The sequence below is a fragment of the Sanguibacter sp. 25GB23B1 genome, assembly GCF_040012415.1.
Lineage (GTDB): Bacteria > Actinomycetota > Actinomycetes > Actinomycetales > Cellulomonadaceae > Sanguibacter.
The window spans coordinates 1-57,026 of the sequence record NZ_JBDYKL010000017.1; the positions used below are offsets into that span (position 1 = coordinate 1).

Below are 57,026 nucleotides of genomic sequence, written 5' to 3' on the forward strand. Positions count from 1 at the left end.
CCCCCCCCCCCCCCCCCCCCCCCCCCCCCCCCCCCCCCCCCCCCTTCTGTGCTGGTGACGGTCGCTCACGTGGTGGGCGCCGGCGCAATCCTCGACGGGACGGTCAGGCGCGGGTCTCCGACAGGACGCGGAGCTTGATCGTCTGGTCCATCGAGCGCAGGGCGTCGATGACCGCGGCCTCGAGGACCGAGCCCGCGTCAGTGACGACGTAGCCGATCTCGCCGCGCGTCGCGAGGAGCTGCCCCTCGATGTTCGTGCCGTGCTCGGCGAGCGTCCGGTTGACCGCTGCGAGAACTCCAGGGGTGTTGCGGTGCAGGTGCGCCACGCGAGCGACACCGGTCGAGTTCTCGAGCGCCAGGTTCGGGAGGTTGACGCTCAGCGTCGTGGTCCCGGTCCGCACGTAGTCCTTGATCTTGTTGGCGACGAAGACGCCGATCGCCTCCTGCGCCTCGAGCGTCGAGCCGCCGATGTGCGGGGTGAGGATGACGTTCGGCAGGCCCCGGAGCTCGGACTCGAACTGGTCGCCGCGCTTCTTCGGCTCGTGCGGGAAGACGTCGATGGCTGCACCGGCGAGGTGCTTCGAGAGGATCGCCTCACGGAGGGCACCGGTGTCTACGACGAAGCCGCGCGAGAGGTTGAGGAAGATCGCTCCAGGCTTCATCTGAGCGAACTGCTTCTCGCCGAACAATCCGGCGTTGCCGCCGCGACCGTCGACATGGAGCGTGACGATGTCCGAGACCGCGAGGAGCTCCTCGAGCGAGTCCATCCGGCGGGCGTTGCCGAGGGAGAGCTTCTCCGCGGTGTCGTAGAAGACGACCGACATCCCGAGGTTCTCACCGAGGACGGAGAGCTGGGTGCCGATGTTCCCGTACCCGATGATCCCGAGCGTGCGTCCACGCACCTCGTGCGAGCCTTCGGCCGACTTGTCCCAGACTCCGGCGTGCAGGGCCTTGTCACGCTCGGTGAGTCGTCGGGTCAGGGAGATGATCTCGGCGAGGGCGATCTCCACGACCGAGCGCGTGTTCGAGAACGGTGCGTTGAACGCAGCCACTCCGTGCGCCGCCGCGGACTTGAGGTCGATCTGGTTGGTCCCGATGCAGAACGCGCCGATGGTCAGCAGCTCGCTGGACGCCTCGATGACGCGGTCGGTCACCTGGGTCTTGGACCGGATCCCGAGGATCTGGACGCCGTCGAGGGCGTCGATGAGCTCGTTCTCGTCCAGCGCGCCAGCGCGGGTCTCGACCTCGATCCCTTGGGCGGCGAGGATATCGACGGTGAGTGGGTGGACATTTTCGAGGAGGAGGGCCTTGAGCACATCGTCATGGTCCTCCTCGGCGGGGGTTTGGCCAAACGGGTCTTGTCACTCGGACGGCGTCGGAGGTCCGTCCGAGGCCTCGCGCAGACCCAGCGGGAGCGGGAGCGCATGCGTGATGTGCAGGAACTTCGTCGGACGGGTCATGGCGACGTAGAGGTCGGAGGCACCGCCCGGGCCCGTGAGGATCTCGTGCGGCTCGACGAGGACGACCGCGTCGAACTCGAGTCCCTTCGCCTGGGATGCCGTGAGCACGGACAGTGCGTCGAGGGGAGCCGACGCGTCGACGGTACCCGCGGAGCGTGCCACCTCAGCGAGCTCGCGGAGCAGTGCGGCGTGCTGCTCGGTGCTCGCGATGACGGCGACCTGGCCAGCACCGTCCTGGACGACCTCCGCGAGGGTGCGCAGGGCCAGTGCGACGCTGTCGTGGACGATCCGGCTCGCGGCAGACGCGTGGATGTTCAGTGCGCCCGGGTACTCACGCGCCGACGTGAGCGGGGAGACCGGCAGGCCTGCTGCGAGCGCGAGCTCGCGGGCTGCGGTCGCGACGGCCTCGGGTGTCCGGTAGTTCACGGTGAGCTCCTCCTGGCGCCACGCGTCGCGAAGGAGGGGGGTCAGCATGGCGGACCACGATCGGGCGCCTGCGGGTGAGGACGTCTGTGCGACGTCGCCGACGATGGTCATGGACCGGGTGGGGCACCGGCGCAGCAGTGCCCGCCAGGCCATCGCGGACAGCTCCTGCGCCTCGTCGACGACGAGGTGCGCATACGTCCAGCTCCGGTCCTGCACGGCCCTCTCTGCCGTCGTGAGGTACGACCCGCCGGTCGAGAAGCGCTCGGCGAGCGTCTGGGCGTCGACCAGGCCGTTGCCGGCCCCCGAGCCCTCGAGGACCTGGCGTGCGTAGTCCAGCGTCTGGGCCCGTTCCTCGGAGTCGAGCCGGGCCTGGGCCTTGGCTGCCTGGTCGTCCTCACCGAGGAACTCGGCGGCCTCGTCGAGCAGCGGGACGTCCGACTCGGTCCACGGTGCGCCTAGCGGCCGCTGGAGAGCGCTGCGCTCGGAAGGGGTGAGCTCGGGCGCTGCCTCGGCGAGCCGGTGCGGCTTGACGTAGAGGTCCTCGACGAGGCGCTGGGGGGTGAGCGGCATCCATGCGAGGTTGAGGGCGATGCGGATCTCGCGGGTGGTGCGCAGCTCTTCGATGACCTCGCCGCGCTCGTCGTCAGCGAGCGGGAAGCGCATCTGCTCGATGTACTGGTCGGCCAGCCGGGAGAGCATCTCGCGGACGAACGTCACGCGTGCGAGGTTGTGCGGCTTGTGGTGGCGGCGAGCCTTCGCGATCGCGTCGCGCACGTCGGATCGACGGATGACGATGTCGTGCCCGTCGACCCGGACGTGCGCGTCCTGGGCGGGGACCCGCTCGCGGGCGCGCACCGCTCGTCGGACGATCGCGCCGAAGACGGAGCGGCCCTTGAGCTCGGCGACGTCGGGCAGCTCGGTGGCGCGTGCGGAGACACCGGGCAGGAGATCGGCGATCGTCGTGCTCACCACGCCGGTCTCGCCGAGCGAGGGAAGGACCTGGTCGATGTATCGCAGGAAGGACTGGCTGGGCCCGATGAGCAGGACGCCCGAACGCTCCAGCAGCCGACGGTGGGCGTAGAGCAGGTAGGCGGCGCGGTGGAGGGCGACCGCGGTCTTGCCGGTGCCGGGCCCGCCCTGGACGACGAGGGCCCCCTGGAGGTCCGAGCGGATGATCGTGTCCTGCTCGGACTGGATCGTGGCGACGATGTCGCCCATGTGGCCGGTGCGTCCGCTCGCGAGGGCCGCGAGCAGGGCGCCCTCGCCGGAGAGGTTGAGCGTGCTCCCGTGCCGGCCAGGCATCGACAGGTCGAGGATCTCGTCCTCCAGCCCGGTGACCGTGCGCCCCTTCGTCACGAGGTGCCGCCGCCGGGACACGGAGTCGCGGTGCGCTGCCGTCGCGCGGTAGAACGACTGTGCTGCCGGCGCACGCCAGTCCGTGAGGATGGAGGTGTGCTCGGCGTCCGTGAGGCCGATCCGCCCGATGTACCGTGCGGTCTCGTCGTCGAAGTCCAGCCTGCCGAAGCAGAGCCTGTCCTCGACGGCCTCGAGCAGCGCTGCCCGGTCTTCGTACAGGGTGGCGAAGGCGTCGCGCTCGCTCCGGTTCTGCGGCGAGCCGCTCGGGCCCACGCGGCGCACCTCGGTGAGGCGCTCGCGAGTGATCCGGCGCAGCTCGTCCAGCCGGGTGTACAACACGTCGAGGTTCTGTTGTTCCAGCTGGATCTCGTCGGACTGATCGGTCACGCTTGTCCCTCCAGGAGCGGGCGGATCGCGTCGGACGACGGTGTGGACGCCCCGGGCTCGCGACCGTCCATTATGGCGGACGTGGAGGCGGTCCGAGGAACCGTCCCGTGATCGGCGCCGTACCGGCCCGTCGCGCGTCTCGGTCTACCATCGGGTGACCTTCCAGGGACTGCGACAGAGAACGGGGGCAGGGCGAGGATGACGGACATCGGTCTGACGGTGCCTGTGCGCGTGCTCCTCGTCGAGGACGACGACGGCGACGCGCTGCTCGTCGAAGAGCTCTTCGCCGATGCCGACCTCGCGGTCACGCTGAGCAGGGCCCGAACGGTCGCCGAGGCGCTCCTGCGGCTCGACGTCGACTGCGTCCTCCTCGACCTCGGGCTCCCTGACGCCGCAGGGCTCACGGCGGTCGAACGCGTCCGTGCCTCGCCGGAGGCTCCGGCGCTCGTCGTCCTCACCGGGCTGACCGGGAGCGACGTCGGGGTCGCTGCGCTCGCGGCAGGCGCGCAGGACTTCCTCGTCAAGCACGACGTCGACGCCGACATGCTCGCGCGCTCCGTTCGGTACGCGGTGCAGCGGCGGCTCCTCGACCTGCAGTCGCGGACGATCTACCGCAGCGAGATCCGGGCGGAGGAGACCGCTCGGCTCGAGCGGGCGCTGCTGCCCACCCCGTCGATCGTCGACGCGCGGCTCGCTGTGCACGTCGGCTACCTCCCCGGGGGCAACGGACTGCTCGGCGGGGACTTCTATGACGTCGTGGAGCGGCCGGACGGGTCCGTTCTGTGCATCGTCGGGGACGTCGCAGGTCACGGGCCTGACGAGGCGGCGCTCGGCGCGACGCTGCGGACCGCCTGGCGCACCCTCGTGCTCGCCGAGATCGACGATGCCCGGATCCTGCCGCTCGTGGAGCGCGTGCTGGTCAACGAGAGGTCTCGGCCGGAGACATTCACCACGCTGTGCCAGGTCGTGGTGTCTGCTGACAGGTCGAGCGCCAGCCTCTACCTCGCCGGGCACCACGCGCCGATCGTGCTGGGGGAGCCGAGCCGGGGTATCGACGCGGTGTGCCGGGGGCCCGCACTCGGGATCCCGGTCGACCTGGCGTGGCCGGCGCAGCACGTCGAGCTCGGCGAGGCGTGGTGGCTCATGCTCTACACCGACGGTCTTCTCGAGGCGACGATCCTCGATCAGGCCGACGTCGAGGGAATCGACGGAGAGGATCGGTCGCGGGATCGGAGTGCGGCTGGACGGGGCGCACCGCGACTCGGGCTCGAGGGTCTGCTCGAGGCGGTCGACGCGGAGTTCCGGCTCGGTACCGAGGACTTCGTCGGTCGCCTCTTGCACACCGTGCGGGACGCGCACGGGGGACGCCTCGCCGACGATGCCGCAGTGCTCCTCGTGGGCTGGGCCGGACCGTCCGGTCACGGCGGCGGGCAGCGGTCGGCGACCCTCGCCGACTCCGAGGAGTGGAGTTGAGAGGACTGCGAGGTCGAGGCGTGACGAATCACGACGAGGGCGCCGCACCTTCCACCCTGCGTCGCCAGCTGAGCATCACGCTCACGGCCGCCGGTGCGGCACTCCTGCTCGTCCTCACGGCGGCGGTGTACTCCCTCACCCAGGTGATCGCGCTGCAAGGGCGTGTCACGGGCTTCTCCTACGAGGTCATCGCGTCCGGGGACGAGCTCTACGGATGGCTCGAGGACGCGAGTACCGCGCTCGACTCGTTCGTCACGGTCGGCTACGAACCGACGCTCGCCCCGTTGGACGCCTCTCCCGAGTCAGCGACGCGGTCGGTTCGTACGGCGCTCGTCGACGAGCTGGGTACCGGGTCGCCGAGGGTCGCGGAGCTCGACTCCGCGGTCGCTGCTGCCCGCGCCTGGCACCAGGAGTACGCCGAGCCTGTGCTGGCGATCGCGCGGGCAGGCGGGAGCGATGCCGTCCCGGCGGACCTGGACCGGCTCGGGGCGTCGCTCCACTCCGCGGCACGCGCCGAGGCGCAGACGTTCACACAGGCGCTGCGCGCGGACCGTGATCTCGCGGCGCACGAGCTCTCCTCGTGGACGCAGGCGCTCTTCTTCGCTGTCGTGCTGCTGTCGCTCGCCGCGCTCGGCGCGGGGCTCGGGGTCTGGTTCACGCTCCGGCGTCGGATCCTCGAGCCGCTGGCAGACCTCGCAGCCAAGGCCGAGACCGTCAGCGCGGGATCTCTCGACCAGGCGGTGCGCACCCGTGCGCCCGGAGAGATCGCGTCCCTCGCGAACGCGGTGGACTCCATGCGGGTCGCGCTCGTGGACCAGATGGCAGCCGCCAGCGCGTCCCGTGCCGAGATCGCCGAGGCGCACCGGCAGGTCACGGAGCAGGCCGAAGAGCTGCGCCGCTCCAACCGCGACCTCGAGCAGTTCGCGTACGTCGCGTCCCACGACCTCCAGGAGCCGCTGCGCAAGGTGGCCAGCTTCACCCAGCTCCTCCAGAAGCGCTACGGAGGTCAGCTCGACGAGCGTGCCGACCAGTACATCGAGTTCGCCGTGGACGGCGCCAAGCGCATGCAACGCCTCATCCAGGACCTCCTGGGTTTCTCCCGGGTCGGGCGCTCTCTCGACGAGCCCCGGCCGGTCGAGCTGGCGGGCGCTCTGCAGGCCGCGCTCGTCAACCTTGAGCCGATGCTCGAGGGGAGGGGCGCGCGTGTCGAGGTCTCCGACCTCCCGACCGTCCTCGGCCAGCCGACGCTGCTCGTCCAGCTCTTCCAGAACCTCGTCGGGAACGCCGTGAAGTTCAGCGCACCCGACCGGTCACCTGTGGTCCAGGTCGGCGCGGTGCGTCGCGGCTCCGGCTGGGAGCTCTGGTGCACGGACAACGGGATCGGGGTCGACGCGCAGTACGCCGACCGCATCTTCGTCATCTTCCAGCGTCTGCACCCGAAGGACGTCTACGCCGGGACCGGTATCGGGCTCGCGCTGTGCAAGAAGATCGTGGAGTACCACGGTGGAGACATCTGGGTGGACACCACACCACACGACCCAGACGGCGGCACGCGCGGCACGACGATCCGCTGGACCCACCCCGATCCGGTCGAGGCGCCCACCGGCGAGGTGGGTGTCAACGACGCCGTCGTGGTGGAGCTATCCTCATCGACTGACGCATCGACGTCGACAGACGACGCGGCCGAGCCCACAGGGCGTGCCGTGGAGAATCCCGAGGAGAGACAGTGATCGGACCGATCGACGTCGTGGAGGTCCTGCTGGTCGAGGACGACCCGGGCGACGTGCTCATGACCCGCGAGGCCTTCGAGCACAACAAGGTCGCGAACCACCTCACCGTCGTCAACGACGGCGTGAGCGCGATCGAGTACCTGCGCAAGCAGGGTCCGTACGTCGACGCCGTCACGCCGGACCTCATCCTCCTCGACCTCAACCTCCCTCGGATGGACGGCCGCGAGGTGCTTGCAGAGCTCAAGGCCGACGACGAGCTCCGCAAGATCCCCGTCGTGGTCCTCACGACGTCCGAGGCCGAGGAAGACGTCGTGCGCGCGTACTCGCTCTACGCCAACGCGTTCGTGACGAAGCCGGTCGACTTCGACCGGTTCATCGAGGTCGTGCAGAAGATCGACGACTTCTTCGTCTCGGTCGTCCGGCTCCCGTCTCGCTGACCGAGGATCGTCCGGGTCGGCGCGGCCGGGAAGAAATGCGCGCTCGGACGTGTTTGACCTGTCGATCGTCTGAACACGGCTCGGTGGACCTGTCCACGGGCCACACCGACAGGAGGACCCAGGTGCTTGACCCTCGCGGGCTCTACGAGATCGACACCGAGGTGGAAGGTGCGAGCGGCCTCGACGCTGCCGTCGGCGGCACGGGTCCGGTACTCGTCAACGCGCTCCGCGGGCTGGTCGACGCGGGAAGCACCGGCGCTCTCGCCGTCGAGCACCTGCTGTCTGCGTCGGAGACGTCGCGACTCGTCACCTTCGACATCGACCAGCTGCTCGACTACCGCTCCAAGCGTCCGACCATGGTCTTCGACTCGAACGCGTTCTCGAGCTACGACGCGCCCGTCCTCGCGATCGACGTCGCCCACGACACCGAGGGGACGCCGTTCCTCGTGCTCCACGGGAGCGAGCCGGACGTGCAGTGGGAGAGGTTCGTCGCCGCTGTGTGCTCGCTCGTCGAGCGCTTCGGCGTCTCCCTGACGGTCGGCATGTACGGCATCCCGATGGGCATCCCGCACACGCGTGCGATGTCGGCGACCGCGCACGCGACCGACAGCACGCTGATCGGCCACGCCACGTCCTGGTTCGGGAAGGTCAAGGTACCGGCGAGCGTCGCCAACCTCCTCGAGCTGCGGCTGGGTGAGGTCGGCCGCGACGCGATCGGGTACGCGGTGCACGTCCCGCACTACCTCGCACAGTCGGCGTACCCGCCGGCCGCGATCGTCGCGCTCAACCACGTCGAGGCGGCGACCGGGCTCTCCCTGGGGACGGACGCGCTCGTCACCGCGGCTGGAGAGGCACGAGAGTCGATCGAGCGTCAGGTCGCGGAGTCCGAGGAGGTCGCCGAGGTCGTGCGTGGACTCGAGGAGCAGTACGACGCCTTCGCGCGCTCGGCCGAGCGAGGCAGTCTGCTCGCCGATGCTGCTCCGATCCCGACGGCCGACGAGCTCGGTGCTGAGTTCGAGCGCTTCCTCGCGCAGCAAGGGCCCGACGCGCCGTAGCGGCCCGCGGCCGGTGCGGTGGTCCCGGGCGGTCGCGAGAACGCCCCGGCGCGGTCCTCAGCGCTCCGGGGGCGCCGGGTGCGGCTCGCCGTCCCGCTGGACAGGGGCGTGGCCGGCGAACTGTTCCGTCTCGGCGCCGGTCGAGAGGATGTGTGCGGGGACCGCGAGGGAGCGCAACGACCGGGCGAGGCCCGCGGAGCTGAGGGTGTCGGACCGCTGACCGCTGACCGGCGTCCGCAGGGCGAGGACGAGGTTTCCGTACCTGCGGCCCTTGAGAAGACCTGGCTCGGAGACGACAGCCACCTCACCGTGCCACGGGTCGGCCGACGTGGCACTGGAGGGCTCGCTCCGTGCCCGCGAGGCTGCGGCGGCCTCGGCGCGAGCGAGTGCGGCGCGCAAGGTCGCCACCTCCGCACGCGCGGCGCTCAGCGGTGGTCTGTCGGCGCAGTTGACGAGGTAGAGCCCTCCGGGGCGCAGGACACGCAGGACGTCGTCGACGAACTCGCCCGTGACGAGGTGGTGCGGAGTGCGGTCCCCGGCGAACACGTCACGGATGACGACGTCGGCGCTCGCACTCCCGAGCGTCGCGAGCTCAGCACGGGCGTCGCCTGCGCGCAGGCGCAGGCGAGGGGAGCGAGGGAGCTCGAACCAGGTCCGGACGAGCTCGAGGAGGCGGGCGTCGATGTCGATGCCGATCTGGCGCGAGCCCGGTCGGGCGGCGTCGAGGTACCGCGCCATCGCGCACCCGGCTGCACCCAGGTGGACCGCGTCGAGCGGACCGGGCGGGACGCGCTCGAGGACCGCGCACATGATCTCCATGTACTCGAAGCCGACGTTCGTCGGGTCGTCGAGATCGACGTACGAGCTCGGGACGCCGTTGACGTGGACGGTCAGGGCCCGTGGGCTGTCCCGGTCGGCGACGAGCTCCACGGTGCCCGACGACGTCTCGACGGAACCCTCCGGGAGCAGCGTCTGGGTCGAGCCCTTGCGTGTCAGTGGTCCGGAGGAGGATGTGTTGCGAGAGGAGCGGCGAGCCATCGCCCCAGACTAGGCGTCCCAGGTCCCCGCCCGGCACGGTGGACGTCGATCCGCGACGAACGTCTTGACAGCATTCGAACAGATGTTCGACACTTGGAGTGGGAGGACCGACATGACAACCGCACCAGCACCTCTGCACCCCGGGAGCACGGCACCGCTCTCTCGCAGCGTCCTCGAGCTCGTCCGTCGGTGCGACGGTGAGCTGTTGGCTGCGCAGCTCGCCTCGGACCCCGCTGAGCGCTTCACCCACGGACACCTCGCCGCGCTCCGGCTGGCGGGCGCTGTCCTCTCGGCGGAGCCCCAGCGACCCGCTCGACGCGGAGCGAGCAGCGCATGGCGGAGACTCGCCACGCAGGAGCCGGCGCTCGCTCCGTGGGCGACCTTCTTCGAGTCGGGTGCGAGCGTACGGTCGGCGATCGATGCCGGGCGGACGTCCGTCGTCGACGACGCGCTCGCCTCCAGGTGGGTCGCCGCCGCTGAGGACTTCCGCGACGCCGTCTGCGTCCACCTGGGGATCGATCCGTTCAGCGATCTCGGTCCGAGCGTGCGGCGGGCGTCGTGAGCCGTGGTCCGCGGTCGACCGCACCGCGCCGGTCCTGGGGGGAGGACGACTCCACCGCGTCGATCCTCCACGTGGACATGGATGCGTTCTTCGCCTCGGTCGAGGTTGCTCGGCGACCGCACCTGCGAGGCCGTCCGGTGATCGTCGGGGGTGCGGAGCGGGGTGTGGTGCTCGCCGCCACCTACGAGGCGCGCGCCTTCGGAGTGAGGTCCGCCATGCCGGTCGGCATGGCGAAGAGGCTCTGCCCGCAGGCGACCTACATCACGCCTGACCTGCCCGCATACCGCGAGGTGTCGCGAGGGGTGATGGAGCTCTTGGGCGAGGTGACGACCCTCGTCGAGGCGATCAGCGTCGACGAGGCGTTCCTCGACGTGAGCGGTGCGCGTCGGCGGCTGGGCTCGTCCACGGCGATCGGCGCATCGATCCGTGAGAGCGTCCGTGCGCGGTTCGGCATCACCTGCTCGGTCGGTGTCGCGTCCTCCAAGTTCGTCGCAAAGCTCGCGTCCACGCACGCGAAGCCGGACGGCCTCATGCTCGTCCCACGCGAGGCGACGGTGCCGTTCCTCCACACCTTGCCGGTCGGGGCCCTCTGGGGGGTGGGAGAGAAGACGGAGCAGAACCTCGCGCGCTGGGGCATCCTCACCGTCGAGCAGCTCGCGACGACCGACCCGACCGTGCTCCGGCACATCCTCGGTACTGCTGCCGGTGACCATCTCCTCGACCTGTCCTGGGGCCGTGACGCTCGCCCGGTCGAACCGGTCCGGAGGGAGCAGAGCATCGGCGCGGAGAGCACGTTCGGGCGGGACGAGTACACGACCTCGGTCGTCGAGTCGAAGATGCTGGCGCTGGCCGACCGGTGTGCTGCGCGGCTCCGACAGCGCGAGCTGCTGACCCGAACAGTGAGCGTCAAGGTCCGCACGAGCGACTTCCGCACGCTCACCCGGTCGCGAGCGCTCCCGTCGCCCACGGACAGCGGGCAGGAGATCTACCTCGCCGCGCGCCAGCTGTACTCTGCCGTCGACCTGCGCGGTCTTCCTGTCCGGCTCGTCGGGGTCCGTGCAGAGACGCTCGAGGCCCGGGGGCAGGCGGCGATCCAGCTGACCCTCGACGACGCGGTCGGGGACGTCTCGGAGCAGCAGCGTCAGGTGGAGTCCGCGATGGACGACGTCCGGCGGCGTTTCGGGGATCACGCGATCGGCCCGGGAGCGGCGAAAGACCGTTGGACTACCATCATGCGAGATGTCGAACTATCCTGATGGATACCAAGGCCCAACGAACAAGAGTGCGGGGGTAGAGATGCCTCTGTCCGAATACGAACAGCGTGTTCTGGAACAGATGGAGCGAGAGCTCACGTCTGACGACCCGCGGCTTGCGACGACGATGAAGTCGACGACGCCGCGATCGAGTGTGCGATACGTGATTGCCGGGATCGGCCTCGTGGTCGGTCTCCTCGCACTGGTGCTCGGGGCGGCCCAGTCCGTGCCGTGGGTGGGTGTCATCGGCTTCATCGTCATGTTCGCAGCGGTCGCCTACGCCTTCGCGCAGCCGAAGAAGGCAGCCTCAGGGCCACAGGGGATCGTGTCCGACAGCGGAGAGGTCCGCAAGCCCGGGGCGAGCGGATCGAGCAAGCGGTCCACCGGTCGACCGACGAAGCCCTCGAAGGGCAGCGGGTCGTTCATGCAGCGGCTCGAGGAGCGATGGGAACGCCGCAGTCGAGGAGACGGCACCGACTGATCAGGTCGGACGAGGCCTCACCACCTCGCCGACCCGTTCCGCGACGCGGATCACCAACGACAGCAGGAGCCGGGCGCGAGCCCGGCTCCTGCTGTCGTTGCGCGGGTAGCTCGGTCGACCCGGCGGCCGGCTGATCTCCCGGGCACCTGTCCCCGCTGCGAGCGGTCCGTGCCGGCGGCCGCACCGCGCACTCCCGGTTCCTCGCTCCTGCCGTCCCGCCGACGTGCCGGTCGGCATGCGGACCGGTGTCGAGCCCGCAACCCTCCACATCCCTCCCCGGACGTCGCCATCTCCATGCCGAGGGCGCTCTCCCGCCGGTTCTGGCCCGCAGAGTTCGGTGCTTTTCTCTGCTGACGCCATTTCCGCGTTCCGCCCCGAGAAATCCCTCCACCACCCACCACCCACCTCACCTGCAGGTTTATGGCGCGGTGGGTGAAGTTTGTGTGTTTCCCCGGGAAGGGTGGAGGGAAGTGGAGTACCGTGGAGCCACCTGGAGCAAGAAGGAGAGGTGCCGGCAGTGAGTGAGCTGTTCGGTGGTTCCCCAAGCCTTCTCCTGGGTACGTACACGCCCCGGCTCGACGAGAAAGGACGCCTCATACTTCCTGCGAAGTTCCGGACCCAGCTCGCCCAAGGTCTGGTGATGACGCGGGGCCAGGAGCGGTGCCTGTTCTTGCTCCCGATGGACGAGTTCCGTCGGATGTACGAGCAGATCCGCCAGGCACCGGTAACGAGCAAGCAAGCCCGCGACTACCTGCGTGTCTTTCTCTCGGGAGCGTCTGACGAGACCCCTGACAAGCAAGGTCGAATCTCGATACCGGCCAACCTTCGTCAGTACGCAGGTCTTGATCGTGACGTCGCAGTGATCGGCGCAGGAACCCGGGTGGAGATCTGGGACGCACCGACCTGGGAGACCTACCTGGCCGAGCAAGAAGCCTCGTACTCGGACACCGCGGAGGAGATCCTCCCCGGGCTGCACCTCTGACACGTACGCACGAGCACGACCCCGGCAGGCCGCACGATGAGGCCTCCTCCCGCCACTCTGACGCACTTCCCCGGCGTCAGACGGTCGCGGAGGGAGACCTGATCGGGTGGCCTCCACCCACCAGCACCCACGAGCACTGGGCACAGACCACGGAGAGGCAGGAGGCTCGATGACGCAGGATTCTCAGTCGCAGCCGGGTGCCGGTGACGCGGCCGGCCGGCACGTCCCGGTCCTGCTCGACCGGTGCGTCGAGCTCCTTGCCCCCGCGCTCGAGGCGCCGGGCGCCGTCTATCTCGACTGCACCCTCGGCATGGGCGGGCACACCGAAGCCGTGCTGGAGCGCTTCCCGGAGGTACGTGCGATCGGCATCGATCGCGACCCACAGGCTCTTCGGCTCGCGGGGGAGCGGCTCGCCGGTTTCGGTGACCGGTTCGTCGGGGTGCACGCGGTGTACGACGAGATCGCCGATGTCCTCGCGTCGCTGCAGATCACGAGCGTCCAGGGAGTCCTCATGGACCTCGGGGTCTCCTCCCTGCAGATCGACGAGACGGAGCGGGGGTTCTCCTACGCCCACGACGCGCCTCTCGACATGCGCATGGACTCGACCGCGAGCCTCACGGCCGCTGACATCCTCAACACCTACGACGAGCGCGACCTCGCCCGGATCCTGCGCGACTACGGCGAGGAGCGCTTCGCTGGGAAGATCGCGCGATCGATCGTCGCGAAGCGTGCCGTGCGCCCGTGGTCGCGGTCCGCAGAGCTGGTCGACCTCGTCCGGGCGTGCATCCCTGCGGCGACCCGCAAGACCGGAGGTAACCCGGCCAAGCGCACCTTCCAGGCACTGCGGATCGAGGTGAACGGTGAGCTCGAGGTCCTTGCCCGGGCGCTGCCCGCTGCCGTCGAGGCGCTGGACGTCGGCGGACGGATCGTCATCGAGTCCTATCACTCGCTCGAGGACAGGCTCGCCAAGCGCGAGCTAGCCCGAGGTGCCGTCTCCAGCGCTCCTCCGGATCTCCCGGTCGAGCCCGAGACGCACCGTCCGTACCTCAGGCTCCTCACCCGAGGCGCTGAGGACGCCGACGAGCGTGAGCTCGAGCTCAACCCACGTTCCGCGTCGGTCCGTCTCCGAGCGGCCGAACGCACACGACCCACACCTGACCACCTGAAGAACCGGACGGAGCGCTGACCATGAGCACAGCACACGCCAGCGCAGCGCGGACCCTGCCCGAGCAGCGTCCCACGCCACTGTCGCGACCGTCTGCGGCGCCGCCGAGGCTCCGGCTCGTCCAGTCGCCGACACAGGCTCGGAGTCGAGCGCCGTTCGTCCTCACGTGCATCGGTCTCCTGGCCGGGGCGCTGCTGGGGACGCTCGTCCTCAACACGGCGATGGCCGACGGGTCCTACGAGGCCCAGTCGTTGCAGCGAGAGCTCGCGGCCCAGGCAGAGGTGACGGACACGTTGCACGCACGCCTCGATGCACTGCAGTCACCGCAGGCCCTGGCGATGCGTGCGACCGAGCTCGGGATGGTGCGTGTCTCCGAGCCCCCCGTGCTGCGGCTCTCGGACCGGACGATCATCGGCGGTGCGGTCAGCCCTGCGGCGGGGCAATGACTCCATCGGGTCCAACCCCTCGGACGCCGCGGTCGAGCGCGGGCACACCTGGCGACGCCGGCGGTCGCCGACCTCGTACGCCGCGCCCGGGTGACTCGGCGCGGGTCGGCTCTGACCGCACGGTCGACCGGAAGGCTTCCCCCCGCACGACGGAGTCTGGGCGCAAGACCGCGCCTGCACGCAAGACAGACGCCGGACGCACAACAGACTCTCCACGCACGGCCGGCTCGCGGAGCACGACCGAGCGACCGCGTTCGTCCACGACGCGCGGCGGCGCGAGCTCGGCGGGCACGACGGGTGCGCGACAGTCGCAGACGGGTCGATCGAGAGCGAGCACGGGCACGAGCGCTCGCGGCGCTGCACCAGCGCGTTCGCCGCGAGCGCCGGCGGGTGCACCGCGAACGGCAGCATCGAAGCCTGTCGCACCGCGATCGAACTCCGCGCGCACGACGTCATCGCCGCGGAGCGCGACACGTTCGGTCGCGTCGCCCAGAGCGGTCGTGGGAGCACGCTCCGGGTCGGCGGCGCGGTCGACCTCCTCGAGCACGGTTCCTCGGTCCTCGTCCTCCTCGGCGTCGAGCCCACGGATCGTCTTGCGCGACACGGCGTCGACCGCGCGGGCACGCAGTGTCGTGCGCCGAAGCGGCGAGCCCCGGAAGCCGAAGCCCGCGAAGGAGGCTTCCGACCCGGGACGCCGGATCCGGTTCCTCAGTGTCGTCGTCATGCTCGTCCTCGTGCTCTTCTCGGGACGGCTCGTCTACGTCCAGCTGTACGCCGGCGAAGCTCTCGCGGCCGTCGCGCAGGACATGCGGACGAAGGTGACCGCGATCCCGGCGGTCCGCGGTGAGATCACCGACGCCGACGGAGTGGTGCTCGCGACGTCCGTCACGCGGTACGACATCTTCGTGGACCAGGAGCTCATCGCCAACTGGAAGCACTACGAGGACCGCACCCTCCTCGGCGGCCCCACCGAGGCGGCACGGCTGCTCTCGCCGATCCTCGACATCCCCGCCCCCGAGCTCGCCGCCCTGCTCAACGGGGAGCGGAAGTACAAGGTCATCAAGAAGGACGTCGCGCCGGAGACGTGGGACGCCATCCGCGCGCTGGAGATCTCCGGCGTGTTCGCGACGCCGTTCTCCAAGCGGTCCTACCCGGCCGGCACGACCGGTGGAAACCTCATCGGCTTCATCGGCAGCGACACCGTCGGCAAGGCGGGCCTCGAGCACTCCCTCAACGACACCCTCGCCGGCACCGAGGGCAGCATGACGTACGAGCGCGGGTCGAAGGGGCACGTCATCCCCACGGGGGTGCAGTCGACCGTCCCCGCCGTCCCGGGGGACGACGTCCAGCTGACGATCCTCACGGATCTCCAGTGGCTGGCGGGGGCTTCGCTGGACGCGCAGATCGCCAAGATGGGCGGCACGGGCGGTTTCGTCGTCGTCATGGACATCAAGACAGGGGCGATCCTCGCTCTCGCGGACTCCGGCACGTTCGACCCGAACAGCCCGGACGGCTTCGGCGGGAGCAAGGCCATCTCGACCATCTTCGACCCGGGGTCCACCGCGAAGGTCATCACGATGGCTGCCGCGATCGAGACCGGCGTGGCGACACCGACGAGCCAGTACCAGGTGGAGGACAAGTACACGACGGCGAACAACCAGACCTTCGAAGACTCCCACGAGCACGAGATGGAGAACTGGACGCTCACCGGGATCTTCGCCGACTCGTCCAACACCGGCACCGTCATGGTCGGCCAGAACATCCCTAAGCAGGTCCGCCACGACTACCTCAAGAAGTTCGGGTTCGGCGAGACCACGGGCATCGAGCTCGCGGGGGAGGAGAAGGGCCTGCTCGCGCCCGCGGACAGCTGGGACGGGCGTACGGAGTATGCGGTGCTCTTCGGGCAGAGCGTCTCGGTCACGGCTCTTCAGGCGACCAACGTCTTCGCGACGATCGCGAACGACGGGGTGCGGGTCACCCCGCACCTCGTGGCCGGGACGACACCGGCGGGCGGAACCTTCAGCCCGTCCGTGCAGCCGGCCGGTGTCCAGGCGATCTCGCCCGGGACCGCGGAGCAGGTTCTCTCGATGATGGAGTCGGCCGTCGTCGAGGGCACGGGATCGAACGCAGCCATCGACGGGTACCGTGTCGCAGGCAAGACCGGGACGGCGCAGACCCCGGACGCCAGCGGAGCGCTCAACAACATCCTCGCGTCGTTCATCGGCGTGGCACCCGTCGACGACCCGCGTCTGGCCGTGGGCGTCTTCATCGAGAACCCGAAGGTGTCGATCTTCGGCGGCGACGCCGCCGCACCCGTCTTCGCCGAGGTGACGTCGGCCGGGCTCCAGCAGCTCGGTGTCGAGCCGTCGGGAACCGTCGCGAACCTGTACCCGACCACCTGGTGACCGTGGGCCGAGACCGGCCCACGGCAGCCGCAGCAGCCGCCGGACCGTCTCGACCGTGCGCGGGGCGCTGGCCCTCGCAGGATAGGTTTGTCCCATGACTTCCGTGCACGACCAGATGCGCCCCGCCAGCTCGAGCGCTCGGTCCGTCGGCGCGATCTCCGCACGGTTCGACCTCGTTGCGCCGGACTCGTCGGCGCAGGTGAGCGTCACCGGCCTGACCTCGAGCAGCGGCGACGTCGTCCCCGGAGACCTGTTCGTCGCGACCCAGGGATTCACCTCTCACGGCGCCCGCTACGCGGCCGACGCAGTCCGTCGCGGTGCGGTCGCGATCCTCACGGATGCGCACGGCCGCAAGCTCGTCGCCGAGAGCGTGCGCTCGCTCAGCGCCACCAGCGCCACCAGCGCCACCAGCAGCGCCTCCGGGGCTACGGGGGCGGTGCCCGTGCTGCTCGTCCCCGACGGCGCCGACGTGCGGGCCCTGCTCAGCGGTCTCGCCGCATGGTTCTACGGGGACCCGGCGGACTCGCTCCTGACGTTCGGCGTCACGGGGACCAACGGCAAGACCACCACCACATACCTGCTCGACCAGCTGTCCCGGGCGCAGGGACGCACGGTCGGGCTCATCGGCACGGTCGAGACACGGTCGGGCGACCGCGTGCTGCCGAGCCGACTGACCACGCCCGACGCAGCGACGCTGCAGGCCGTCCTGGCGACCATGCGGGAGGACGGTGTCCAGACGCTCGCGATGGAGGTGTCCTCGCACGCGCTCGCGCTGAACCGGGTCGACGGCATCGTGTTCGACATGGTCGGCTTCACGAACCTCAGCCAGGACCACCTCGACTTCCACGAGACGCTCGACGAGTACTTCGCAGCGAAGGTGACATTGTTCACCCCGGAGCGAGCGCGGCGCGGTGTCGTCGTCGTCGACGGTCGCTGGGGCCGCCGCTTCGCCGAGGCGGCGCGCATCCCCGTCGCGACGCTGAGCGTCGAGAGCGCCGGAGCCACCGACTGGTGGGTCACCGACGTCGTCCCAGAGAGCGACGGCTCGGCGTTCACGCTGCGTCATCGCGACGGGCGCAGCATCCGGACACGCACGGCTCTCCCGGGCGCGTTCAACGTGGCCAACGCGGCGCTCGCGCTGACGATGGTGGTCGAGGCAGGGGCGGACACCGAGGCGCTGTCTGCGGCGCTCGACCTGTCGGGCGGCCTCGACGCGGCGGTCCCGGGCCGGATGGAGCTCGTCGGTGCGTCGCCGCGCGTCGTCGTCGACTTCGCGCACAACGCCGACGCCCTCGAGCTGGCGATCTCTGCCCTGCGCCCGACGACCCGCGGACGGCTGACGGTCGTCTTCGGCGCGACGGGGGACCGGGACAAGGGCAAACGGCCTACGATGGGCGCTGTCGCAGCGCGTGCTGCCGACGTCGTGGTGATCACCGACGACGACCCGCACGGAGAGCCCGCCGAAGGGATCCGGGCCGACGTCCTCGTCGGTGCCCGTGAGGTCGCGGCCGGTGCTCCTGGTGAGACCCGGGCGCACGTCGTGGAGGTCCTCGAGATCGCTCCACGTGCGCGGGCCATCCGTGAGGTCGTCCTCGCCGCGCAGGAGGACGATACAGTCCTCGTTGCCGGTCGGGGCCACGAGGTGTGGCAGGAGATCGACGGCGTGAACCACCCGCTCGACGACAGGGTCGAGGTGCGGGCTGCACTGGCGGCCCGCGTGAACAACACGAAGGAGCACGACGAGTGATCGATCTGACCGCAGCAGAGATCGCGCAGGTCACCGGGGGCGAGCTGACCGCTTCCCCCGAGCTCGTCGTCCGCGGCACGGTCGAGACGGACTCGCGGAAGGTGGGCCCGGACGGACTCTTCGTCGCGATCGTCGGCGAACGGACCGACGGGCACGACCACGCGCAAACGGCCGTCGACGCGGGAGCCGCGCTCGTGCTGGCGTCGCGTGCGATCGAGGGGACGCCGTGCGTCGTCGTCCGCGATGTCCAGCTGGCACTCGGCCTGCTCGCTGCCGAGCACCTGCGCCGACTGCGCGGCGTGGGGCCGGTCGAGGTTGTCGCTGTGACGGGATCCGTCGGCAAGACCACGACGAAGGACCTGCTCGGCGAGGTGCTCGCCTCTGCAGGGGAGACGGTGCTGCCCGCGGGCTCGCTCAACAACGAGATCGGGCTGCCGCTCACGGTGCTGCGCGCGACACGCAGCACGCGCTTCCTCGTCCTGGAGATGGGCGCCTCCGCAGCCGGCGACCTCACGTACCTCACGGGCATCGCCCCTCCTGACGTCGCCGTCGTCCTGGCTGTCGGTAGTGCCCACCTCGGCGGCTTCGGCGGCCTCGACGCCGTCGCTCGGGCGAAGTCCGAGCTCGTGACGGGTCTGGCACCCGGCGGGGTCGCGGTGCTCAACGCCGACGACCACCGTGTCGTCGCGATGCGGGACGTCGCGCCGGGTCGTGTGGTGACCTTCGGCACCGTCCGCGACTGCACGGTGCGTGCTGTCGACGTCCGCATCGACCGCGGCGGCCGGGTGTCCTTCGAGCTCCAGCACGCTGGTGCTACCGCGCCGGTCGCTCTCCGTCTCGTCGGGGAGCACCACCTCACCAACGCGCTCGCTGCCGCCGCGGCCTCTCTCGAGCTCGGGCTGCCGCTCGCCGACGTCGCGGCGATCCTCAGCACGGCGGCCGCCTCCAGCCCGCACCGGATGGCCGTCACCGACCGTCCCGACGGTGTGACCGTCATCGACGACTCCTACAACGCGAACCCGGACTCGATGCGCGCGGCGCTCAAGGCCCTCGCTGTCATGGCGGGCCGCGACCGACGATCCATCGCGGTCCTCGGCGAGATGCTCGAGCTCGGACCGGACTCGCGCGCGGTGCACGACGAGGTCGGCCGCCTGGTCGTACGTCTGAACATCAAGCTGCTCGTGGTCGTCGGAGCCGGCGCGTCCGGCATCGGTGACGGTGCGACCCAGGAAGGGTCCTGGGGCGACGAGGTGCTCGAGGTCCCGGACGTCGACAGCGCCTCGCGGTTCCTCGCGGGGGAGCTCCGCGACGGGGACGTCGTGCTCGTCAAGGCGTCCAACGGCGCGGGTCTGTGGCGCCTCGGCGACGAGCTCGCCGGCGCGGTCGCCTCGTGATCGGGGTACTCGTCTCGGCGGGAACGGCGCTGCTCGTCGCGCTCTTCGGCACACCGCTGTTCATCCGGCTGCTCGTCAGGCGCAACTACGGCCAGTTCATCCGGCAGGACGGACCGACCGCGCACTTCACCAAGCGCGGCACACCGACCATGGGTGGCGTCGTCATCATCGGGGCCACGATCGCAGGATGGGCGATGGCGTGCATCGTCAGCGGACGCCTTCCGTCGACGTCCGCCGTCCTCGTCATCTTCCTCATGGCGGGCCTCGGCCTCATCGGTCTGCTCGACGACTACATCAAGATCTCGCGTCAACGCAGCCTCGGGCTCTCGGCCCGGTGGAAGATCGTCGGCCAGGGAGTCGTGGGGATCACCTTCGCCGTGCTGGCGGTGCGCTTCCCGAACGAGAACTTCCGGACGCCTGCGTCGATGAAGATCTCGTTCATCCGTGACACGAACATCGACCTGGCGTTCGCCGGCGTCACGCTCGGCCTCATCCTCTTCGTCCTCTGGGCGAACCTCATCATCACCGCCTGGTCGAACGCGGTGAACCTCACCGACGGCCTGGACGGGCTCGCCACCGGTGTCTCGCTCATCGTCTTCGGCGCGTACGTCATCGTCGGGATCTGGCAGTTCAACCAGAACTGCCAGCTCGCGGGCTCGGTCGGACCACGTTGCTACGAGGTGCGGGACCCGCTCGACCTGGCGATCGTCGCCGCGGCCATCATGGGCGCCTGCTTCGGCTTCCTCTGGTGGAACGCCTCGCCGGCGAAGATCTTCATGGGCGACACGGGCTCGCTCGCCCTCGGCGGCGCGCTCGCAGGTCTCTCGATCCTCTCCCGGACCGAGATCCTCGCGATCATCATCGGTGGGATGTTCGTGCTCGTGGTCCTCTCGGACATCATCCAGATCGGCTTCTTCAAGATGACCGGCAAGCGCGTGTTCAAGATGGCACCGCTGCACCACCACTTCGAGCTCTCGGGCTGGGGCGAGGTGACGATCGTCATCCGCTTCTGGATCATCGCCGGTCTCTTCGTGGCCCTCGGTATGGGCATCTTCTACGGTGAGTGGGTCGTGGGCTAGTGGTCGACCTCGCTTCGGCTCGTGTGCTCGTCGTCGGCCTGGGCGTGACCGGTCGCGCCGTCGTCCGGGCGTTGGCCTCACGTGCCGGGTCGGTCGTGTCGCTCGACGCGCGCGCTGCGGACGCCGACGTCGCCGACGCGGGTGAGGTCGACCTCGGTGCGGTCGACCTCGTCGTCGCGTCCCCGGGCTGGCCACCGACCACACCCGTCCTCGTCGAGGCGCTCGCACGCAGCATCCCCGTGTGGAGCGAGGTCGAGCTCGCCTGGCACCTGCGCGTGGCCTGCCCCTCCACTGGCGAACCCGCGCCCTGGCTCGCGGTCACGGGGACGAACGGCAAGACGACCACGGTGGAGATGCTGCAGTCGATCCTCGAGGCGGACGGGCACCGCACGGTGGCCGTCGGGAACGTCGGACGACCGCTCGTCGACGCCGTGCTCGACGAGACCCTCGACGTGCTCGCCATCGAGCTCTCGAGCTTCCAGCTGCACTTCACGCACTCGATGTCCGTCCTGGCCGGTGCTGTCCTCAACGTCGCGCAGGACCACCTCGACTGGCACGGATCGCTCGAGGACTACGCGCGCGCCAAGGGCAGGATCTACGAGCGGGCGCAGCGTGCGTGCATCTACAACACTGCCGACGCCCGGACGGAGCAGCTCGTGCGCGACGCAGACGTCCGGGAGGGCGCGCGCGCGGTCGGTCTCACTCTCGGGGCTCCCGGACGCTCGGAGCTCGGGGTGGTCGACGGAGTCTTGTGCGACCGAGCGTTCCATGCTGCGGACGACGACCCGACGCGCCACGAGCGTGCCGCGGAGCTGGGCACGCTGGACGACCTGGCCCATCTCGCGGGACCGGACGGCAGCGTGCCGTCGCACGTCGTGTCGAACGCGCTCGCCGCCGCGGCTCTTGCGCGCGCGTACGGTGTCGGTGCCTCGGCGGTGCGGGACGGGCTCCGGGCCTTCCAGCCCGGGGGCCACAGGATCGAGACGGTCGCCACCGCGCCGGCACGTCACCGGACCACGGACGACGGCATCGCAGCCCCCGGCGCCGATGAGCCGCCCGCGGTCGCGTTCGTCGACGACTCGAAGGCGACGAACGCCCACGCAGCCGCAGCGTCGCTCGGGTCTTTTGCGCCGGGCACGGTCGTGTGGATCGCCGGGGGCCTCGCCAAGGGAGCCACGTTCGACGAGCTCGTCCGGTCCCGGGCCGGCCAGCTCCGGGCCGCAGTCCTCATCGGCACGGAGCACGCCGGGCTCCGTGAGGCTCTCGAGCGACACGCGCCCGATGTGCCGGTCGTGGAGGTCGATCCTGGTGACACTGGGACGGTGATGCATCGAGCGGTCGACCATGCTTTCGACCTCGCCCAGCCTGGGGACACCGTCCTCCTGGCGCCGGCGTGCGCCTCGATGGACCAGTTCAGCTCCTACGCCGAGCGCGGCGACGCCTTCACCGCCGAGGCGCGCCGCATCGCCTCGGCGACCCGGTAGCGGCGCACGATGGCAAGGACTGCGACGCCGCGGCGGCCCGAACCGCTCGCTGCGAACGACCGGACTCCGGTCCGAGGCGCAGCCCGGGGTGCGTGGTCGGGACAGTGGAACAGCGCGGTGACCAGCTATTACCTGCTCGGTGGCGCCACGATCCTCCTTCTCGTGCTCGGGCTCGTCATGGTGCTCTCCAGCTCGTCGGTCGACTCGTTGCAGGACGGAGACTCGGCATACTCGGTCTTCCTCAAGCAGGCGAAGTTCGCCCTCATGGGTCTGCCGTTCATGCTCGTCGCCATGCGGTTGCGCCCCTCGTTCTACAAGAAGGCCGCGTGGTTCGCCCTCGTCGTCGCCATGGGCCTCCAGCTCCTCATCTTCACACCCCTGGGCGCGGGCAAGATGGGCAACACGAACTGGGTCTCCCTCGGCCCAGGACTGACGATCCAGCCGTCCGAGTTCCTCAAGGTCGCACTCGCTGTGTGGCTCGGTGTCGTGCTCGGTCGGAAGCTCGCCGTCATCAACGAGTGGAAGCACGCGTTCATCCCAGTGCTGCCGGGTGCTGCGCTGGTCATCGCGCTCGTGCTGGCTGGCAAGGACCTGGGCACCGCGATGGTGCTCATGCTCATCCTCGTCGGTGCGTTGTTCGTCGCAGGGATGCCCCTGCGGATGTTCAGCGTCTTCGGCGTCGGCATCGTCGCAGTGGTGGTCGCCCTCGTGCTCGACTCGGGCAACCGGATGGCGCGGATCTCCGCGAGCTTCAGTGGCACGTGCGACGAGGCCGGAGCCTGCTACCAGGTGCTGCGCGGACTCTCCGGTCTGGGTACGGGCGGGCTGACCGGAGTGGGCCTCGGAGCGAGCTTCGAGAAGTGGTCCTACCTCCCGGAGGCCCACAACGACTTCATCTTCGCTGTCCTCGGCGAGGAGCTCGGGCTCCTGGGGACCCTTCTCGTGCTCGTCCTGTTCGCCCTCCTCGGCGTTGCGATGGTGCGGATCATCCGGCGGCACCCGGACCCGATGGTGAAGATCACGACGGCCGCGATCGCCTGCTGGATCGTCGGTCAGGCCCTCATCAACATCGGCGTCGTCATCGGGCTCGTCCCGGTCATCGGTGTACCCCTGCCGCTCGTCTCGGCCGGAGGGTCGGCGCTGGTCGCGACGATGCTCGCCCTCGGAATCGTCATATCCTTCGCACGGGACGAACCGGGCGCTCGTGAGGCGCTCGCCGCTCGCCCCAGCGTGGTGCGCCGCTCCGTCGCCGTCGTGGGGCGGGTGGCGTCGAGGCGCAGACGACCGGTAGTGACAGGCACAGACGATGAGCTCGGGTGATGAGAAGCGTGGTTGAGTCAGTTCTTCTTGCAGGTGGCGGTACGGCGGGTCATGTGAACCCGCTCCTCGCGGTGGCGGACGAGGTCCGTGCCCGGTACCCGGACGCGACCATCACGGTCCTGGGCACGCGAGAGGGGCTCGAGGCCGATCTCGTCCCCGAGCGCGGGCACGACCTGCGGTTCGTGCCGCGCGTCCCGCTGCCCCGCCGCCCGAGCATCGAGTGGTTCCGGCTCCCTGGCAAGCTCCGTGCGGCGGTCCGTGCGGCCGGTGCGGCGATCGACGAGAGCGGAGCGCAGGTCGTCGTCGGATTCGGTGGATACGTCGCGACACCCGCCTACCTCGCTGCACGGCGCCGCGGGGTCCCCGTCGTCATCCACGAGCAGAATGCTCGCCCAGGACTCGCGAACCGGCTGGGCGCGCGGTGGGCGAGGTCCGTCGCGGTGACGTTCCCCAGCACCGCCCTGCCCGGGGCGCAGGTGACCGGTCTGCCGCTGCGGCACGAGATCTCGACGCTCATCGCGGAGCGGGCTGCGGACTCCGCCGGGAGGCGGGCGGCTGCGGCGCAGGCGCTCGGGCTGCGTCCTGACCTTCCCACGCTCCTCGTCACGGGTGGGTCGCTCGGTGCGCAGCGGCTCAACGAGACGATGACGGCGCTCGTCGGGGAGATCACCGCTGCGGGCCTCCAGGTGCTGCATCTCACGGGGCGCGGCAAGGCCGAGGCCGTCCATGCTGCGGTCGGTGCGCTCGACCCTGCGCAGGCTGCCCTGTACCAGGCCCGTGAGTACCTCAGCGACATGCAGCTCGCGTACGCCGTCGCCGACCTCGTCGTGTGCCGCTCGGGTGCCGGGACGGTGTGCGAGCTGGCGGCTCTCGGCCTCCCGGCCGTCTACGTGCCACTGCCGATCGGTAACGGTGAGCAGCGGCTCAACGCCGGCCCGCTCGTCGAGGTCGGTGGTGGACTCATCGTCGCCGACGACGAGTTCACGCCGGCGTGGGTCTCCACGATCGCCCTGCCGCTCCTCGAGAACCCGGCCGCTCTGGCGATCATGAGCAGCGCCGCGCGGTCGGTGGGCGTGCCCGATGCCGCGAGCAGGGTGCTCCAGCTCGTCGAGTCGGCCGCCGAGGCATCGCCGGTGGCCCGATGACGTCGGCCTCGACACCAGCGGTCCACCCGGTTCGACCGACGGTGGACAGCCTCGGGACCGTGCACTTCGTCGGGATCGGCGGAGCGGGGATGTCGGTCGTCGCCCGGCTCTTCGCGAGCGAGGGCTCGGTCGTCCAGGGGTCCGACGCGCGGCGCAGCGCGGTCACGGATGCCCTCCGCGACGCAGGCGTGCGGGTGTGGATCGGCCACAGCGCATCGAACGTCGCCGATGCCGACACGGTCGTCGTCTCGAGTGCCGTGCGCCCCGACAACCCCGAGCTCGTCGCCGCGACGGTCGCCGGGCTCCGGGTGCTCCACCGTTCGGAGGCGCTCGCCGCGCTCATGGACGGACGACGCTCCGTCGCGGTCGCCGGTGCTCACGGCAAGACGACGACGTCGGCGATGGTCGCGGTCGCGCTCACCGAGGCAGGTCTCGACCCGTCCTTCGCCATCGGCGGATCGGTCCTCGTAGCGGACGGGGCGCTCCCGGGCGGACACCTCGGCACCGGCGACGTGCTCGTCGCCGAGGCCGACGAGTCCGACGGCTCGTTCCTGGCCTACCGACCGTTGGTCTCCGTCGTCACGAACGTCGAGCCCGACCACCTCGACCACTACGGGTCCCGCGACGCGTTCGAGGAGGCGTTCCGCACGTTCGCGGGCAACGTCGACCCGTCCGGGTACCTCGTCGCGTGCCACGACGACGCCGGGGCGCGGGAGCTGGCGGCGCACCACGGTGCCGCGGGCGGCCAGGTCCTCACCTACGGGACGGACCGCGCCGCGACGGCGGTCCTCGGTGAGTACGTCGTGGTGCCCGAGACCGGGGGCTGCCGGTTCACTCTGATCCTGTCGCCAGGGGGCGCGGTGTCACGCGACGGCGAGGTCCTCGAGGTCGCCCTCCGGGTCTCGGGCATGCACAACGCGCTCAACGCGACGGCCGCGGTCCTCGTCGCGCTCGCGCTGGGGGTCTCGCCCGCCGTGGCAGCGGCGGGTGTCGGAGAGTTCATGGGTACGGGACGTCGCTTCGAGCTGCGCGGCGAGTCTGGCGGAGTCCGCGTGGTCGACGACTACGCGCACCACCCCACGGAGGTGGCGGCCATGCTCGGTGCGGCACGCGGCGTCGCCGCCGGCGGCCGGATCATCGTCCTCTTCCAGCCGCACCTGTACTCCCGTACCCGGATCTTCGCGCAGGAGTTCGCCGACGCCCTCGATCTCGCGGACGCCGTGGTCGTGACCGACGTCTACGGCGCTCGTGAGGACCCCGACCCGAGCGTCGGCGCCCACACGATCGTCGACCGCATGGCGACACCCGGTCGCGGGCGGGTCGTGCGCGACCGCACGGACGCTGCCCGCGCAGTCGCCGGGCTCGCACGCGCCGGCGACCTCGTCCTCACGGTGGGGGCGGGGGACGTCACCGAGCTCGGGGACGTGGTGCTCGCGGAGCTTGCTGCGCGTGCAGCCGACGGTGCGCAGGCGACCCGAGGGTCATGAAGCCGCCTCCCGCTCCCCGCCCCCGTGGCGGACAGGCGCCCGTCGACCCACGACGCCCTCCCGCGCCTCGTCGACCGGAGGCGCCGCGGACGGCCAAGGGCCGCACCGCGCCTGCCTCTGGCGCGCAGCCCGCTGCCGCTGTGCGGGCTCCCCGGCGTCCAGGCACCCAGGTCGCCCCGGCGACCGTGCGGACCGGGGCGATCTCGACGTCGCGGACGCCCACGGGAGCGACGCAGCGCGTCCCCGTCCTCTCTACAGGGATGGCGGAGCGGCTCGCCGAGCAGAGGGCGATGCGGCGGCACCGGCTCATGCGACGTGCGCTCCTCGCGACGAGCGTCGGGGCCTTCGTCGCCGGTGCCGCCTGGGCGCTGCTCTACTCCAGCCTGCTGTCTTTCGACGCCGACCGTCTCACGGTCGACGGCACGGGGAGCTCGGTCGACTCTGCGGCGATCGTCGACGTCGTCGCTGCGCACGACGGGACGTCGCTCGCTCTGCTGGACACCGTGGCCCTGCGCGAGGAGATCCTCGAGGTGCCGAACGTCCGTGACGTGGCGCTCGCTCGTCAGTGGCCGTCGGGTCTGGCGGTCGACGTCGTCGCGCGAGAGCCCGTCGCAGCGGTACCGGTCCCCGAGGGGGTGGCGCTGCTGGACCAGGACGCCGTCCAGGTCGGTGTCGAGGCGGTCGCGCCTCCGGAGCTGCCGCTCATCACGATCCCGTTGACGGGGGAGGACCGGCGCACCCTGGAGGCGGCGCTCGTCGTCCTCAACTCGTTGCCGGACGCCCTCGCTGCGGAGGTCGGTTCGCTCTCCGCGACGACACAGGACTCCGTCACGCTCACGCTGCGCGACGGCGTGGTGGTGGAGTGGGGGAGCTCGCAGGAGTCGAGCCTCAAGAGCGAGGTGCTCGCCACGCTGCGCACGGCCGAGGTGAGCCGTGGGGCCCGTGTGTTCGACGTCTCCGCGCCGACGTTCCCGATCACGCGATGACGCTCTCTGACGCGTCGGCCGTGTCGCGAGGGCATCGCAGCGACGAGCGCGGTCGAACAATGTGACCGACACGCGGTCCCGGTCGTTGATAGCGCAGCGTGCTGCGCATAGCGTCACTCCTAGTACAACCTGACATAACTATAACCCTCTACTTGAGGGTGAGGGTTCAGGGTTCCCAGATCGAGAGGCACGGACGTGACAACTCCGCAAAACTACCTAGCTGTGATCAAGGTGGTCGGCATCGGAGGCGGTGGCGTGAACGCCGTCAACCGGATGATCGAGGTCGGGCTCAAGGGCGTCGAGTTCATCGCGATCAACACCGACGCGCAGGCGCTGCTCATGTCCGATGCCGACGTGAAGCTCGACGTGGGCCGCGAGCTCACACGAGGGCTCGGTGCCGGCGCCGACCCCGAGGTCGGCAAGAAGGCGGCGGAAGACCACGCCGAGGAGATCGAAGACGTCCTGCGGGGCGCCGACATGGTCTTCGTCACCGCAGGCGAGGGGGGTGGCACCGGTACCGGTGGAGCCCCCGTGGTCGCGCGCATCGCCCGGGCGCTCGGTGCACTCACCGTCGGTGTCGTCACGCGGCCGTTCACCTTCGAGGGGCGCCGCCGCTCGACGCAGGCCGACGCGGGCATCGAGGCGCTCCGCGACGAGGTCGACACCCTCATCATCATCCCGAACGACCGGCTCCTGTCGATGTCGGACCGCAACGTCTCTGCGCTCGACGCGTTCCACTCCGCCGACCAGGTTCTGCTCTCGGGCGTGCAGGGGATCACCGACCTCATCACGACACCGGGCCTCATCAACCTCGACTTCGCCGACGTCAAGTCCGTCATGCAGGGTGCGGGCAGCGCGCTCATGGGCATCGGCTCGGCACGTGGCGACGACCGTGCCGTCCAGGCAGCGGAGCTGGCGATCTCCTCGCCGCTCCTCGAGGCGAGCATCGACGGAGCGCACGGGGTGCTGCTGAGCATCCAGGGCGGCTCCGACCTCGGCCTCTTCGAGATCAACGAGGCCGCGCGCCTCGTGCACGAGGCCGCTCACCCCGAGGCCAACATCATCTTCGGCGCCGTGATCGACGACGCGCTCGGCGACGAGGTCCGCGTCACCGTCATCGCTGCAGGCTTCGACGGCGGGGCACCGCAGACCCGCAAGGACGCACGTGGTCTCGGCCAGGTGACGGGGTCGGCTGCGGCACCTGCTGCGTCGACCGCTCCCGTCGCGCCCGCGCAGCCGGCGCCGCTCGCCGCAGTGCCGACGACGACGGGTGTGCACGCGCTCGCGCGTCCGGTCGTCCCCCTCGACTCGGGGTTCGACGGCCCGGAGAGCGCTCCCGTCAACCCGGCGGCGGCGTACCAGGCGCAGCAGCCGGTCCAGCAGCAGCCACCTGTGCAGCAGCCGGCTCAGCAGCAGCAGTACCAGCAGAGCGGTCCGGTGCCCGCATTCCTGTCGACCGACCCCGACGCGGTGACGCGGACAGGGCAGCTCGAGGTTCCGCGCATCTTCGACGAGGAGCCGCAGCGGCGCCGCGTCGAGGAGCTCGACATCCCCGACTTCCTCAAGTAGCAGGCAGTCGGCAGTGACGTGCACCCCGTGATCCCGGTGATCGAGGTCGACCTCGGTCCCGGGATCCGTGCGTTCTTCACGACCCGGGACGGGGGCCTCTCCGCCCCGCCCCGAGACTCGCTCAACCTCGGGCTCAACGTCGACGACGACGAGGAGGTCGTCCTGGCCAACCGTGCCCGCGTCGATGTCGAGCTCGGCGCCGTCGTGTCGTACATGACCCAGGTGCACGGCAGCACGGTCCGGGTCGTCGATGGCGCCCCCGAGGGCGCCGACCTGAGCTGCGGGACGGCGGACGCCCTGATCACCGCAGCTGCTCGCGCTCCGCTCGGAGCTCTCGTGGCCGACTGCGTGCCGGTGCTGCTCGCCGACCCTGGGCGCAGGGTGGTCGCCGTGGTCCACGCGGGCCGAGCAGGTGTGGTCGCCGGCATCGTCGCCGCGACCGTCGGCGCCATGGAGGAGATCGGGGCGCGGCGGGGCGACATCCGCGCAGCAGTGGGGCCGGCAATCTGCGGCGGCTGCTACGAGGTCCCTCAGGCGCTGCAGGACGAGGTGGCGGACGTCGTGCCGCACGTCCGGGCGACGACGTCGTGGGGGAGTCCTTCGCTCGACCTTCCCGGTGCGGTCGCTCACGAGCTGCGCCGGGCCGGCACCGCCGAGGTGCTCGAGGTCGGCGCGTGCACCCGAACGGACACCCGGTTCTTCTCCCACCGTCGCGCCACGGCCGAGCGGTCGGTGACAGGCAGGTTCGCCGGAGTCGTGATGCTCGCCTGACCCCAGCGCGCGAGGGGAGTCCCGAAGGGCCGGGGGGCACCACCCGGGCGAACGTGTTCGCTGACGGCGGGCGTGTCGCTCCGTGCGGGACGCCCGGCTCGGCTAGCGTGATCTCACCGTCAGCATTCGGGGTCATCCGAGAAGCCGCTGATCGGACCGAGTGGGAACGGAGATGGCGATGGCCGGAGCGCTGCGCAAGACGATGCTTTACCTGGGCCTCGCGGATGATCGAGGCGAGGTCGAGCACGACAACTACGAGGACTACGACGACTACGACGAGGTAGGAACCGACGTGCCGCAGGAATACGAGGCTCAGGTCACACCGATCAACCGATCCCTGTCGCGCCGCGAGACCCCGGTCGCACCGACCGCTCCCGCCGAGCTCCGTCGCATCACGACCGTGCACCCGCGCTCCTACAACGACGCGCGGGTCATCGGCGAAGCCTTCCGTGCCGGCACGCCCGTCATCATCAACCTGTCCGACATGGACGACGCGGACGCCAAGCGTCTGGTCGACTTCTCGGCCGGCCTCATCTTCGGTCTGCGCGGCGCGATCGAGCGGGTGACGAGCAAGGTGTTCCTGCTCTCGCCCGAGCACGTCGAGGTCTCCGGCGAAGAGCGTGTCGCCGAGAAGGTCGGTCCCACCCGTGCCGGCTTCTACAACCAGAGCTAGCACGTGATCTGGAGCCTTCTCGCCTTCGTCTGCCTGCTCTACCTGATCGTCCTCATCGGGAGGGTGATCTTCGACTGGGTGCAGGTGTTCTCCCGGGACTGGCGTCCCCAGGGAGTACTTCTCGTGCTCGCCGAGGTCATCTACTCCCTCACCGACCCGCCGGTGAAGTTCCTCAGGCGCAAGATCCCGCCCCTCCCGCTCGGGCGCGTCCGGCTCGATGTGGGATTTCTCATCCTGTTCGTCGGCGTGAGCTTCCTCATGCAGGTGTTCAACGTCCTCTCCATGCAGTGAGTGCGAAGGACAGGACGGGAGCGACCGAACGCGAAGATACTCCACCGAACGAGTCTCACGGCGAGCGCACATGCGTGAATGTCCGCTAGCGTGACCAGTAGTGGTCGGTGGTATGACCGAAGAGTCCAGCGCAAGTATTCGAGGTGAAAACGATGGTGGCACTGCTCACAGCAGATGACGTCCTGACCAAGAAGTTCCCGGCGACCAAGTTCCGGGAGGGTTACGACGTCGTCGAGGTCGACGACTTCCTCGACGAAGTTCTCAACACGCTGCGCGAACTGTATGCAGAGAACGACGACCTCAAGGCGAAGCTCGAGGCGTCGGAGCGACGGGTCGCGGAGCTGAGCCGTGCGAACGCGCAGCAGCAGGCGCTTCCGGCGGAGCAGCCCGTCTCGGTCGAGAAGGTGGAGGCTCCCAAGCCCGCACCGGTCGTCGAGGCGCCGCCCGTCGTCGCGCAGGGTGGTGTGCCGCCGCGTGAGCCCGAGATGGCCACCGGCATCATCCAGATGGCGCAGAAGCTCCACGACGATCACGTCCGAGCCGGCCAGGAAGAGGGGGATCGACTCATCGCCGAGGCGAAGAGCGAGGGAACCCGCATCGTCCGCGAGGCCGAAGAGACCTCTCAGCGGACCCTGTCGCAGCTGGAGCAGGAGCGATCGCTCCTCGAGCGGAAGATCGACGAGCTCCGCATCTTCGAGCGCGACTACAGGACCCGTCTCAAGAGCTACCTGCAGAACCTCCTCGGTGACCTCGACAACCGTGGCAGTGCGCTCCCGGGTGCTCGGCCGGGCGAGGGACAGGGCAAGCAGGGCATCTGATCCACCCAGCCGGGGACCCGTCCGGGTCTCGGTCGCATCGCAGCCGGTGCGCAGGATTCACCTCTCCGCGGACAGCGGCGTGGTGAGTTGTGCGCACCGGCTGCGGCGTTTAACCTCGGCTAACTTCTATGAAAGAGGCCGTGATGTCGACCCGTGACGCAACCAGCAGCGCTCCCGCCCGGGAGCAGTTCCCCAACCTCACCCAGGATGTCAAGGGATTCCCGGTCCGTGATGGCGAGACTCCGTGGGACGCCGAGGAGATCGTCCTGCTCGCTGACGAGCTCATCGGCGAGAACGTCCGGCTCCGTGAAGAGCTGCACGCTGCCGACCAAGAGCTCTCGGAGCTCCTGCGCAACTCGGGTGACGGTGCCGGTGACGATCAGGCCGACTCCGGCTCGTCGGCTCTCGAGCGCGAGCAGGAGCTCACGCTCGTGAACAACACTCGCGACCTCCTCACGCAGACGGCTCGTGCCCTCTCGCGCATCGAGGCGGGGACCTACGGCAGCTGCGAGATGTGCGGGCTGGCCATCGGCAAGGCCAGGCTCCAGGCCTTCCCTCGCGCGACGCTGTGCGTCACGTGCAAGCAGCGCGAAGAGCGACGCTGAGCCGAGGACCGTCGAGACGGCGGTCGGCGCTCCGGATCCCTCGGGCGGAGCGTCGGCGCCACTCGTGGGAGACTTCAGCGTGATGTCTGAGACTTCTGATAACCCAGCGATCCACGACCCCGTCGACGGCACGGACGGACCGTCAGCCCGGACGACGCGGAGGCCCGGGGTCTACCTGGCCATGATCTTCGGGATCGCGTTCCTCGTGCTCCTCGTGGATCAGCTCTCCAAGGTGTGGGCGGAGAGCGAGCTCGTCGCGGGAGAGCCTGCACGACCGCTCCTCGGGGATCTCGTCGGTCTCCGGCTCATCTACAACTCCGGAGCGGCGCTGTCCTTCGGCAGCGGGATGACGTGGGTCCTCACGCTCTTGTCCGTCGTGGTGGTCGTGTTCATCGCGTACAGCGCGCGGCGGATCCGGTCCACGTCGTGGGCGCTCGCTCTCGGACTCGTCCTCGGTGGTGCGCTCGGGAACCTCATCGACCGTCTGTTCCGCGCGCCGGGCTTCCCCGAAGGGCACGTCGTCGACTTCATCGACTACGGGCCGTTCATCGGGAACGTCGCCGACATCGCCATCGTCGTCGCGGCCGTCGCCATCGCGATCCTCGCCTTCGTGGGGATCGGTCCGGACGGCGAGCGCGCGTCCTCCACGCCGACCGACGCGGCATCGACCGATCCAGCCTCCACCGGCCGAGCTCCGTCCGAGGGCGCCGTCACCGACACGTCGTCGACGGACCCAGGTTCCGACGCCCAGGCGCCGGTCGAGCCGGATCCCACCCGCCCGGAGTCCTCTGGTACGCCCGCTCGCCGTGCGGACGACGAGCCCACACCATGAGCCCGGTGCGGACCCTGCCTGTCCCGGACGGGCTCGTGGGCGAGCGCGTCGACGCAGCCCTCTCACGGATGCTGGGTCTCTCCAGGACGGCCGCTGCGCAGATCGCCGCGTCCGGAGGGGTGCGCCTCGACGGGCGTGAGATCGGCAAGTCCGACCGGCTGCCCGCCGAGGGCTGGCTCGAGGTCGATCTCCCCGATCCTCGCGAGCACACGGGACCGGTCGTCGTCGCGGAGCCCGTACCCGGCATGCGCATCGCCTACGAGGACGACGACGTGGTCGTCGTCGACAAGCCGGTCGGGGTCGCGGCGCACCCGTCCGTCGGCTGGACCGGCCCGACGGTCGTCGGAGCTCTCGTCGCGAGCGGGTACCGGATCTCGACGTCAGGCGCAGCGGAGCGGCAAGGGATCGTCCACCGGCTCGACGTGGGGACGTCCGGGCTCATGGTCGTGGCGAAGAGCGAGCACGCGTACTCCGTCCTCAAGCGGGCGTTCAAGGAGCGGACGGTCGAGAAGGTCTACCACGCTCTCGTCCAAGGGCACCCGGAACCGACGACGGGGACGATCGACGCCCCCATCGGCCGCCATCCGTCGGCCGACTACAAGTTCGCTGTGCTCGCCGACGGCAAGCCGTCCGTCACCCACTACGAGGTGCTCGAGATGCTCTCTGCGGCCTCTCTCGTCGAGGTCCACCTGGAGACGGGGCGGACGCACCAGATCCGGGTCCACTTCTCCGCGTTGCGCCACCCGTGCGTCGGTGACCTCACATACGGCGCGGACCCCGTGCTCGCTGCACGCGTGAAGCTCGACCGGCAGTGGCTGCACGCCAAGCGTCTCGGTTTCGAGCACCCCTCGACGGGGCAGTGGGTCGAGGTGGAGAGCGAGTACCCCGAAGATCTCGCCGGAGCGCTCGAGACCGTGCGCTCCGCGGACCGGTGAAGGGACCGCGGCGATGAGAGGCACGACCCGATGACCGAGCTGCCGACCTTCCGGACGGAGCGTGTCCGCACCCCGGAGCAGCTCGAGGCGGCCTGGACCGTCCGTCGTGAGGTGTTCGTCGAGGAGCAGCGCGTCCCGCTCGAGGAGGAGATGGACGCTGCCGACACGGAGCCGACGACGACGCACGTCATCGTCGTGCGGACCACGAGAGACGGCGGCAGCGGCGTCCCGCCGGAGGCGGTCGCCACAGGACGACTGCTCACCGACCCCGCTCATCCCGGTGTCGTGCACATCGGGCGTGTCGCGGTGGTCCGACGGTGTCGGGCGGGCGGGGTCGGGGCGATCGTCATGCGCGCGCTCGAGTCGCTCGCTGTCGAGGAGGCCACCGTCGACGGGACGGTGCGGGTCGAGCTGAGCGCCCAGGAGCAGGCGATCGGGTTCTACGAGCGCCTCGGCTACACCGTCGATGGTGATCGCTACCTCGACGCCGGCATCTGGCACCGGGACGCCCACAAGACGATGTCGACGGCGTCCGTCGCCTCCTGGGGTGTCTGAGACACGACACACGAGCGGCGTCGGCGAGTCGGCCCGCGAGCCGATCTAGACTCGTCGCATGCCGTCTGCACCTGCCTCGACCTCTGATGATTTCGTCCACCTGCACGTCCACACCGAGTACTCCATGCTCGACGGCGCGGCGCGGCTCGGCGACCTCTTCGAGGAGACGGCACGGCTCGGTCAGAAGGCCCTCGCGACGACCGACCACGGGTACCTCTTCGGTGCCTACGACTTCTGGAAGCAGGCGACCGCCGCCGGCGTGAAGCCCATCATCGGCGTCGAGGCCTACGTCACGCCGGGCACGTCCCGCTTCGACAACACCCGCGTGCGCTGGGGCGACGCGGGGCAGGCGAGCGACGACGTCTCGGCGCGTGGCGCCTACACGCACATGACGATGTGGGCTCGCAACAACGACGGGCTGCACAACCTCTTCCGGATGAGCTCGCTGGCCTCGCTCGAGGGCCAGATGGGCAAGTGGCCCCGCATGGACCGCGACCTCCTCTCGCGCTACGGCAGCGGGATGATCGCGTCGACCGGCTGCCCGTCAGGAGAGGTGCAGACGCGTCTGCGGCTCGGGCACTACGACGAGGCGGTCCGCGCGGCTGGTGAGCTGCAGGACATCTTCGGCAAGGAGAACTACTACGTCGAGCTCATGGACCACGGCCTCGACATCGAGACCCGCGTGTTCAAGGACCTCATCCGCCTGTCGCAGGACATCGGGGCGCCGCTCGTCGCGACGAACGACCTCCACTACGTCAGGCAGGAGGACAGCCACTCGCAGGAGGCGCTCCTGTGCATCAACTCGGGCTCGACCCTGGCGGACCCCGACCGCTTCAAGTTCGACGGTGACGGGTACTACGTCAAGTCGGCGGCCGAGATGCGGCGCGTGTGGCGCGAGCTTCCGGAGGCGTGCGACAACACGCTCCTCATCGCTGAGCAGTGCGACGTGTCCTTCAACACCTCCGCGAACTACATGCCGAACTTCCCCTGCCCCCCGGGGGAGGACGAGACCTCCTGGTTCGTCAAGGAGGTCGAGGCCGGGCTCCGGTACCGCTACCCGGACGGCATCTCGGACGAGGTGCGTCAGCGTGCCGACTACGAGACCCGAGTCATCTCCCAGATGGGGTTCGAGGGGTACTTCCTCGTCGTCGCCGACTTCATCAACTGGTCGAAGGACAACGGCATCCGCGTCGGGCCGGGTCGTGGTTCCGGTGCGGGCTCGATGGTCGCGTACGCACTGCGCATCACGGACCTCGACCCGATCCGGCACGGTCTGCTCTTCGAGCGCTTCCTCAACCCGGACCGCGTGTCCATGCCCGACTTCGACGTCGACTTCGACGAGCGTCGCCGCGGTGAGGTGATCCGGTATGTCTCGGACAAGTACGGCGAGGACCGCGTCGCGCAGATCGTCACGTACGGCACCATCAAGGCCAAGCAGGCGCTCAAGGACTCGAGCCGGCTCCTCGGGATGCCCTACGCGATGGGCGAGAAGCTCACCAAGGCGATGCCGCCCGCGATCATGGGCAAGGACATCAGCCTCTCGGGGATCTTCGACCCGTCGGACAAGCGGTACAACGAGGCGGAGGAGTTCCGCCAGGTCCACGCCGCCGACCCCGAGGCGCAGCGCGTCGTCGAGCTCGCCAAGGGCATCGAGGGCCTGAAGCGCCAGTGGGGCGTGCACGCCGCCGGCGTCATCATGTCGAGCGACCCCCTCATCGACATCATCCCGATCATGCGCCGGCTCCAGGACGGCGCGGTCATCACGCAGTTCGACTACCCGAAGTGCGAAGAGCTCGGGCTCATCAAGATGGACTTCCTGGGGTTGCGCAACCTCACGATCCTCGACGACGCTCTTGAGAACATCGTCATGAACGGCAAGGAGCCGGTCGAGCTCGAGACGCTGACTCTCGACGACCCGGCGACGTACGCGCTGCTCGGCAGGGGAGACACCCTCGGGGTGTTCCAGCTCGACGGCGGCGGCATGCGCACGCTCCTCAAGCTCATGCGCCCGGACAACTTCGAGGACATCTCGGCCGTCGGTGCGCTCTACCGGCCCGGGCCCATGGGTGCGAACTCGCACACGAACTACGCGCTGCGCAAGAACGGGATGCAGGAGGTCACGCCGATCCATGCGGAGCTCGAGGAGCCGCTCCTCGAGATCCTCGGGACCACGCACGGGCTCATCGTGTACCAGGAGCAGGTCATGGCGATCGCGCAGAAGGTCGCCGGCTTCTCCCTCGGTCAGGCCGACATCCTGCGTCGCGCGATGGGCAAGAAGAAGAAGTCCGAGCTCGACAAGCAGTTCGAGGGCTTCTCGGGTGGCATGGTCGAGCGAGGCTTCTCGATGGCTGCTGTCAAGGCGCTGTGGGACATCCTCCTGCCGTTCTCCGACTACGCGTTCAACAAGGCGCACTCTGCCGCGTACGGGGTCGTCTCCTACTGGACGGCCTATCTCAAGGCGAACTACCCGACCGAGTACATGGCGGCGCTCCTCACGAGCGTTCGCGACGACAAGGACAAGTCGGCGCTCTACCTCAACGAGTGCCGTCGCATGGGCATCACGGTGCTGCCGCCCGACGTCAACTCGTCCTCGGCGAACTTCACGGCTGTCGGCAAGGACATCCGCTTCGGTCTGACGGCAGTCCGCAACGTGGGCGCCAACGTCGTGGACGCCGTCGTGCGGACCCGCGACGAGAAGGCCGACTTCGCGTCCTTCACCGACTTCCTCGACAAGGTGCCGGCGGTGGTCTGCAACAAGAGGACGATCGAGTCGCTCATCAAGGCGGGCGCCTTCGACTCCCTCGGGCACACCCGTCGCGCACTCCAGGTGGTGCACGAGCAGGCGGTGGACTCGGTCATCGGCGTCAAGCGCAAGGAGGCCGAGGGCCAGTTCGACCTCTTCGCCGGCTTCGGTGGTGACGACGACGACGAAGGCATGTCCTTCACCGTCGACATCCCGGACCTGCCGGACTGGGACAAGAAGCAGCTGCTCGCCTTCGAGCGGGACATGCTCGGTCTCTACGTCTCGGACCACCCGCTCTCCGGCCTCGAGCACGTCCTGGCCCAGGCAGCCGAGACCTCCGTCGCCGCGCTGCTCGCCGACGACACCCGGCCCGACGGCTCGACGGTCGTCATCGCCGGCCTCATCACGTCGCTGCAGCGCAAGATGTCCAAGCAGGGCAACCCGTGGGCCGCCGTGACGATCGAGGACCTCGACGGTGGCGTCGAGGTGATGTTCTTCGGAGAGACCTACCTCGCGTACTCGACGATCCTCGCCGAGGACCAGGTGGTCGTGCTGCGCGGTCGCGTGCGACGGCGCGACGAGACGATGCAGCTCCAGGCGATGGAGGTGTCGCTCCCGGACATCTCGACGGGCAGCGACTCTCCGGTCGTCGTGACGCTCGCCGAGTCGCGGTGCACGCAGGACGTGGTGGAGCGGCTCCGGGAGATCCTGCGCACCCACCCGGGGAGCACTCCGCTGCACCTGAGCCTGACGAGCCCGGGCCGCACGAAGGTCATGCGGGTCGGTGACGCCCTGCGGGTGCAGCGCAACCCGTCCCTGTACGGGGACCTCAAGGCGCTGCTCGGCCCCAGCTGTCTCGCCAGCAGTGCGGCCACCCTCACGTGAGCGTCCCCCGCGCGGGGCGGTTCCAGGTGGTCCCGGCGGCGTACGTCGTCTTTCTCCGGGATGAGCCGGTGGCCGAGGTGCTCCTCCAGCTGCGCCGGGACACCGGTTACATGGACGGGTACTGGGCCACCGCGGCGGCCGGGCACGTCGAGCGCGGGGAGTCGGTCGTCGACGCCGCGCTCCGCGAGGTGCGCGAGGAGCTCGGTCTCGTCGTGGTGGCCGAGGACCTCGAGCCGTTGACGGCCATGCACCGGACGACGCCGGGGGGCGGGCCGATCGAGGAGCGCGTGGACTTCTTCTTCCGGTGCACCCGGTGGGAGGGCGTGCCACGACTGCAGGAACTGGACAAGGCGGCCGATCTGCGGTGGTTCGCCTGGGACGACCTGCCCGAGCCCGTGGTGCCGCACGAGCGTGCCGTCCTCGACGCGCTCCGTGCGGGCGGCCCGTCCCGCCTCATGACGTTCGGCTTCCCCGCATAGACTCGTCCGTTGTGATCAACCTGACCCCCGAGCAGCACGTGTTCGTCACCGAACGCCACCTTGCGACCCTGACCACCCTGCGGGTCGACGGGTCGCCCCACGTCGTCCCCGTCGGCTACACGTGGGACCCGGACGCCGGTGTCGTACGCATCACCACGAGCGGCGGATCGGTCAAGGCGCGCAACGCCGGGCGCCCCGGACCCGACGGACGGCCGTCACGCGCAGCCGTGTGCCAGGTCGACGGTGGGCGGTGGATCACCCTCGAAGGGCCTGTGACCGTCTCCCACGATCCCGACGACATCGCCGAGGCGGTCGCCCGCTACGCGCGCCGCTACCGCGAGCCCCGCGAGAACCCGCAGCGCGTCGTCCTGCTCATGGTCCCTGACAAGGTCATGAGCTCGAGCTACATGGCGCGCTGACGCCCGTCACGGTCGTGTCGTCGCCGGCGCCCCCGCACACGGGACGGGTCAGCCGACCTCGGCGCTCGACTGCCCGGCCGGAGCGTCGACGGTGACGACGTCGCCCTTGTGCAGCTGTCGGCCGCGCCGCGTATCGACCTCGCCGTTGACGGAGACCTCGCCGTCGGTGATGAGGGCGCGGGCCTGGGCCCCGGACTCTGCGAGGCCCGCCAGCTTGAGGAACTGGCCCAGGCGGATGATGTCGTCGGTGATCTCTACGCGCTCCATGAGGCCATTCTCCCGCGAGAAACCGCTCGGTCGCGCACACGGCTCCGCCTAGGATGGATGCGTGATCAACCGACTCGACCTGCGTGGTCGCTCCCTGTCCGCCCGTGAGCTCCTCGAAGCACTGCCCCGTGCCGAGGTCCGGGTCGAGGACGCCGCCGCCGTCGTCGAGCCGATCATCGCCGCGGTGCGCGACCGCGGCGCAGCAGAGCTGCGCGATCTCGCAGAACGGTTCGACGGCGTCCGACCCACCCACCTCCGGGTCCCGGCTGCCGACGTCGCACGGGCTCTGGAGGAGCTCGACGCCGACGTGCGGGCCGCGATCGAGGAGTCCGTCGCGCGCGTCCGAGCCGTTCACGCCGCACAGCTCCCCGCGCCCTTCACCGTCGACCTGGCGCCCGGGGCGCAGGTCCGTCAGCGGTGGGTGCCGGTACGGCGCGTCGGCCTCTACGTCCCGGGCGGGCTCGCCGTGTACCCGTCGTCGGTCATCATGAACGTCGTCGCGGCGCAGGAGGCCGGGGTGCGCTCGCTCGCGGTGGCCTCGCCCCCGCAGAAGGCAGGCGGTGGCCTGCCGCACCCCACGATCCTCGCGGCGTGCGCGCTGCTCGGCGTCGACGAGATCTACGCCGTCGGCGGTGCGCAGGCGATCGCCATGTTCGCCTACGGCGCGGCGGGCAGCGAGCCACAGGACGGCACGGTCCTCTGCGAGCCCGTCAACGTCGTGACGGGGCCCGGGAACGTCTACGTCGCCGCGGCGAAGCGCCTCGTGCGCGGCGTCGTGGGCATCGACGCCGAGGCCGGCACCACCGAGATCGCGATCCTCGCGGACGGCGGAGCCGACCCGATCCACGTCGCGGCGGACCTCATCAGCCAGGCGGAGCACGACCCGGCTGCGGCCGCGGTTCTCGTGACGCCGAGCGTCGAGCTCGCGGGCGCGGTCGCCGCGCGGCTCGCGGACAGGGCGCTGGCCACCCGGCACTCTGCCCGGGTGCTCCAGGCCCTCGCGGGCCCGCAGTCGGCCGTCGTCATCGTGGACAGCATCGAGCACGGCATCGAGGTCGTCGACGCGTACGGTGCCGAGCACCTGGAGATCCAGACCGCGGATGCTGCGGCCGTCGCCGAGCGGATCACGAACGCGGGCGCGATCTTCGTCGGCCCCTACTCTCCCGTGTCGTTGGGGGACTACATGGCCGGCTCCAACCACGTCTTGCCGACAGGAGGGTGCGCGCACTTCGCGAGCGGCCTCGGTGTGCACAGCTTCGTCAAGGCCGTTCAGGTCATCGAGTACTCGGCGGACGCACTGCAGGAGATCGCCACCCGCATCGTCGCGTTCGCTGACGCGGAGGACCTCCCTGCGCACGGCGAGGCCGTCCAGGCCCGTTTCGTCTGATCACCTCTCGCAGTCTCGCCGACGCTGTCATCTCGCCGAGGCCGTCGCGAGCGCAGCGCCGACCTCGCTCGTGAGGTAGAGCACGGAGCGTCCGTGGCGTGCGCGCGTGAGCAGTCCTGCGTCGTGCATGACGCGCAGGTGCTGGTTGACGGCGCTCGTCGTGACGCCGAGGCGGCGTGCCAGCTCCGTCGAGGACGTCGGCTCGTGCAGCGCGCCGAGGAGGCTCGCGCGGGTGCGGCCGAGGAGGGCGACCATCGCCGAGGCGGCAGCGGGTCGCTCCGGCTCGAGGAGCGTCGCCGCGCCTCGAGCCGGGTAGATGACCGACGGAGGGGCGTCGTCGAGGACCGGCGACGAGACGCGCAGGGTGAAGAGGCTGGGGATGAGCGTGAGCCCGGCACCGTCGGTCTCGATCGTGCGCACCCGCGGGTCCCGGAGGTGCAGGGTGACGAAACGTCCGTCGAAGCTCACCGCGGGGGAGAGGTCGGCGAACATGCCGACGAGCCCGCTGCGGCTGATCGCTCGGCCGCGGAAGACGATGTCGGCGTCGAGCACACCGCGCATCCGCAGCCACGAGGGCCGGAAGGATGTCTCCCAGTACGACGCCACCGCGTCGACCACGCGTGCGCGGACGGCCGTCGCGGCACCGCGCAGAGCTGCTGGACGATCGGTGTGCACGGCGTCGAGGTCGCGGTCGAGCCGGTCGAGCGGCACGGTGGCCAGCGCTGCGATCTCGTCGTCGAAGCGGGTGAGCGGGCTCACCGGGACGGGGTTGAGGAAGTCGGGGACCCACAGCCGGTCGTCGACGAGCGAGCGCAGGATCTCGAGGTCCCCCGCGGGGGTGGTCTCGGCGACCTTGCGTACCCACGCGAGGTGCGCCGGGAACCGGGCGGGGTCGTGGAGCGCTCGCAGGGACAGGCCGAGCTCGTTGAGGGGCGAGAGGGCGAACCGGATGGCGCTGAGGTCGGAGTCGGAGATGCGATAGCGGAGCATGAAGCTATACCCTTCACCATTTGGAGTCGCGTGTCACGTGGGCTGTGATGGTCCGGTGCCTCTCTCGACCAGCCCCCGCGTCTCTGACCACGCCCGACGGATCGGCAGCGAGGTCGCGCGGACGTTCCGTCCCGAGGACGCCGTGGCCCGCGCGCTCACGGCTGCGTCGATGTCGCTCACCGTCGCCAACGGCATGTTCTACGCAGTCTCTGCCCTGCTCTTCACGCGGTCGATGGGTATCGACCCGATCACCGTGGGGATCGGGCTGACGGTCGCCGGTGCGGTCGGCGTCCTCGCCTCGCTCGGGGCAGGCTTCCTCGCGGACAGGGTCGGCGCCCTGCGCCTGCTCATCGTGTGCGTCCTCGTGCAGGGCATCGCTCTCGCGTCCTTCGCCGTCGCCGACGGTGTGGTGGCGTTCATCGTCATCGCCTGCCTCGCGACAGGTACCCGACAGGCCGGCGGCTCCGCTCGCTCGGCCCTCGTCGCCCGCTCCTTCACCGGACCGACCCGCATCGAGATGCGCGCGCGCCTCCACGTCGTCGTCAACGTCGGGATCGGGCTCGGCACCTGCGTCGCGGCCGTCGCGCTCCTCCTCGACACGGACGTGGCGTACCGCGTGAGCGTGCTCGTCGTCGGGCTGCTCGCCGCGAGCGGCGCGGCACCACTCGTCCGGCTGGCGCGGCGCCCCGTGTCCGTCCGGGGTGGCACCCCTCACGTCGCTGCACCGGAGGATGCCGGACCGGTGGATCCCCTCGACCCTGCGTACCGCGACGGGACGGACGGTGCGCTCGGCAGTGCGCCGGTCACCGCGACACCGACGACGCTGCCGGCGTCTCGCGGTCGGTCGCCGTTCCGAGACCCCCAGTACCTCGCGATGGTGGGGCTCACGAGCGTCTTCGGCGTCCACTTCGGTATGCAGACCGTGGGGCTGCCACTCTGGATCGCCGGACACACCCAGGCGCCGACGGTGATGATCTCCGGGCTGCTGCTCCTGAACACCGTTCTGGTGGCGCTCTTCCAGGTGCGCTTCTCCCGCGGGGCCACGTCGGTCCCCTCGGCCGCTCGGACGATGACGCGAGCCTGCGTCGTCCTGGCGCTCGCGTGCGGGCTCTACGGTGCGGCAGCGGCGGGCAACGCCCTCCTCGCGGTCGTGCTCCTCGTCCTCGCGGCTCTCGTGCACGCCGCGGCCGAGCTCTGGGGCGAGGCGGGGTCGTGGACGCTGTCCTTCGACATGGCCGACGAGCGGACCGCAGGGGCGTACCAGGGCGTCAGCCAGATGGGCCACTCGGTCGCCATGATGATCGCGCCGCTCCTCGTCACCGCGACGGCGATCGCCCACGGCATCGCGGGGTGGGGAGCGCTCGCCGCGATCTTCCTGCTCGTCGCGCTCGGTTTCGTCCTGGGCGGTCGCCGCTGGCAGGCGGCGACCGCCTGATCCACCCTGTTGGTCACCGCTGCGCGAGGACCAGCGGCAGGACCTCGCGCGCACCGGCGCCCCGCAGGAGGCGCGCCGCGATCGCCTGAGTCCAGCCGGAGTCGACGAGGTCGTCGACGACGAGCAGCGCCCGCCCCTCCAGCCCTGCCGTGGCAGCGGGGCTCAGCTCGAGCGCGAGCCGCCGCTCGACGGACGCGAGCCGCATCGCGGAGTTCACGTCGTGCCGACCAGCCTCCTCGTGCCCGGGGACGGGGCCGATGGTGCCGACGAACGGCTTTCCCAGGTAGGTCGCGAGCCCCTGCGCGAGGTGCTGCACGAGGACGGGTCGCGTCGTGGACCGGATCGCCACGATGCCGTCCACAGCTTTGCCGGCGGGCCACGCGTCGAGCACCTGGACGACCGCCCGGCGCAGGTGCACAGGGGTCTCGCCGTCCGGGGTTCCCGGCGCGAAGAGCTCCCGCAGCGGCTGCGACCAGCCGAGCCCGTCGAGACGTGCGACCGCGCGACCCGGCGCCGCCTGCTGGGTCTCGGGGATCTTGCCCTTGAGGTCGACGTCGAGCGAGGCCATGCCGGACGGCCACATCTTGCGCGGCTCGACGGTCACGCCGGGGACGTCCATCGCCTGGCGTGCCTGAGACACGTGCTCGACGCTCGGCGCTGCGGGGACGTCCACGCCCCCGCAGTTGTCGCAGCGCCCGCACCGGGTGCCGGGGACGAGGTCCGGGTCGTCGAGGGTCGCGCGCAGGAACGCCATCCGGCACCCGTCGGTGGTGATGTAGTCGACCATCGTGCGCTGCTCGGCGAGCCGCGCCTGCTCGACCCGCGCGTACCTGTCCGCGTCGTACGACCATCCCTGCCCGGTGGACTCCCACCCGCCCTTGACGCGCTTGACCGCACCGTCGACGTCGAGGACCTTGAGCATCATCTCGAGACGGGATCGGGTGAGGTCCACCTGGGTCTCGAGGGCCGGGGCGGACTGTGTTCCACCGTGTGCCAGCGCATCGAGAGTCGCCCGGACCTGGTGCTCCTGGGGGAAGGCCAGCGAGCCGAAGTACTCCCAGATCCGACGGTCCTCCTCGCCCGGGAGCAGCACCACGAGAGCCTTGTCGACAGCACGCCCGGCTCGGCCAACCTGCTGGTAGTACGCGATCGGCGAGCTCGGCGCACCCATGTGCACGACGAACCCGAGATCGGGCTTGTCGAACCCCATCCCCAGGGCGGACGTCGCGACGAGGGCCTTGACCCGGTTGGCCTTGAGGTCGGACTCGAGGGACTCGCGCTCGGTCGGGTCGGTCCGTCCGGTGTAGGCAGCCACGGGGATCCCGGCTGCCTTGAGCTGGGCGGCGACCTGCTCGGCGACAGAGACGGTGAGGCAGTAGACGATGCCGGAACCCTGGATCGAGCGCAGGGTCTCGAGCAACCACGCGACCCGGGTCGGCTGGTCGCCCAGACGCAGCACGCTCAGGTGCAGGGACTCGCGGTCGAGCCCACCTCGCAGGACGAGCACCTCGGCGCGGGCGCCGTCGACGCCCGGCACCTCGAGCTGCTCGGCGACGTCCTGGGTCACCCGCGCGTTGGCCGTGGCGGTCGTCGCGAGGACTGGGATGCCGGGCGGGAGCTCGCTGAGGAGCGTCCGGATGCGCCGGTAGTCGGGCCGGAAGTCGTGGCCCCAGTCGGAGACGCAGTGCGCCTCGTCGATGACGACGAGACCGGCGTCCGCGGCCAGACGCGGGAGGACCTCGTCGCGGAACCCGGGGTTGTTCAGCCGCTCGGGGGAGCACAGGAGGACATCGATCTCTCCGGACTCGATCTGCGCGTGGATCTGGTCCCATTCGGTGACGTTGGCCGAGTTGATCGTCGCCGCTCGGATGCCGGCGCGCTCAGCAGCGGCGATCTGGTCCCGCATGAGCGCGAGCAGTGGAGAGACGATGATCGTCGGACCGGCGCCGCGGGCGCGCAGGAGCGCCGTGGACACGAAGTACACGGCCGACTTCCCCCAACCGGTGCGCTGGACCACGAGCGCGCGCCGGTGCTCGCGGACGAGGGCGTCGATCGCCGTCCACTGGTCGTCGCGCAGCGCGACATCGTCCCGCCCGACGAGCCGGCGCAGAGCGGCCTCGGCCTCGGGCCGCAGGTCCTCGTCCTCGCCCACGACGACTGAGGTGGTCGAGCGCTGGACGGGCCGGACCGGAGGGCGCGCGGACGGCCGCGCCCCCTGCTGCGGCGCAGAGCCCCGGCGTGCGGGCGTCTCGTCCGCCCGGGGCGGTTCCTCGCCCCACCGCGGGTCGCCGGGCGGCTCGTCGAAGAACGGGACGTCCTTGTACGGGTCGTCGTAGCCCGGTTCGTCGTCCGGCTCGTCTCGCGTCGTCGCCACGGGTGGCTCGGCCACCTCGGGCGAGGGCGCCTCGACGGTGGACAGTGCCTCGACGGTGGACGGCGCCTCGACGGTGGATGTCTCGTCGACGACGACGCCGTCCGTCTCAGGCTCCTCGTCCTCGTCGCCCTCCGCCTCGGCGAGCTCGTCCGGGACGGGGAGGTTCATGAGCTGGCGGGCGTCGATCGAGGAGGTCCCCCAGGCGGGAGCGTCGCTGACGACCGGTGGGCGGCGGGTCGTGGGCAGCTTCGACCAGTCGGGCTCGACGCCCCAGCGCTTGGGCCCGCGAGGCTTCACCTGTCCGGTGCCGGGGTCGGAGGCGGGCTGCGCGGGATCAGCGGGTGACGTCATGCGTCCAGCGTAGAGACTCGGTGGGACAGTGAGCGCCCCTCGCGCCCGGTTGTGGACGACGCCGACGCAGCCGGGGCTGCGCCGGGCCACGGGTCGGACGCCGCGCGATTCGTCTCGACACTCTCCCTAGACTGGGTGGGTGATCTCGACACCCCCCTCTCTCGACCGACCCGCTCGGTTGCCCGTGCGCCCGGGTATCGCCGGCATGGAGCCGTACGGGGCGCCGCAGCTCGACGTGCCGCACCTCCTCAACGTCAACGAGAACCCGTACCCGCCGAGCGCGGACGTGGTCGAGACGATCGCGCGCGACGTCGCGGCGGCCGCGGCCGGCCTCAACCGCTACCCGGACCGTGAGTTCCTCGCCCTGCGCAGCGATCTCGCGGACTACCTGGCGACGGAGTCCGGGGTCCGGGTCGCACCCGAGCAGGTGTGGGCCGCGAACGGCTCGAACGAGGTCATGCTCCACCTCCTCCAGGCCTTCGGCGGACCTGGTCGGGCCGTCCTCTCCTTCGCACCGACGTACTCGATGTACCCCGAGTACGCCCGCGACACCCTCACGGAGTGGATCGCCGGTCGACGGGAGACCGACTTCACCGTGGACCCCGACGTGGCCCGAGCGGCGGTCCTCGAGCACCAGCCGTCCGTGATCCTTCTCACGTCGCCGAACAACCCCACCGGGACGACGTTGCCGCTGAGCACCGTCCGCGCGGTGTGCGAGGCAGCGCTCGCGGTGGACGTGGACGGAGCACCGGCCGTCGTCGTCGTCGACGAGGCGTACGGGGAGTTCCGTCGCGACGGCGTGCCGTCGGCGATGGAGCTGTTGTCGAGGTACCCGAACCTTGCCGTGAGCCGCACGATGTCCAAGGCGTTCGCGCTGGCCGGAGCGCGGGTGGGCTACCTCGCAGCGTCTCGTGACCTCGTCGACGTGCTCCGCGTCGTCCGGCTGCCGTACCACCTGTCGGCCGTGACGCAGGCCGTCGCGCGGGCGGCGCTCAAGCACTCGGCGACCCTGCTCGCCCAGGTCGACGCCCTGCGCGTCGAGCGCGACGCGACCGTCGAGTGGCTGCGCGGCCAGAGGGTCGGGGGCGCTCCGCTGGAGGTCGCGGAGACGGACGCGAACTTCGTTCTCTTCGGCTCGTTCGACGACCGTCACGCGGTGTGGCAGGGTCTTCTCGACCGAGGTGTGCTCATCCGTGAGACGGGCCCGGACGGTTGGCTGCGGGTATCGATCGGTACCCCGCAGGACATGGTGGCGTTCAAGGACGCACTGGTGGAGGTGGCAGGACTGTGAGCGGTTCCCGCACGGCACGCATCGAGCGCGCGACGAGCGAGTCGAGCGTCGTCGTCGAGATCGATCTCGACGGGACGGGCCGCACCGAGATCTCGACGACGGTGCCCTTCTACGACCACATGCTCACGGCCCTCGGCAAGCACTCGCTCGTCGACCTCACGGTCCGTGCGACCGGCGACACCCACATCGACGCCCACCACACGGTCGAGGACGTCGCCATCGCGATCGGCGAGGCGCTGCGCATCGCGCTCGGCGACAAGACGGGCATCGCCCGCTTCGGGGACGCTCTCGTCCCGCTCGACGAGGCGCTCGCCCAGGCGGTCGTCGACGTGTCCGGTCGGCCGTACCTCGTCCACACCGGTGAGCCTGCCGGACAGGAGTACCACCTCATCGGTGGTCACTTCACGGGGTCGCTGACCCGGCACGTTCTCGAGTCGATCGCCCACCACGCCGGGATCTGCATCCACATGCGCGTCCTCGCCGGTCGCGACCCGCACCACATCGTCGAGGCGCAGTTCAAGGCGCTCGCGCGGGCGCTGCGCGCCGCTGTCGAGCCCGACGCGCGGGTGCACGGCATCCCGTCGACGAAGGGCGCGCTGTGACGTCATCAGGCACACCGAAGATCGCGATCATCCTCACCCAGGTCGCGACGGCCGAGGCCCTCGCCGCTGCGTGCGCCCTGAGCAAGATCCCGGTCGACGCCGTGACGTCACCCATCGGTGCCTACGCGGTGTGCCGCGACGCGTCGGGCGACACGCCGCAGGTGCTCGCGAAGTCGGTGTCCGCCCTGGTCAAGACGGTGCCGCTCATCCTCGTCGAGGCGGACGGCGGCCAGATCTCCGCCGGCCAGTGGCAGGCGGGGGAACGCACGGGAGACCTCGCACCAGGACTCGTCCTCGACGGCGCACCGCACGAGTTCGAGGACCTGCTCCTCGGTATCACCTCGGTCCACGACCTCGACGGCGTGGTGTCGAGCTCAGGGATGTCCCGCTGGAAGGCCATGCGGAGCCTCGCGGCCCCCGGTGGACGCTCGGGCCGCAAGGAACGCCGATGACCGCCCAGCGCTCCGTCGTCGTCCTCGACTACGGCTTCGGCAACGTGCGCTCCGCAGTGCGCTCGCTCGAGCGCGCCGGTGCGGCGGTCACGCTGACGGCCGACCCGGTGCTCGCGAGCGAGGCTGACGGGCTCGTCGTCCCGGGTGTCGGTGCGTTCGCCGCGTGTATGAGGGGTCTCGACGCGGTGCGTGGTGGGCAGATCATCGAGCGGCGCCTCGCAGGCGGCCGCCCGGTGCTCGGGATCTGCGTGGGCATGCAGATCATGTTCGACGCGGGGGAGGAGCACGGCACCCACGCCGAGGGCCTGGCCCAGTGGCCCGGTGTCGTCGACCGTCTCGAGGCGCCGGTCGTCCCGCACATGGGCTGGGACACGGTCGACGCGCCGTCCGGGTCCGTCCTCTTCGACGGGATCGAGGACGAGCGGTTCTACTTCGTCCACTCCTACGCCGCCCGCACCTTCACGCTCGGTACCGACGAGCCGGCCGACGGCCGCTTCCGGCCGCCGCTCGTGACGTGGTCCGACCACGGTGGACGGTTCGTCGCTGCGGTCGAGAACGGCCCGCTCTCCGCGACGCAGTTCCACCCGGAGAAGTCCGGTGACGCAGGGGCGCACCTCCTGCAGAACTGGCTGCGTTCGCTCTGAGACCCGGCCCGCCGTGTCCGCCCCCGCACCCTGACCACCACAACCACCCGACCGGTTCCCCGAGAGGATCCCTCCGCCATGTCTGATCGCCTCATCCTCCTGCCCGCCGTCGACGTCGCGGACGGCCAGGCCGTGCGGCTCGTCCAGGGCGAGGCCGGCTCGGAGACGTCCTACGGCGACCCGCTGACGGCTGCGCTCGACTGGCAGGCCGGTGGCGCGGAGTGGATCCACCTCGTCGACCTCGATGCCGCCTTCGGCCGTGGCTCCAACGCCGAGCTCCTCGCCGACGTCGTCGGCCGCCTCGACGTCAAGGTGGAGCTCTCCGGAGGCATCCGGGACGACGCGTCCCTCGAGCGTGCGCTGGCGACGGGCTGTTCCCGGGTCAACCTCGGCACGGCCGCGCTCGAGAACCCCGAGTGGACCGCCAAGGTGATCGCCGAGCACGGCGACGTGATCGCGGTCGGCCTCGACGTGCGCGGCACGACGCTCGCGGCGCGCGGCTGGACCCAGGAGGGCGGGGACCTCTGGGAGGTGCTCACCCGTCTCGATGCCGCGGGCTGCTCGCGCTACGTCGTCACCGACGTGACGAAGGACGGCACCTTGCGCGGACCGAACATCGAGCTGCTGCGCGAGGTGGCCGCCCGCACGGACGCCCCGGTCGTGGCCTCGGGCGGGATCTCGAGCCTCGACGACCTCGCCGTGCTGCGCGAGCTCGTCCCCGCGGGTGTCGAGGGGACGATCGTCGGGAAGGCGCTCTACGCCGGCGCGTTCACCCTTCCCCAGGCTCTCGACGTCGCCGGCCGGCCGTGACCTCTCGACCACCCGAGGGGCACGACGGCGACGGGCGTCCCGACACCTCGGCGTCGGGACGCGCGCTCCCTGGTGCCTCTCCGTTCGCCGGGGACGACGGGTCGGCGGATCCTCAGCTCGTCGAGCTGCTCGCAGGGCACGCCGCGGGTACGACGTCGCTGGCCGCGGTGGTCGCGCGTCTCGCGGAGGTCCGGGTGCTCGTCCCGGTCCTCGCCGAGCTCGAGGCCGTCGGCGAGGGGGAGCACGGTCATGTGATCGACAAGGAGGCCTCGGCCGGTGTGGTCGCGCTCCTGTCGCCCGACGGTCGCCGCGCCCTCCCGGTCTTCACGAGCGTCGCGAGCATGGCCGCGTGGCGCGGTGACGCGCGGCCAGTCCCGGCGGACGCGGTGCGCGCCGCCCTGTCCGCCGTGAGCGAGGACTGGGCACTGCTCGTCGTCGACCCAGGAGGCCCTGCGAGCGCTCTCGTGCCCCGCCCGGCCGTGTGGGCGATCGCGCAGGGGAAGCAGTGGCGTCCCGCGGTGGTCGGGGGAGCGGTGGACGCCGAGATCGCGGAGGCCGTCCGGGACGCTGTCTCCGGGCTGCCGTCGGTCGCACGTGTGCGCGCGGAGCCGGGCCGGACGGCCGAGGTCGCGGTCGTGCTCGCCATCGACTCCGGTCTCACGCGAGCACAGCTCACGACGGTCCTCGACGGGGTGAACGCGGCGCTCGCCGCGAGCGCGGTCATCAGCGAGCGCGTCGACTCGCTCGAGCTGAGGGTCGGTCGCGCGGACTGATCGGCCCCGAGCGTCAGCAGACAGGCTCCGGGGCGGTGACGAAGCCCGCTTCGTCAGCGAGAAGGTTGCGCAACGTGCTCACGGGCACGAGGTAGCTGTGACCGCTCGAGCTCTTCGCGTAGACGACGCCGATGACGCGTCCGTCCGGGTCGAGAGCTGCTGATCCGGAGCTTCCCGGCTCGACCGGGGCGTCCGTGAGGAGCACCTGGCCGAGGTTCTCGTTGAGCGGGTCGGACGTGTACTGCAGGACGCTCCCGTTCGTGGCCTTGAGTGCTCCGCCGTTCGGGTAGCCGACGACCGTGACCGGGTCTCCGGGCTTCGGGTCGGCCGGCGCCAGCTCGGGGTAGGCGTCGAGGTCTTCGGCCGTGCGCACGATCGCGAGGTCGGCGAGCTCGGCCGTGCCGGACGTCGTGACGCTGACGTCGCGCCCGTCGTACGTGCTCAGCTGGATGTCGCGGTTGCCCTCGACGACGTGCTTGTTCGTGATGAGCGTCCGGGCGTCGATGGCGAAGCCGGTGCCGCGCACGACGTCGTCACAGCTGACGTTGCGGATCCGTACCGCCATCCGCTTGGCGGAGTCGAAGCCGTCGGGGGAGAGGTTCCCGGGGTTGACCGGTGCTGTCCCCGTCCCGGTCGTGGGGACGACGGACGTCGGCATCGGCCCGGGAAAGTCCGGGACCGCGGCGCAGCCTGTCATCGTGAGAACCACCGTGGCGAGCCCGACCCCGAGCATGCGGGACCGACGGCGGGTGCCGGTCATGAGTCCGCCAGGTCCTGCTGGAGGGAGTTGTAGTCCTCGACAGCAGCGGCACAGACGGTGTCTGCCTGGGTGGCAGCGGTCGCGATGACGTCCGGCGTCGTCGTCTCCGGTGCAGCGAGGTAGCCCATGACGGTGCTCTGCGCGGTGACGCAGTCGCCGAGAGCGGCCGACACGTCGAGAGCGGTCTCGGCGACCTCCTGCACGTCGTCGGCGAGGATCTTCTGGCTCTCGCGGTCGTCCCCGACCTGAGCCTTCTCGTCGGCGAGCTCGGTGATCCGCGTCTGGGCCGTCGCGAGCTGGTCGCGGACGATCGTCAGCTCTGACGTCATCCCGGCGACGTCGCCGGTGAGGTCCGCAACCTCGCTCCCGAGCTCGCGGGACTGCGCCTCCCACTCGCCGCTGCGCTCTTCCCACCGGTGCGAGAGCACCGCGAGGTAGGCGCCGGCACCGAGCGCGAGGACGAGGAGCATCGAGAGCACGACGATCGCAGCGCTCCGTGCGCGCGTGGAGGGGCGCGAGGGCGCCGTCGAGCGGGCCTCGGTCGACGCTCGGTCGGTCGCGCTGCGGGACGCACTGCGGTCGGAGTGGCGCGCCGGAGAGCTCGCGCCGTCGTGGTCTCGGGGGCCGTGCTCGTGGGTGTCGGCCGTCGGTGCGGCGAGGCGTTGGAGGACGACCGGGGGGTGCGCCGAGACAGGCGCTGACACAGGGATGTCGAACGACGGTCGTGCAGCAGCGGGGTAGGGGTCGGTCTCCGGTCCGGGCACTCCCGCGTCGTCCGGCCGTGCGCGGGTGTCGGACCACGCGGGAGTACCTGACCACGTGCCTGTGTCTGACCGCGCGGCGTCGGCCGAGGGTGCTGCCGTGTCCGGTGGTGACCCGGCGTCGTGGGCGACGGTACCCGTGCCGACGTTCGCGTCGTCGGAGTGCTCGAGGAAGTCGTCCTCTGGTGTCCTGTCGGTCAACTGACGGCTCCGGTGAACTTCTCGCCGGGACCTTCGCCCGGTGCATCGGGATAGATCGAGGCCTCGCGGAAGGCGAGCTGGAGGGACCGCAGCCCGTCGCGCAAGGACCGGGCGTGCTGGTTGCCGATGTCGGGTGCGGCCGTCGTCACGAGCGCGGCGAGCGCCGAGATGAGCTTGCGCGCCTCGTCGAGGTCCAGGTGGTCCCCCGCGTTCTCCTCGTCGGCGAGGCCGCACTTCACGGCCGCGGCGCTCATGAGGTGGACGGCGGCTGTCGTGATGACCTCCACGGCGGCGACGTCGGCGATGTCGCGGACGGCCTGCGGAGCGAGGCGGTCGGCGGCGGGGACTTCGTGGGTGTGCTCAGACGTCATGGACCCATTGTCACAAACAATAGGCAACCGTGGGTGAATGTGTGGTTCGGACGACACAGGGCCGGCACCTCGTGGTGCCGGCCCTGTGGACGCGCTGGTCGAGCGGGGCGAGCTACTCGCCGACGCCGACGAACTCCGCAGACTCGTTCGCGCTCTCGGTCGGGCGCTCGAGGTTCGCACGCAGCCGCGCACCCAGCGTCGCGTCGACGCTCGTCCAGTACCAGATCGCGCGCTCGCGGATCTCCGGGGTCTTCACGCCGCCGACGGCGCCTGTGATCGTCTCGAGGAAGCGTGCCTTCGCGGCGTCGTCGTAGACCTCGCGGTAGAGGGTCCCGGCCTGGCCGAAGTCGGAGTCCTCAGAACGCAGGGTCGCTGCGGCGCGGACGAGCTCGCCGTCGGACTCCCAGCTCCCTGCACCGGCACGCGCCTCGTCGGCGACGGGCCCGCCCTTCGAGTTCGGGGCGTACACGGGGGTGGTCGCCGAGCTGAAGTGGTGGCGCTGCGACCCGTCCTGCGAGTAGTTGTGCACCGGTGCCTTGGGGGCGTTGACCGGAAGCTGGTTGTAGTTCGTCCCCACGCGGTACCGCTGTGCGTCCGGGTAGGAGAAGATGCGCGCCATGAGCATCTTGTCCGGGCTCGCGTCGATACCGGGCACGAAGTTCGCGGGCGAGAACGCGGCCTGCTCGATCTCCGCGAAGAAGTTCTCCGGGTTGCGGTTGAGCGTGTGCGTGCCGACCTTGATGAGCGGGTAGTCGGCGTGCGGCCACACCTTCGTGATGTCGAAGGGGTTGAAGCGGTACGTCTTGCCCTCTTCGTACGGCATCACCTGGACGTGCACGTCCCAGGACGGGAAGTCGCCCTTCTCGATCGCCTCGTAGAGGTCGCGGCGGTAGTAGTCGGCGTCCGCGCCCGCGATGAGCTCGGCCTCGGAGCCTTCCATCTCGACGTTGCCCTGGTTCGAGGTGAAGTGGTACTTGACCCAGAACCGCTCGCCCTCGGCGTTGATCCACTGGTAGGTGTGCGAGCCGAAGCCCGGCATCTCGCGCCACGAGCGCGGCAGGCCGCGGTCCCCCATGAGGTACGTGACCTGGTGCGCCGACTCGGGGGAGAGGGTCCAGAAGTCCCACTGCATGTCCGCGTCGCGCAGCCCGGAGCCGGGGAGGCGCTTCTGGGAGTGGATGAAGTCGGGGAACTTGATGCCGTCCCGGATGAAGAACACCGGGGTGTTGTTGCCGACGATGTCGTAGTTGCCCTCAGAGGTGTAGAACTTCACCGAGAAGCCGCGGACGTCGCGCCAGGTGTCGGGGCTGCCCATCTCGCCGGCGACGCTGGAGAACCGCTGCAGGGTCTCGGTCGTCGTACCAGGCTGGAAGACGGCTGCGCGTGTGTACCGGGAGACGTCCTCGGTGACCTCGAACGTGCCGAACGCGCCGCCGCCCTTCGCGTGGACGATGCGCTCCGGGACGCGCTCGCGGTTGAACTGCGCGAGCTTCTCGACGAGGTAGCGGTCGTGGAGCGCGGTCGCGCCGTCGGGACCGGCGGTGAGGGAGTGGGCGTCGCTCGCGACGGGCGTGCCCGTCTGGGTGGTGGTGAAGCGTTCAGTCACAGGTGTCTCCTTGGTGTGGTGGGTCTGTGGGTCGTCGTGAGTGCAGGTGTCGTCGCGGTGGAGCGGTTCAGGTGGTGCTGGCCGCACGGCACCGGGGGCACAGGCCCCAGTACGTGACCTCGGCTTCCTCGACCGTGAAGCCGTGGTCGGCCGAGGGGGCGAGGCAGGGTGACGGGCCGACGGAGCAGTCCACGTCTTCGAGGGCGCCGCAGACGCGGCACACGATGTGGTGGTGGTTGTCGCCGACCCGGCGTTCGTAGCGCGCCGGGTGGCCCGCAGGCTCGATCCGCCGCACGAGCTCCGCAGCGGTCAGTGCGGCGAGGATGTCGTAGACAGCCTGGACCGATGCGGTGCCGATGGCCGCTCGGACGTCGGCCACCACGTGCTCGGCGTCCGAGTGCGGGTGCTGGCTGACAGCCTCGAGGACGGCCAGGCGGGTGGCTGTCACGCGGAGCCCTGCCGAGCGGAGCTCGACGTCGAACGGGGCTGTGGTCATGGCGACAGTCAAGCACGTAAAATGGAACGAGTCCAGTGTGCGACTGCTTCCATCGAATGCACGTTTCGCACCCGCGCGAACAGGCGACCGTGCGCGCGACGTCCGCGACGACCAGGCGGGATCTGCTCGGGATCCTGCTGTGCGACGGGGTCTCGACCCGTGCGCGGATACGCTGAGAAGTCGTGGTAAAGTCATCAGTCGACCGACCTGCGCTCACGATCCTGCACGGCCGTCGAGGGGATTCGTCCCCCGGCGACGCTGCAGTTCGCGTGCACAGGTGCACAAGTGGATGTCATCCCACCCGAGTCTCGATCGCTCACGCAAGTGACAACAGAGGCCGGGTCCGGTCCGAGTCGTTCGTGGCGTCTTGACGAGTCGCGGACGTGAGCAGCAGCGCCCCGCATGATGTGTGAGCGGTGCCTGTGCTCGTCGGATGTGATGGCCTCCACCCTGTGCTCAGGGATGGGGGCCTTTCTCATTCCCGGCGGACCAGCAACCGAGTGTTTAGGAGCATCACATCAGCGAGCCTCGCATCAACGATCGGATCCGCGTCCCCGAGGTCCGACTCGTCGGCCCAGGTGGGGAGCAGGTCGGCGTCGTCCGCATTGAGGTCGCCCTGAGCCTTGCCCAGGACGCTGACCTCGATCTGGTCGAGGTCGCCCCTGACGCACGCCCGCCGGTGTGCAAGCTCATGGACTTCGGGAAGTTCAAGTACGAGTCGGACATGAAGGCCCGTGAGGCACGCCGCAACCAGGCGAACACGGTCCTCAAGGAGATCCGCTTCCGGCTCAAGATCGACCCGCACGACTACGGGACCAAGAAGGGCCACGTCGAGCGATTCCTCAGCGCCGGCGACAAGGTCAAGGTCATGATCATGTTCCGTGGTCGCGAGCAGTCTCGTCCGGAGATGGGCGTGCGCCTCCTGCAGCGTCTTGCCGAGGACGTCGCCGAGCTCGGCTTCATCGAGAGCATGCCCAAGCAGGACGGGCGCAACATGATCATGGTGCTCGGCCCGACGAAGAAGAAGGCCGACGCCAAGAGCGAGCAGCGTCGACGCACGCAGGAGACGCAGCCGAGCAAGCCCGAGCGCCCCGAGCGTCCCGCGGACGACCAGCCGGACGAGACCGTGGACCGGCCCGACTTCGAGACCCAGGTCGCAGAGGCGCAGGCCCAGGTCGCTGCTGAGCCCGCTCCTGCGGCCCCCGCAGCTCCTGCGGAGCCCGAGACGACGCCCGAGCCCGCCGTGGTCGAGGTGCCGGTCGAGAAGGCCGCACCGGCCAAGGCGTCCGCGCCCGCGCAGAAGCCTGCCCCGGCTGCGAAGGCTGAACCTGCTGTACAGACCGAACCGGCTGCGAAGGCCGAGCCGGTCGAGAAGGCTGCAGCACCGAAGCCCGCGACGCCGAAGCCCGCGACCCCGCGACCGATGGCGAAGCCGACTGCGACGCCCAAGCCGGCGACGCCGAGGCCTGCCACCCCACGACCTGCTGCGAAGCCCGCTCCGAAGAAGAGCGAGTGACGTAGCACCACGACCACCTGGAGAGGTCCTGGACCTCACCGAGCTGGTACCCACCGGTCCCAGCCCGACACACGTCAAGCATCGAACGTGACGCCTGACCAGACCCAAGGAGAAGCGGCAGCCATGCCGAAGAACAAGACTCACTCCGGCGCCAAGAAGCGTTTCCGCACCACCGGCGGTGGAAAGATCATGCGTGAGCAGGCTGGCATGCGTCACCTGCTCGAGCACAAGTCGAGCCGGCGCACCCGCCGTCTGTCCTCCGACCAGGTTGTCAACGCCGCCGACGTCAAGAAGATCAAGAAGCTGCTCGGTAAGTGACCGACCTGACCGGGCGTCATCGTCCGGTCGACGGATCATCATCCAGCCCCTAACTGCAAGGAGCATCACGTGGCACGCGTGAAGCGGGCGGTCAACGCCCAGAAGAAGCGTCGTACAACTCTCGAGCGCGCCAGCGGTTACCGCGGCCAGCGCTCGCGTCTCTACCGTAAGGCGAAGGAGCAGGTCACCCACTCCCTCGTCTACTCCTACCGTGACCGCAAGGCCCGCAAGGGAGACTTCCGCAAGCTGTGGATCCAGCGCATCAACGCTGCGGCCCGCGCCGAGGGAATGACGTACAACCGTCTCATCCAGGGCCTCAAGGCCGCTGGTGTCGAGGTCGACCGTCGCGTGCTCGCTGAGCTCGCGGTGAACGACGTCGCAGCGTTCAACGCGCTCGTCAAGGTCGCCAAGGCTGCTCTTCCTGAGGACGTCAACGCCCCCAGGAACGCGGCCTGAGCCAGCTGTCGCACGGCACGACGCTCGTCGTCGTGCCGCTCCACGACGGATCGCCAGGACGCCCGGACGATGACTGAGCTGACGAACCCCCGCAGCGAGCGGGTGAGGTCGGTGAGGTCGTTGTCCGGGCGTTCTGCGCGTTCACGGGCGAACCGGTTCCTCGTCGAAGGGCCCCAGGGCGTGCGCGAGGTCGTCGCGTACGCCTCGCCACGTGTCCGGGACGTGTACGTCACGTCTACGGCCGACGAGCGGTACAGCGAGATCACGGACGGTGCACGTGACCGTGGCCTGCG

Annotated in this window: 55 protein-coding genes (1 of these 55 running past the window's edge); 43 read left to right on the forward strand and 12 right to left on the reverse strand. The window is 70.3% G+C overall.

The genetic code is table 11. From position 1 onward, the window contains the following. Nucleotides 1-103: 103 nt before the first annotated feature. Together serA and ABKW26_RS10845 are read right to left on the reverse strand one after the other, a co-directional pair. Nucleotides 104-1,315 carry a phosphoglycerate dehydrogenase gene (gene serA / locus ABKW26_RS10840; protein ID WP_348593569.1) on the reverse strand — a complete coding sequence of 404 codons (1,212 nt, stop codon included), beginning with the start codon at nt 1,313-1,315 and terminating at the stop codon, nt 104-106. Between the two features lie 45 nt (nt 1,316-1,360). After that, a complete protein-coding gene (locus ABKW26_RS10845) occupies nt 1,361-3,628 on the reverse strand; it encodes an AAA family ATPase (RefSeq protein ID WP_348593571.1) in 2,268 nt (755 codons plus the stop codon). A 198-nt stretch (nt 3,629-3,826) separates the two neighbouring features. Here ABKW26_RS10845 and ABKW26_RS10850 point away from each other — a divergent pair, with 198 nt between their 5' ends. The 4 genes from ABKW26_RS10850 to ABKW26_RS10865 all read left to right on the forward strand — a co-directional run bounded on the left by ABKW26_RS10850 (nt 3,827) and on the right by ABKW26_RS10865 (nt 8,323). Next, nucleotides 3,827-5,101, forward strand: a complete 1,275-nt coding sequence (locus ABKW26_RS10850) for a SpoIIE family protein phosphatase (protein ID WP_348593573.1) — start codon at nt 3,827-3,829, stop codon at nt 5,099-5,101. Nucleotides 5,102-5,121: 20 nt separating this feature from the next. Then, entirely contained in the window at nt 5,122-6,831 is a 1,710-nt protein-coding gene (locus ABKW26_RS10855) for an ATP-binding protein (RefSeq protein WP_348593575.1), read from the forward strand. Then, complete coding sequence (locus ABKW26_RS10860; protein WP_348593577.1) at nt 6,828-7,268, forward strand: response regulator; 441 nt, start codon at nt 6,828-6,830, stop codon at nt 7,266-7,268. The genes ABKW26_RS10855 and ABKW26_RS10860 overlap by 4 nt, the downstream gene beginning before the upstream one ends. A 122-nt stretch (nt 7,269-7,390) precedes the next feature. Next, complete coding sequence (locus ABKW26_RS10865) at nt 7,391-8,323, forward strand: PAC2 family protein (protein WP_348593579.1); 933 nt, start codon at nt 7,391-7,393, stop codon at nt 8,321-8,323. Nucleotides 8,324-8,380: 57 nt separating this feature from the next. On the opposite strand, the gene ABKW26_RS10870 is transcribed toward ABKW26_RS10865, so the two are convergent. Further along, on the reverse strand, nt 8,381-9,361 hold the full coding sequence (locus tag ABKW26_RS10870) for a fused MFS/spermidine synthase (RefSeq protein ID WP_348593581.1): 981 nt from the start codon (nt 9,359-9,361) through the stop codon (nt 8,381-8,383). 112 nt (nt 9,362-9,473) lie between these two features. Between ABKW26_RS10870 and ABKW26_RS10875 the strand changes: the two genes are divergently transcribed. The 6 genes from ABKW26_RS10875 to ABKW26_RS10900 all read left to right on the forward strand — a co-directional run bounded on the left by ABKW26_RS10875 (nt 9,474) and on the right by ABKW26_RS10900 (nt 14,250). Then, a complete protein-coding gene (locus ABKW26_RS10875) occupies nt 9,474-9,923 on the forward strand; it encodes an SAV_6107 family HEPN domain-containing protein (protein ID WP_348593583.1) in 450 nt (149 codons plus the stop codon). After that, complete coding sequence (gene dinB, locus ABKW26_RS10880) at nt 9,920-11,179, forward strand: DNA polymerase IV (protein ID WP_348593585.1); 1,260 nt, start codon at nt 9,920-9,922, stop codon at nt 11,177-11,179. The genes ABKW26_RS10875 and dinB overlap by 4 nt, the downstream gene beginning before the upstream one ends. 40 nt (nt 11,180-11,219) lie before the next feature. After that, entirely contained in the window at nt 11,220-11,657 is a 438-nt protein-coding gene (locus ABKW26_RS10885) for a DUF3040 domain-containing protein (protein WP_348593587.1), read from the forward strand. Between the two features lie 526 nt (nt 11,658-12,183). Then, a complete protein-coding gene (mraZ, locus tag ABKW26_RS10890) occupies nt 12,184-12,639 on the forward strand; it encodes a division/cell wall cluster transcriptional repressor MraZ (protein WP_348593694.1) in 456 nt (151 codons plus the stop codon). Between the two features lie 169 nt (nt 12,640-12,808). Further along, nucleotides 12,809-13,825: a 16S rRNA (cytosine(1402)-N(4))-methyltransferase RsmH gene (rsmH, locus tag ABKW26_RS10895; RefSeq protein ID WP_348593589.1), complete on the forward strand. Its 1,017-nt coding sequence runs from the start codon at nt 12,809-12,811 to the stop codon at nt 13,823-13,825. Between the two features lie 2 nt (nt 13,826-13,827). Next, entirely contained in the window at nt 13,828-14,250 is a 423-nt protein-coding gene (locus tag ABKW26_RS10900) for a hypothetical protein (RefSeq protein ID WP_348593591.1), read from the forward strand. Here the strand turns inward: ABKW26_RS10900 and ABKW26_RS10905 are convergent. After that, nucleotides 14,228-14,974, reverse strand: a complete 747-nt coding sequence (locus tag ABKW26_RS10905) for a hypothetical protein (protein WP_348593593.1) — start codon at nt 14,972-14,974, stop codon at nt 14,228-14,230. The genes ABKW26_RS10900 and ABKW26_RS10905 overlap by 23 nt on opposite strands. Between ABKW26_RS10905 and ABKW26_RS10910 the strand changes: the two genes are divergently transcribed. The 21 genes from ABKW26_RS10910 to ABKW26_RS11010 all read left to right on the forward strand — a co-directional run bounded on the left by ABKW26_RS10910 (nt 14,973) and on the right by ABKW26_RS11010 (nt 38,872). After that, the gene (locus tag ABKW26_RS10910; RefSeq protein WP_348593594.1) at nt 14,973-16,655 is read left to right on the forward strand and encodes a penicillin-binding protein 2; all 1,683 of its coding nucleotides are present in this window, start codon (nt 14,973-14,975) and stop codon (nt 16,653-16,655) included. The genes ABKW26_RS10905 and ABKW26_RS10910 overlap by 2 nt on opposite strands. Before the next feature lie 94 nt (nt 16,656-16,749). Beyond that, complete coding sequence (locus ABKW26_RS10915) at nt 16,750-18,402, forward strand: UDP-N-acetylmuramoyl-L-alanyl-D-glutamate--2,6-diaminopimelate ligase (RefSeq protein ID WP_348593597.1); 1,653 nt, start codon at nt 16,750-16,752, stop codon at nt 18,400-18,402. Continuing rightward, on the forward strand, nt 18,399-19,796 hold the full coding sequence (gene murF, locus ABKW26_RS10920; protein ID WP_348593599.1) for a UDP-N-acetylmuramoyl-tripeptide--D-alanyl-D-alanine ligase: 1,398 nt from the start codon (nt 18,399-18,401) through the stop codon (nt 19,794-19,796). The genes ABKW26_RS10915 and murF overlap by 4 nt, the downstream gene beginning before the upstream one ends. Then, nucleotides 19,793-20,875 (forward strand): phospho-N-acetylmuramoyl-pentapeptide-transferase, encoded by a 1,083-nt coding sequence (mraY, locus tag ABKW26_RS10925; RefSeq protein ID WP_348593601.1) that lies wholly within the window; start codon nt 19,793-19,795, stop codon nt 20,873-20,875. Before murF ends, mraY begins: the two co-directional genes overlap by 4 nt. Next, complete coding sequence (gene murD, locus ABKW26_RS10930; RefSeq protein WP_348593603.1) at nt 20,875-22,359, forward strand: UDP-N-acetylmuramoyl-L-alanine--D-glutamate ligase; 1,485 nt, start codon at nt 20,875-20,877, stop codon at nt 22,357-22,359. The genes mraY and murD overlap by 1 nt, the downstream gene beginning before the upstream one ends. Nucleotides 22,360-22,476: 117 nt before the next feature. Beyond that, a complete protein-coding gene (ftsW, locus tag ABKW26_RS10935; RefSeq protein WP_348593605.1) occupies nt 22,477-23,679 on the forward strand; it encodes a putative lipid II flippase FtsW in 1,203 nt (400 codons plus the stop codon). Next, a complete protein-coding gene (gene murG / locus ABKW26_RS10940; RefSeq protein ID WP_348593607.1) occupies nt 23,679-24,824 on the forward strand; it encodes an undecaprenyldiphospho-muramoylpentapeptide beta-N-acetylglucosaminyltransferase in 1,146 nt (381 codons plus the stop codon). Before ftsW ends, murG begins: the two co-directional genes overlap by 1 nt. Then, nucleotides 24,821-26,311, forward strand: coding sequence for a UDP-N-acetylmuramate--L-alanine ligase (gene murC / locus ABKW26_RS10945; RefSeq protein ID WP_348593609.1), 1,491 nt, complete (start codon nt 24,821-24,823; stop codon nt 26,309-26,311). Before murG ends, murC begins: the two co-directional genes overlap by 4 nt. Next, entirely contained in the window at nt 26,308-27,297 is a 990-nt protein-coding gene (locus ABKW26_RS10950) for a cell division protein FtsQ/DivIB (protein ID WP_348593610.1), read from the forward strand. Before murC ends, ABKW26_RS10950 begins: the two co-directional genes overlap by 4 nt. Before the next feature lie 195 nt (nt 27,298-27,492). Next, on the forward strand, nt 27,493-28,866 hold the full coding sequence (gene ftsZ, locus ABKW26_RS10955) for a cell division protein FtsZ (RefSeq protein ID WP_348593612.1): 1,374 nt from the start codon (nt 27,493-27,495) through the stop codon (nt 28,864-28,866). 27 nt (nt 28,867-28,893) lie between these two features. Then, nucleotides 28,894-29,637, forward strand: a complete 744-nt coding sequence (gene pgeF / locus ABKW26_RS10960; RefSeq protein WP_348593614.1) for a peptidoglycan editing factor PgeF — start codon at nt 28,894-28,896, stop codon at nt 29,635-29,637. Between the two features lie 178 nt (nt 29,638-29,815). Beyond that, nucleotides 29,816-30,310, forward strand: coding sequence for a cell division protein SepF (sepF, locus tag ABKW26_RS10965; protein WP_348593616.1), 495 nt, complete (start codon nt 29,816-29,818; stop codon nt 30,308-30,310). Between the two features lie 3 nt (nt 30,311-30,313). Continuing rightward, nucleotides 30,314-30,601, forward strand: coding sequence for a YggT family protein (locus tag ABKW26_RS10970; RefSeq protein ID WP_348593618.1), 288 nt, complete (start codon nt 30,314-30,316; stop codon nt 30,599-30,601). A gap of 155 nt (nt 30,602-30,756) precedes the next feature. Then, nucleotides 30,757-31,419 carry a DivIVA domain-containing protein gene (locus tag ABKW26_RS10975; protein ID WP_348593696.1) on the forward strand — a complete coding sequence of 221 codons (663 nt, stop codon included), beginning with the start codon at nt 30,757-30,759 and terminating at the stop codon, nt 31,417-31,419. Nucleotides 31,420-31,562: 143 nt separating this feature from the next. Beyond that, nucleotides 31,563-32,024: a TraR/DksA family transcriptional regulator gene (locus ABKW26_RS10980; protein ID WP_348593620.1), complete on the forward strand. Its 462-nt coding sequence runs from the start codon at nt 31,563-31,565 to the stop codon at nt 32,022-32,024. Between the two features lie 82 nt (nt 32,025-32,106). Then, nucleotides 32,107-32,856, forward strand: a complete 750-nt coding sequence (gene lspA / locus ABKW26_RS10985) for a signal peptidase II (RefSeq protein ID WP_348593622.1) — start codon at nt 32,107-32,109, stop codon at nt 32,854-32,856. Next, nucleotides 32,853-33,791, forward strand: coding sequence for an RluA family pseudouridine synthase (locus tag ABKW26_RS10990; RefSeq protein WP_348593624.1), 939 nt, complete (start codon nt 32,853-32,855; stop codon nt 33,789-33,791). Before lspA ends, ABKW26_RS10990 begins: the two co-directional genes overlap by 4 nt. Before the next feature lie 30 nt (nt 33,792-33,821). Continuing rightward, nucleotides 33,822-34,346, forward strand: a complete 525-nt coding sequence (locus ABKW26_RS10995; protein ID WP_348593626.1) for a GNAT family N-acetyltransferase — start codon at nt 33,822-33,824, stop codon at nt 34,344-34,346. A gap of 58 nt (nt 34,347-34,404) precedes the next feature. After that, entirely contained in the window at nt 34,405-37,974 is a 3,570-nt protein-coding gene (gene dnaE, locus ABKW26_RS11000) for a DNA polymerase III subunit alpha (protein ID WP_348593628.1), read from the forward strand. Then, on the forward strand, nt 37,971-38,453 hold the full coding sequence (locus tag ABKW26_RS11005; RefSeq protein WP_348593630.1) for an NUDIX domain-containing protein: 483 nt from the start codon (nt 37,971-37,973) through the stop codon (nt 38,451-38,453). Before dnaE ends, ABKW26_RS11005 begins: the two co-directional genes overlap by 4 nt. An 11-nt stretch (nt 38,454-38,464) precedes the next feature. Beyond that, entirely contained in the window at nt 38,465-38,872 is a 408-nt protein-coding gene (locus tag ABKW26_RS11010) for a PPOX class F420-dependent oxidoreductase (RefSeq protein WP_348593631.1), read from the forward strand. Between the two features lie 48 nt (nt 38,873-38,920). Here the strand turns inward: ABKW26_RS11010 and ABKW26_RS11015 are convergent, their stop codons facing one another. Further along, on the reverse strand, nt 38,921-39,139 hold the full coding sequence (locus tag ABKW26_RS11015) for an RNA-binding S4 domain-containing protein (protein WP_348593633.1): 219 nt from the start codon (nt 39,137-39,139) through the stop codon (nt 38,921-38,923). Nucleotides 39,140-39,200: 61 nt separating this feature from the next. On the opposite strand from ABKW26_RS11015, the gene hisD reads away from it, so the two are divergent. Beyond that, the gene (gene hisD / locus ABKW26_RS11020; protein ID WP_348593635.1) at nt 39,201-40,526 is read left to right on the forward strand and encodes a histidinol dehydrogenase; all 1,326 of its coding nucleotides are present in this window, start codon (nt 39,201-39,203) and stop codon (nt 40,524-40,526) included. Nucleotides 40,527-40,553: 27 nt separating this feature from the next. Here hisD and ABKW26_RS11025 read toward each other — a convergent pair whose 3' ends face one another. Next, entirely contained in the window at nt 40,554-41,516 is a 963-nt protein-coding gene (locus ABKW26_RS11025) for a helix-turn-helix domain-containing protein (protein ID WP_348593637.1), read from the reverse strand. Between the two features lie 55 nt (nt 41,517-41,571). Between ABKW26_RS11025 and ABKW26_RS11030 the strand changes: the two genes are divergently transcribed. After that, complete coding sequence (locus ABKW26_RS11030; protein WP_348593639.1) at nt 41,572-42,951, forward strand: MFS transporter; 1,380 nt, start codon at nt 41,572-41,574, stop codon at nt 42,949-42,951. A 13-nt stretch (nt 42,952-42,964) separates the two neighbouring features. On the opposite strand, the gene ABKW26_RS11035 is transcribed toward ABKW26_RS11030, so the two are convergent. Beyond that, nucleotides 42,965-45,676 carry a RecQ family ATP-dependent DNA helicase gene (locus tag ABKW26_RS11035; protein ID WP_348593641.1) on the reverse strand — a complete coding sequence of 904 codons (2,712 nt, stop codon included), beginning with the start codon at nt 45,674-45,676 and terminating at the stop codon, nt 42,965-42,967. A 139-nt stretch (nt 45,677-45,815) separates the two neighbouring features. Here ABKW26_RS11035 and ABKW26_RS11040 point away from each other — a divergent pair, with 139 nt between their 5' ends. The 6 genes from ABKW26_RS11040 (at nt 45,816) to ABKW26_RS11065 (ending at nt 50,248) form a co-directional block, all read left to right on the forward strand. Next, nucleotides 45,816-46,967 carry a histidinol-phosphate transaminase gene (locus ABKW26_RS11040; RefSeq protein WP_348593642.1) on the forward strand — a complete coding sequence of 384 codons (1,152 nt, stop codon included), beginning with the start codon at nt 45,816-45,818 and terminating at the stop codon, nt 46,965-46,967. Continuing rightward, nucleotides 46,964-47,569, forward strand: a complete 606-nt coding sequence (gene hisB, locus ABKW26_RS11045) for an imidazoleglycerol-phosphate dehydratase HisB (protein WP_348593644.1) — start codon at nt 46,964-46,966, stop codon at nt 47,567-47,569. Before ABKW26_RS11040 ends, hisB begins: the two co-directional genes overlap by 4 nt. Further along, a complete protein-coding gene (locus ABKW26_RS11050; RefSeq protein ID WP_348593645.1) occupies nt 47,566-48,021 on the forward strand; it encodes a hypothetical protein in 456 nt (151 codons plus the stop codon). Before hisB ends, ABKW26_RS11050 begins: the two co-directional genes overlap by 4 nt. After that, entirely contained in the window at nt 48,018-48,665 is a 648-nt protein-coding gene (gene hisH / locus ABKW26_RS11055) for an imidazole glycerol phosphate synthase subunit HisH (RefSeq protein ID WP_348593646.1), read from the forward strand. The genes ABKW26_RS11050 and hisH overlap by 4 nt, the downstream gene beginning before the upstream one ends. Nucleotides 48,666-48,743: 78 nt before the next feature. Further along, nucleotides 48,744-49,475 carry a bifunctional 1-(5-phosphoribosyl)-5-((5-phosphoribosylamino)methylideneamino)imidazole-4-carboxamide isomerase/phosphoribosylanthranilate isomerase PriA gene (priA, locus tag ABKW26_RS11060; RefSeq protein WP_348593647.1) on the forward strand — a complete coding sequence of 244 codons (732 nt, stop codon included), beginning with the start codon at nt 48,744-48,746 and terminating at the stop codon, nt 49,473-49,475. Continuing rightward, the gene (locus ABKW26_RS11065) at nt 49,472-50,248 is read left to right on the forward strand and encodes an SseB family protein (protein ID WP_348593649.1); all 777 of its coding nucleotides are present in this window, start codon (nt 49,472-49,474) and stop codon (nt 50,246-50,248) included. Before priA ends, ABKW26_RS11065 begins: the two co-directional genes overlap by 4 nt. Before the next feature lie 13 nt (nt 50,249-50,261). Here the strand turns inward: ABKW26_RS11065 and ABKW26_RS11070 are convergent, their stop codons facing one another. From ABKW26_RS11070 to ABKW26_RS11090, 5 genes are all read right to left on the reverse strand, one after another. Continuing rightward, the gene (locus tag ABKW26_RS11070; protein ID WP_348593651.1) at nt 50,262-51,008 is read right to left on the reverse strand and encodes a serine protease; all 747 of its coding nucleotides are present in this window, start codon (nt 51,006-51,008) and stop codon (nt 50,262-50,264) included. After that, nucleotides 51,005-51,970 carry a hypothetical protein gene (locus ABKW26_RS11075; RefSeq protein WP_348593653.1) on the reverse strand — a complete coding sequence of 322 codons (966 nt, stop codon included), beginning with the start codon at nt 51,968-51,970 and terminating at the stop codon, nt 51,005-51,007. Before ABKW26_RS11075 ends, ABKW26_RS11070 begins: the two co-directional genes overlap by 4 nt. Further along, entirely contained in the window at nt 51,967-52,341 is a 375-nt protein-coding gene (locus ABKW26_RS11080) for a DUF1844 domain-containing protein (protein ID WP_348593655.1), read from the reverse strand. The genes ABKW26_RS11075 and ABKW26_RS11080 overlap by 4 nt, the downstream gene beginning before the upstream one ends. 112 nt (nt 52,342-52,453) lie before the next feature. Next, nucleotides 52,454-53,947, reverse strand: a complete 1,494-nt coding sequence (locus ABKW26_RS11085) for a catalase (RefSeq protein ID WP_348593656.1) — start codon at nt 53,945-53,947, stop codon at nt 52,454-52,456. 67 nt (nt 53,948-54,014) lie between these two features. After that, nucleotides 54,015-54,443 (reverse strand): Fur family transcriptional regulator, encoded by a 429-nt coding sequence (locus ABKW26_RS11090; protein WP_348593658.1) that lies wholly within the window; start codon nt 54,441-54,443, stop codon nt 54,015-54,017. A gap of 544 nt (nt 54,444-54,987) precedes the next feature. On the opposite strand from ABKW26_RS11090, the gene infC reads away from it, so the two are divergent. The 4 genes from infC to ABKW26_RS11110 all read left to right on the forward strand — a co-directional run. Further along, nucleotides 54,988-55,959 carry a translation initiation factor IF-3 gene (gene infC / locus ABKW26_RS11095; protein ID WP_348593697.1) on the forward strand — a complete coding sequence of 324 codons (972 nt, stop codon included), beginning with the start codon at nt 54,988-54,990 and terminating at the stop codon, nt 55,957-55,959. 123 nt (nt 55,960-56,082) lie between these two features. Beyond that, nucleotides 56,083-56,277: a 50S ribosomal protein L35 gene (gene rpmI / locus ABKW26_RS11100; RefSeq protein ID WP_098454642.1), complete on the forward strand. Its 195-nt coding sequence runs from the start codon at nt 56,083-56,085 to the stop codon at nt 56,275-56,277. 69 nt (nt 56,278-56,346) lie between these two features. Beyond that, nucleotides 56,347-56,733 carry a 50S ribosomal protein L20 gene (rplT, locus tag ABKW26_RS11105; protein ID WP_348593660.1) on the forward strand — a complete coding sequence of 129 codons (387 nt, stop codon included), beginning with the start codon at nt 56,347-56,349 and terminating at the stop codon, nt 56,731-56,733. A gap of 69 nt (nt 56,734-56,802) precedes the next feature. Continuing rightward, a protein-coding gene (locus tag ABKW26_RS11110; protein WP_348593661.1) for an RNA methyltransferase crosses the window boundary here: on the forward strand, nt 56,803-57,026 show its 5' portion. It continues 637 nt past the right edge of the window; the window shows 224 of its 861 coding nt (coding positions 1-224); its start codon is at nt 56,803-56,805; the stop codon falls past the right edge of the window.

Excerpts from the sequence above, each read along its gene's own strand:
- ABKW26_RS10850 (WP_348593573.1), top strand. The coding sequence starts at position 3,827 with ATGACGGACATCGGTCTGACGGTGCCTGTGCGCGTGCTCCTCGTCGAG.
- ABKW26_RS10870 (WP_348593581.1), bottom strand. The coding sequence starts at position 9,361 with ATGGCTCGCCGCTCCTCTCGCAACACATCCTCCTCCGGACCACTGACA.
- ABKW26_RS10875 (WP_348593583.1), top strand. The coding sequence starts at position 9,474 with ATGACAACCGCACCAGCACCTCTGCACCCCGGGAGCACGGCACCGCTC.
- ABKW26_RS10885 (WP_348593587.1), top strand. The coding sequence starts at position 11,220 with ATGCCTCTGTCCGAATACGAACAGCGTGTTCTGGAACAGATGGAGCGA.
- rsmH (WP_348593589.1), top strand. The coding sequence starts at position 12,809 with ATGACGCAGGATTCTCAGTCGCAGCCGGGTGCCGGTGACGCGGCCGGC.
- ABKW26_RS10900 (WP_348593591.1), top strand. The coding sequence starts at position 13,828 with ATGAGCACAGCACACGCCAGCGCAGCGCGGACCCTGCCCGAGCAGCGT.
- ABKW26_RS10910 (WP_348593594.1), top strand. The coding sequence starts at position 14,973 with ATGCTCGTCCTCGTGCTCTTCTCGGGACGGCTCGTCTACGTCCAGCTG.
- ABKW26_RS10905 (WP_348593593.1), bottom strand. The coding sequence starts at position 14,974 with ATGACGACGACACTGAGGAACCGGATCCGGCGTCCCGGGTCGGAAGCC.
- ABKW26_RS10915 (WP_348593597.1), top strand. The coding sequence starts at position 16,750 with ATGACTTCCGTGCACGACCAGATGCGCCCCGCCAGCTCGAGCGCTCGG.
- murG (WP_348593607.1), top strand. The coding sequence starts at position 23,679 with ATGAGAAGCGTGGTTGAGTCAGTTCTTCTTGCAGGTGGCGGTACGGCG.
- murC (WP_348593609.1), top strand. The coding sequence starts at position 24,821 with ATGACGTCGGCCTCGACACCAGCGGTCCACCCGGTTCGACCGACGGTG.
- ABKW26_RS10950 (WP_348593610.1), top strand. The coding sequence starts at position 26,308 with ATGAAGCCGCCTCCCGCTCCCCGCCCCCGTGGCGGACAGGCGCCCGTC.
- sepF (WP_348593616.1), top strand. The coding sequence starts at position 29,816 with ATGGCCGGAGCGCTGCGCAAGACGATGCTTTACCTGGGCCTCGCGGAT.
- ABKW26_RS10980 (WP_348593620.1), top strand. The coding sequence starts at position 31,563 with ATGTCGACCCGTGACGCAACCAGCAGCGCTCCCGCCCGGGAGCAGTTC.
- lspA (WP_348593622.1), top strand. The coding sequence starts at position 32,107 with ATGTCTGAGACTTCTGATAACCCAGCGATCCACGACCCCGTCGACGGC.
- ABKW26_RS10990 (WP_348593624.1), top strand. The coding sequence starts at position 32,853 with ATGAGCCCGGTGCGGACCCTGCCTGTCCCGGACGGGCTCGTGGGCGAG.
- ABKW26_RS10995 (WP_348593626.1), top strand. The coding sequence starts at position 33,822 with ATGACCGAGCTGCCGACCTTCCGGACGGAGCGTGTCCGCACCCCGGAG.
- dnaE (WP_348593628.1), top strand. The coding sequence starts at position 34,405 with ATGCCGTCTGCACCTGCCTCGACCTCTGATGATTTCGTCCACCTGCAC.
- ABKW26_RS11015 (WP_348593633.1), bottom strand. The coding sequence starts at position 39,139 with ATGGAGCGCGTAGAGATCACCGACGACATCATCCGCCTGGGCCAGTTC.
- ABKW26_RS11025 (WP_348593637.1), bottom strand. The coding sequence starts at position 41,516 with ATGCTCCGCTATCGCATCTCCGACTCCGACCTCAGCGCCATCCGGTTC.
- ABKW26_RS11035 (WP_348593641.1), bottom strand. The coding sequence starts at position 45,676 with ATGACGTCACCCGCTGATCCCGCGCAGCCCGCCTCCGACCCCGGCACC.
- hisH (WP_348593646.1), top strand. The coding sequence starts at position 48,018 with ATGACCGCCCAGCGCTCCGTCGTCGTCCTCGACTACGGCTTCGGCAAC.
- priA (WP_348593647.1), top strand. The coding sequence starts at position 48,744 with ATGTCTGATCGCCTCATCCTCCTGCCCGCCGTCGACGTCGCGGACGGC.
- ABKW26_RS11070 (WP_348593651.1), bottom strand. The coding sequence starts at position 51,008 with ATGACCGGCACCCGCCGTCGGTCCCGCATGCTCGGGGTCGGGCTCGCC.
- ABKW26_RS11080 (WP_348593655.1), bottom strand. The coding sequence starts at position 52,341 with ATGACGTCTGAGCACACCCACGAAGTCCCCGCCGCCGACCGCCTCGCT.
- ABKW26_RS11090 (WP_348593658.1), bottom strand. The coding sequence starts at position 54,443 with ATGACCACAGCCCCGTTCGACGTCGAGCTCCGCTCGGCAGGGCTCCGC.
- rpmI (WP_098454642.1), top strand. The coding sequence starts at position 56,083 with ATGCCGAAGAACAAGACTCACTCCGGCGCCAAGAAGCGTTTCCGCACC.